The organism is Nostoc sp. CCY0012 (assembly GCF_963920855.1).
Classification (GTDB): domain Bacteria; phylum Cyanobacteriota; class Cyanobacteriia; order Cyanobacteriales; family Nostocaceae; genus Cyanocohniella.
In genome coordinates this window covers 1-51,659 of sequence record NZ_CAWUDM010000044.1, presented here as the reverse complement: position 1 = coordinate 51,659, position 51,659 = coordinate 1, and the positions used below count along the sequence as shown (strand labels likewise).

The window sequence follows — 51,659 nt, the reverse complement described above, 5'->3', positions numbered from 1 at the left end:
TTTTCTCAAATTGTTGCCACATCTCATCTTCAACTGCCTTGTCACCCGTTAAGGGAGCATCTAGACTCCATTGTCAACGAGCCAGCGATTACCCAGAAAAATTTAAGTTCAGAAGGGCGATCGCAACTCCAGACGAAAGTGGATGCAATCTACTCCAAGTTACTGGATGAGCAGCGAAATCTGCAAAAGCTGGCGAGTGGTGACGTTGGGTTAACTCAAGCCACTGTTAAGTCGTTCAAGTTCCGTTAGAAACGGTCAAGGGCGAAGGTGAACCGCCCTTGACTTAAATCACCAATACTCTGGTTAAAAGTGCGATATCCACATTAACACCTTGCAAAGAACATCGCACTACTAGCATTTCTCAAATTTTACAAATATGTCGCACTTTTCAAAAATCGCAGTCAAATTCAAAGACCAGTCGTGTTTGGTCGAAGCATTGCAGAGATTCGGCTTCTTTCCCATGCTTCACGACAAGCCAGTGAATCTGTACGGATGGCATGGAGATAAACGTCAAGAAGTAGCTCACATAGTTGTGCCAAGAAATCAAATCAGTCCCTCAAGTAATGACTTAGGTTTTTACAGGAACGGTACTGACTACGAATGTATCATTTCCGAATTTGACCAACGCCACGGGCAAGCGCAGAAAGGACTGGGGCTAGGGCCACAGTTTTTAACGAGATTGCAAGCACAATACATTAACTTGTACTTACCAAAACTTGCTACGCAAATCGGTGGTGAAGTAGTGGAAACCGTTACAAATGGTTCGGTCACTACTGTCCGTGTATCACTGCCAACTCAAGCATTAAGGAGATAATTTATGTCACATTTTACACAAGTTAGAACAAAGCTAACCAATCGTGATTGTTTAGTGCAAGCCTTAAAAGACTTAGAACTCCAGCCACAGTTCTACGAAACACCGCAGCCGTTAACGGGATTTTACGGGGATGTCGATGAGCAAAGTGCAGAAATCATTGTTAAGGGGAAAACAATTAAAGCCCGTGCAGACATTGGTTTTCGGTGGAATCAAAATAGCGGTGTGTATGATGTTATACACGATGAGTATGAAACAGAGCCTCGACTGGGTGAAAACTTCTTTAGCCACCAGCTAATGCAAACCTATGGCAAACGCATGGTATTAGCCAAAACTGAAGAATTACGCGAAAAGTTTGGCGAATGCACTATCAGCGAAGAAACCAAAGGATCAGTACAAACCCTACGGCTAACATTTGCCGGACACCAGGAAGTAAAACAGTACGCACGGAGATAAAAATGGAACGCTCAATACTGATACATTTCGATAGTCAAACTGGTCAAGTAAAGGTAGAAGCTGAGGGTTTTGAAGGGCTATCTTGCCTGGAAGCGACGCAGCCTTTTGAGGAGGCGTTGGGTGTTGTGGAGGGCAATCGCACTTTCAAAGACGAAGCCCAAACCCAACAATTAAGGGCTAATTCTAATCACCAAACACGATTACGCCAATAGGAAAGAGCAGGGGGAATCAAGAGTTCCCCCTACAGCAATGAATGAATTACCACAAGAATATCCGTTTATCCATATTTACGCACAGCAAAAATCACATCAACCCGTGATCATCAAGGGGAATGCTGAAGGGTTGTGTGTGCTGCTGAATACTATTGCCTCGGCGATCGCATATCCAGAGCAAGGCGGAGTAGCAGAGGTTTTTTGCGGCGATGCCGATTTTTATGAAGTGGTTGTTCAGATAGCAACTACCCACGAAGAACTATCTCCGTTACCGTATAAACAAAATGAACCTAAATAACATTTTCAGCACCCTGGATTCTCAAATCCCTATCGTTGCGTTAGAGGTGCTTGCCCCGGAAGAAGCCACCATCATCCAGTGGCTCACAACCCAGGCACAAGAGAAACTCGAAAGTCCGGTGTTCTTCTGGAATCTGGGAGTATCGAGTTTAGAGCAATGCCTGATTGCTGATGATGGTGGATTAGTATTTAAGCCAGTACCAGAGTACAAGCGTCCTGCCCACTCAGATCCGTTGTTGTACATCTTTGAGTACATCAACAATTTTGATGGTGTGGGTGTTTTCATCCTGGGTGATGTGCATCCCTTTGTGGGAAAGAACTCGCCGCAGTTATCCTGGGAAATCCTCACCAGAGTCAAAAACCTGTACCACCGGCTCAAACCCACAGAAAAACGTATTATCTTCCTGGGTCAAAACATTGAGTTGCATGAGTCTCTGGTGAGGCTAATTCCCTACGGTGAAGTACCACTGCCAACTGTAGAACAAGTCCAGGAGCATCTTGATTCCTATTTGCAGTATTTGAAGGAATCAGCCTCCGAACAGGAAGTTTCATTCCGAATCTTGCTGTCGGACGACAACAAAGAAACTCTTGCTAGGGCAGCTTTAGGGCTAACGCTGGAAGAAATCAGCGATTTTCTGAGGCTCACGGTCAAAGAGAGTTTGAGCAGCAATGGCATTACTATTGATGCCAGCGTTATTGCCAAGGTGGTCGAGTACAAAACCCGGCTGCTGTCTCAAATGGGCATCGAGTTGGGGAAACCTGCAACAATTCCCTTTGGGGGACTCGATAACTTGCGCGAGTGGTTGACTCGGCGGCGGCGACTGTTCACACAAGAAGCGCGATCGCTCTCGTTACCACGGCCTAAAGGTGTGCTACTAGCTGGCCCACCCGGAACGGGTAAGACCCATTGCGCTAAAAACATCGCTAATATTCTCAATTTACCACTACTCCAGCTTGATATTGCATCAATGTTGGGTTCACTGGTTGGGGAATCTGAAGGGAATGTCCGTAGGGCTTTGAAAACTGCCGAAGCGATCGCACCGTGTGTCCTATGGCTTGACGAAATCGAAAAAGCCTTATCAGGACAGGGTGATAGCTCTGGAGTTTCACAAAGAATCCTGGGCAATATCCTCACGTTTATGTCCGAATCACAATGTGGTGTATTCGTTGTGGCAACGTGCAACGACCCGTCAGCGTTACCAAGTGAACTCAAGAGGAAAGGCCGCTTTGACGAAAATTTTCTTGTCGATTTGCCGTCTGAACCTGAACGAGCGCAGATTCTGAGGATTCACCTGGAGCGATTCGGTATCAGCGTTGAGGATGAATATTTGGAGGCGATCGCAGCCAACACCGCAAAGTTTTCTGGGGCAGAATTAGAAACCCTTGCAGCCGAATCTGCACTACTGGCATTTGACGAAGGGCGACCGCAAAAAGTAACGCTTGGTGATTTAGAAGCGTGTCGGCAAACCATCACACCACTTGCTGTCCAAGATGCGGCGGCTGTCGAACGTATGCAGACGTGGGCGAAAACTGCCAGGGCTGCTTCTAGTGCTGTGTCGGTAAAGGCTGCTAAGTCGTTGAGAACTTCTCGTTTTAATTTGAATTGATTAAGGAATCGCCTTTGCAATTTAGCGGAGGCGATTGCTTGTTTTTTTTGGTTGCTGGAAACAACGCTACGCGAAAAACTAATGACAAATAATTAGAACAGTTTTATGCAACTCAGCCAAGACCGGATAGACAAAGATAACCCGCAATTCATTCCACAGATTGAGCATACACCTCAACAGATAGAAGCAGGAAATAAGCTGGTGGAAGTCCTGAAGAATCAAAATCTTACTGAATCTGATAAGAGAGATGCTTGTTGGGAATTATTAAATAGTAACACTTAACAAGGATGGTGAATAATGCAGGACAAACTACCTGCATTCACAAATGTTCAGTCGATTAGCACCAAAATAGCCACTTATAAGGTAGGTAACACAATTAAGTTTTGGAACGATAGCGAACGGTGCTGGACAAAAGGCGAAGTCATCCAAATAGTTGAATGCAGTGGCTTTTTTGTGAGTGTGTTGATAGCTTATCAAAGCCATAAAAAACAACGGCAAGTAAAAATTTTTCGGGAAGATTGGTTAGAAAAGTAGAGGCAAATCCTATGTCAGACTTAGTAACATATTACGGGCAAACCAACCGTATTGATAAATTGGTTGAAAAGTACGGAGCATATTTAGAAAAGTTAGATAGAGAAACGAAACTTTTACTTCGTATAACTTTGTCTACTTATGTTTTCATGCAGGAAGAACAAAACCCAACTGATTACTTAGTTACGACAGCATTGGAAAATGCGTTGTATGAGTTGGTGATTGCAGATTCTCTCCCACAAGATTTGTTTGATGTTTGTAATCAACTAGAAAGATTAACGATTAATGAAGCTGAAACTCTGCTAGAAGCATTGCAACATCAAATACGGTGGGGCAATGCCCAAGCTGTGGTGAATCATTAAGCAAGAAGGGTGTGGGGTGTGGGGTGTAGGGAAATAAGAAGATGTTGAACTCCAATAGCGCAACTAAAATTTTACTGTCTTCAGCACTACACCCTACACCCTAACCCCTACACCCTAGCTTTAGTGTTCACCTGTTAATTAAACTATCAAAATAATGGAAACATATCTCGTATTTGTAGATGCTGTTCGCAACAGTAACAAATTTTGGTCAGCGAAAGTCGAAGGTAATCAATTGACTGTCGAATGGGGCAGAGTTGGATATTCTTCTCAAACGAAAGTACATTCTTTAACAAGTAATCAACAGGCAATTTTCAAATATTATCAGTTGGTAGCTGAAAAGAAAGCTAAGGGCTATCAGGAAAGCCAATCTGAGATGGACGGTAGTCGCAATGTTTCTGAAATCAGACGTGCGATACGACTACTAGATATCATGCGCCCTTGCCTTGCAGTGAGAAATTTTCATGAGGGGTATATTGCTGCTCTCAATGAATATTTGCAAATCGTTCCGACACCCTTGGGAATGCAGATAGATCCTACCAGGGTTTACAGAACAGTTGAGGATATCGACCACCAGAAACAAATCCTTAACTCATTATTATCACCCATTTCTGCAACGGTTCCACAAACTACAGAAGTATCGAAACCTGAACCGCAAACCGTCAGTCTCAAGTCTCTGCCCAAGAGCTTCTGGCGGTATTCTTGAGGATTACTGCCAAGCTACTTAGTGGCTTGGTGGTAAGCTTCGTTTAAGATCACGGATAGCGGCACTGGTATTGCGCTCATAAGCAATTTCTACACAACGAGCAATCGCACTTAACAAATCAAAGTCAGGAAAATAGCGGCTGTGGGTTTGTAGTTTATAATCTTCACCTTGTAGTTGATGAATCAATAATTGCTGATTTCTAAATAACCAAACTTCAGGAATACGATATGGGAGATAATCTTTGACATCAGAATAACTGGTGACATCAATTTCGATCACTAAATCGGGAGGTGGGTCTTGTTGCCAATCGATACGCTTTTTCCCTGATACAGCTTGCCAGTTGTCGATATAAAAGCAATAATCTGGCTCAATACCGCTTTCTTGGGGTAAGCTCATGGTGACTGGTGTAAACGCATCATATTCTCGCTCATCGTGATCTAATAGCGCAGTCACAATGTTGGCCAGTAAATGGGCATCTCGACCGTGTACTGGTAATGGGGACATCAGCAATACTTCTCCACTACGGAATTTTATACGTGGAATTGACCCATCTCCCCGTTGTTCGCATAACTGCTGGTACTCTTGCCAAGTAGCAGGTAGGCGTACTACAGCACCAGGAGGTAATTGAGTCTTGTCTGGAGAAATAAGAGCAAACATGACTGACATCTCCTTTTTCGGCAGCATAGTGCAATGATAACGCTGTGAGGACTTAGCCGTGCTGAAAAACTTTATCCCTGGGATTGATATAACTACGCCATTTGCCGAGCCATTAACTGGGAAAACAGCCCCTCAACAGCAGCTAACTCCTGAAAAGTTCCTCGTTGTACAACCCGGCCTGCTTGAAGTACATAGATGCGATGAGCATTGCGGATTGTACTAAGTCGGTGAGCGATCGCTATTCTGGTAACTTGTAATTTATCTAAACTTTCACTAACAATTGCCTGGGTTCGGTTATCGAGCGCACTAGTAGCCTCATCGAATAACAAAATACGGGGTTTTAATGCCAAAGCACGAGCAATCAATAACCGCTGTCGTTGTCCTCCAGAAAGATTGCCACCCCCTTCATTAATCACTGTATGCATTTCCATTGGCATGGTTGCGATATCGTCAGCAAAGCCAGACATCCGTGCAGCTTCCCAGGCTTCATCTAGAGTAATTTGAGCGCCACCAGCAATATTATCGAAAATCGAAGCGGCTGTCAGTTGCCCACCTTGCAAAACCACACCCAACTGTCGGCGTACAGCGTCTACATCTAAACCAGATAAATCTTGACCATCGTAGTAAACAGTACCAGATTCAGGAGTTTCAAAGCCTAGTAGTAAGCGGAATATTGTCGATTTACCACTTCCAGATCCCCCAACAAAAGCAATAAATTCCCCAGGCTCCACAGAGATACTCACATCATCCAACGTCAGCGCTCCATCACTGCGGTAGCGAAATGTTACATGATCCACAACAATTCTGCCGACGAGCTTGCCTGGATCGGCTTTGCTGAGATCCACTTCCGGTATGGTTGCCAAAATTGGCTGGGTGCGTTGCCATTGAGGAACAACTTGTAAAACATCAGTAACTGTATTGCTTAGGTCTGTGGCTCCTCTAATAAAGTTGCCAAAGGCTGCGTTGAAAGCCAGGAAAGTACCAAGAGATAGTCCGATACCTCCTGAAGTCTGAGCTTCTTCAAACAAACTAATGGTAAACCAAAAAAGTATTCCAGAAGTCAGTGTGGGCATCAAGGTATTAAAAAGTGCCACAAAGTCTTCAACTTGCTGTGTACTGAGTTCAAGTTTGACTTGCCGAGAGTAGTTTTTACTCCAAGAAGCGAAGGCACGATCCTCAGCACCAGCAACATGCAGTTTAGAAATTCCGTTGATTAACTGTACAGTCTGTCCAAAAATATCTCCCTGCAATTCCAGCAGTGGACGCACCTTACGCAGGAGGAGTACACCAGAGAGGCTAGTAACAACGATCGCAACTACTGCAACAGCAACAGCAACTAAGGCTAATTTGAAGTTGTAGTAAAACAACTGTCCTAAGTAAAATAGTGCGAACAGACTGGTAATCAGATTTATTAGGGTTTTGCCGCTGAGTTGACGACGAATCGTAGTAATCGATGATACGCGAGATTGAAGGTCACCTGTTGTGTATTGACGAAAAAAGGATACAGGAAGATTAAGCAACCGATCCCACACACCTGCTTGAGTAGAAGCGTCAGAAGCCGTTTCCATTCGCAGAATAGCAAAACCTTGAGTTAGCTGAAATACAGCTGTCCCCAAAGCTGCAACTAGCAAGCCTAATCCAACTTGTAGCAATAGTCCCCTATCGCTATCTGGAATTGCGTTGTCCATGAGAATTGCAGTTGCTTGGGGTGTGAGCATACCTAGTAATGTTACGGTAATGCCAGTCAATAAAATAGCAAGCAGTTCTCTTCCTTGTCCTTTAAATGCGAACTGGAGTAAGTCTAAAGCTTTGAGTGCCTTATCGGGCAAAGACCGATAAAACATATAAGCAACAGGAGCCAGCGCTGCGGCTCTACTTTCATCTACTCTTAAGCGAGTCTGCTCAACTGGGTCAAATATTTCATAGCTAGTTGCAGATATCGGTAACAGTGCAACTGGTCGATTGTCCTGCTTGGTGTAGGCTACTAGAGGTCCAGAATCCTTTTCCCACCAATTATCCCGCAACAACACCCGCCGCATCCGAATGCGCGAAGCCCGGACAATTGCTTCCAAAGGTTCTTTAACCCGCTTCATATTCTCCGAGCGAGCAGGAGGGCAAATTTTCACCCCCGAAGCTTTTCCTACCGCACCAGCAGCAACTAACAAAGGTGTGCCTTCTAGGAAAAAGTCTCCGTCTTGATAATTTAGAGTCGATGCTAGCTCCCCTAAAGCCTCTGCTGTAACTTGGCGATTGAGACGTTGGCGATCGCGTAACCTTTGTAGTTCATCCTCCGTTTCTTGCTGATCTAAAAGGTCAATAGAGTATAAAAGTTGAGTATTAAACTGCGACAGCCCTAAAAGGAGAGTATCCGAATTACAGATTTCTGAAGTAGGTAGAGTGGTAAGTTGAACCCCATCCACAACTTCTAGCCAGATTTTATCGCTGAGGCAAAAAGTTCCTGCTGCGCTTGTCAAAGTCAAATCCTCAAACCCTAAAAAGCGGACAGTCCCTTCCTGAAGCTGTACCCAACAAACAACACCCGCTTCTGGCTGGAAAGTCTGACCAGCGTTCAAAGAAAATCTTGCCTGTTCAGAAGCCCTCACTTGAATTACTGGTGTGGCAAACTGGCATATACTACCAAGTTGCCCAAGCCAATTTTCTACCCAAGCGTTAGCAAAGCTCGCCGTAGGCATCGCTTTTGCATTTGCATTAGCTACTAATTCACTGAAACATTCCTGATGGAGTTGTAGTACTTCTGTTTCTCCAACTGGTACTGCTAAAATTTGGCGGTGCTGATTAGCCGTGCCAAAAAGAGCCTCCCCCACACTACAACTGCATAAATAACGGCGAGTACCTTCGAGAACACCATCTTTAACTGTGACAGCAAACAATGCGATCGCGCCAGACTGAATTACCCAAACTTTGTGAGGATCGTCCAGCAGTATCGGCTCATTGCCTGTAACTTGGTAAAGTTGCCCTTGTATCATCATAATTATTTTGTCAGTGGTTAGGAATTTTATCTCCCCTGCTCCCTTACCCTTCCTGCAAAGCTTCCCCTTCAGTGCAGATTAACCGCGAGTACACACCCTCAATTTCCCACAATTGTTTATGAGTACCTCTTTGCACTACCTTTCCGCGTTCCAGGACGATGATTTCATCACAGTCCCGAATCGTACTTAATCGGTGTGCGACAATAATGCAAGTACATCCCCGTCGCCGCAAATTCTCGTCAATGTTTTTTTCCGTCTCTACATCTAGGGCGCTGGTAGCTTCATCCATGACAAGTATTGAAGGGTTATTCACAAATGCACGGGCAATTTCTAATCTTTGTCGTTGACCTCCACTTAAATTAGCAGCCCCTTCTATCAGTTCTGCGTCGTATCCTCCAGACATTGAGAGAATCACATCATCAATAGCAGCATCTTTACAAGCACGGATCAAATTTTTATCTGCGATCGTGGCATCCCAGAGGGTCAAGTTTTCCCTAACAGTGCCACTAAATAGCAAGATATCTTGCTCCACCATTGCAACAGAATTAGTGAGTAATTCATGGGGAATTTGCTCTCTGGGTTTACCATCAAAGAGAATTTCTCCTGTGCAAGGTTCGTAAAGCCCACTAATAATTTTGGCAACGGTAGACTTACCAGAACCGCTTCCACCTACCAAGGCTACTCGCTGTCCAGGTTTTATTGACAGGTTAAAGTTTTCAATTAAGGGAGGTTCAAGGGGACTATAGCCAAATGAAATGTTCCGCAACTCAACATACCCCTGTAATCTGGGCAGAAGAGATGAGGAAGAATTTACTTCCCCTGCTCCCCTGCCCACGCCAGTTGCTACAACGGAGGGAACCTCCGCAACGCACTGGCTCCCATGCCCCTCTGCTCCCCGTCTTCTCTTTTCCAATTGCGGATCTGTCGGGTTGTCTAGGACATCATCCAGACGAATCAAGTTACCCTCAAGTTCTTGTAAGGAACTGCCGAAGTTGACGAGATTGTTCACAGGTTCCTCGAAACTCTGCATTAAACCTTGAAAAGCTATGAGCATTCCAATACTGAGGTGTCCATCCATTACTCGTAAACCACCTACAACTAACAGAAGCATCGAAGAAAGAGCAGATAAGAGGGTAGGCAATACTGAAAATGTTTGATTTGTTACGCCCAATTCTTGCTGAGAATTGAGAGCTTTAGTGTAGTAACCTGACCACCGAGAAAAAAAATCTGACTCTAATCCTGATGCTTTGAGGGTTTCTATACTTTGGAGAGCAGCGATCGCTGCGCCAGCAGCTTTACCATATTCTTGTATCAATCGCTGATTAGCATCTACGCGCTGTCGAGAAATCCACTGTAAAGTTAAGACGTTAATAGCAGCAAAACTAACTACCACCAAGGTCAGTACCCAATCATACTGAAACATGATCAGCGCGTAAAAAATCACCATCACCGCATCAATGACAGTAGTCGCCAAACTTCCTGAAAGGACATCAGCAACTTGGTCGTTGAGACTGGTACGGTTACTGATTTCTCCGGCAAAGCGTTGGGCGTAAAAGCTAACAGGTAAACGCAGAATATGCCAGAGAAAGCGGCTTGACATCCCGACAGCCAACTTAATCTTCAAGCGACGCAGATATCGTAACCGTAGTAGCGTTAGCCACCCCTGGAGTCCGGCTGTGATCGCCATTGCCAAAATCAGGGGACGCAACCAGTGTTGCCGTTGTTCAACCAAAATCTCGTCTACAAAAATCTGGCTAAATACAGGTATCGCCAGCCCAATGATAGTCAAGAAAAATCCCGCTATTAGGCAATAAACTAAAGCACCAGCAGAACCTTGCAATCGTTTCCACAACGATGAGATCATGCTGGGTTTACGGCCACCTTTCGTAAATTCTGCGCTTGGTTCCATCACCAGCACCACTCCAGTATACCCCTCGTCAAACTCTTGTAAAGACAGATGACGCGGGCCAGTAGCGGGGTCATTAAGATAAACACGAGACGAGCTAAATCCCTCCACTACTAGAAAATGATTGAAGTTCCAAAACACAATATGAGGAGGGCGCAGGTCTTGCAGTTGCTTTAGTTCCTTTTTGAAGCCTTTTGCTTGGAGTCCGTAGCTTTTGGCAGCCTTGAGCATGTTAGAGGCCTTACTACCATCACGAGAAACACCACACGCTCGACGCAGTTCTGGCAAGGGTACAATCCGACCATAGTAACCTAAAATAATTCCTAAAGCAGCAGCACCACATTCCACAGCCTCCATTTGCAGGAGCGTTGGAGTCTTGACGCGCCCCTTGCTTCTGCTTTGCAGCAGTTTTTGTAAGGGCTGCAAAGGATTAATCGGTTTTACTAAAGTTGGATTAGTTGATACCACTGAAAGACCTCAGAATAGGTAAAACATACGTGAGGGGAGCGCGTTCTTCTACCTTGACTCGAACCACAGTAGTAGTTCCAGAGGAAATTTTTAGTTGTGGTCCTATAGAAGAAGACCATTTGTAACCGCTAAAAGTAGAGGAATCTGGCTCTAAGTCAGCAAATACTTGCATTACTCCTTCTTGTTTTTGAGACATTAAACCTGCTACTACTTCTGGATTACCCACCAAATTAATAGCTCCTTCCTTGGTGATGGGAAATGGTGAAACACTGGTAATAGTTCCTACCATGCCACCAAAGCGCTCTCGTTTAACGATTTGAGGAGTAATTTGAACTGTCATCCCTGATTGAATTTTTTTCCCCTCTGCAATGGGGAAATACGTTATGCTCACCAGTTTGCTAGATGAATTCTCTTCATCTATACTTCCTAACCGGGTCCCTGCATTAACAACTTGTCCAGGCGTAACAGTAATTTCTAAAATGCGTCCATTATGTTGGCTAACAATCTGGCTGTTAGTCCCTAGTTGCAATTCGAGTTTAGCAATCTCCCGCTTGATTTCTTGAATCTCATTTTTTCGGATAGTTGTAGTTTGCAAGTCTTCTTGAGCTAGACTAGCTACCTTACTGTTCTGTTCTTGCAACTGAGCTTGGATATTTTTGATTTCATTCAGATTTGAGAGGTATTGTTGTTGTGCATCTGCTTCCTTAAGATCTAATTGCTTCAAGTGAGATTCAGCTTCATCAATACTGGCACGGGCATTGTCGTATTGCTGCTGTGCTTCTAACACCACATCATCAGGAATCGCTCCCGCTTGCAACAATCTCTGACGGTTTTCTAGCCTCTTTTGATAAGTAGGAAGCAGCTCTTGGAGTATCTGCAAGCGTCGCTCTAAATTGACGCGATCGCGTTCTATTGATACAAGTCCTTTTTCTTTTAGCACAGGTGTCAAATCCTGCATAATCTTGAGCCTTTGCTGAAGAGTGAGGCGTTGTTCTTCAATTGCTTTTGTGTCCAGCTGCTGACGCTGAATTTGGATCAAGCTAGAATTGTGGTCCTGTTCTTTTAGTTGGGCTAATTTGGCTTGCGCTAATTGTAATTGCTTACGCAGATCAACTTGGTCAATGGTTGCTAACACTTGCCCCTTTTTAACAACATCCCCAACTTTGATATTCAGAGCAAGCAACTGCCCTGAACTCATTGATTGCAGAGGTACAACTCTGCTTGGGTAAATCATTACCCCTCGACCTTCAACGGTGATGGGGATGCGTCCGTAGATACTCCAGACAAGGCCTACTCCCACTAGCGAACCCAAAGCAACTAAAGGTAGCCAACTTTTAGGACTGACCACCTGCATCAGCTGGTCTAGTCTTTCAGGAGAAGATAATCGTTCGAGTGATTCTTTGCGGAATAAGTTACTTTTTTGATCTAACATTTACCTTCACTTTAATAATTTATAAATATTATTTTTAACTTATTTGGTAAAAACCCTCTTTATTTTTATCTCTACTCTCTCTGCGTCTTGGCAATTTGTTTAAAAAAAATATTTTAGTGTTGCTGAATGATATTTAAAAATATCACGCAGAGTCGCAGAGGCAGAGAAGATTTATGGTTTGGTATTATTAGAGTAGATTAAGATATATTTGAATACAATACAAAAATTTTATGTGAAACTATTATTATTTTCTGTTTCTCGTTCTAAATTTGCAGCTTGAGCGAGACTGGCGGCAGAAATGATTGCTAAAATCGCTTCCAGCCGCCATTGATTTAAAACTAGGCAGTACAGAGAAATTTAACTTATTCTTAACCGTTCCTGCATCCATTCAAATCTTTTTCCAGCCAACGCCATACGATCCAAAGCACTGGAATCTAGTTCATCTTCATATTCAATATTTTCATCCAGTGGCTGACCTTGACTATAAATGCGTCTACTATAACCAAGGCGACTGAGCATTCCTTGAAATTTATTAGAAAGTAAAGTGGCAATCACTTGATAAAAACGAGATGCAAATCCGATATCTTGCTGCAACTTTGCCGCTACTTGCTGTCGTGAAATAGACAAAACTATTGATTCTTCAATAGCCTTAATAGTTGCAGCAGGTAAGCGACTATCAATAAAGGGTGTTTCTCCCATGATTTCACCTCTCGATAATTTTGCTATCTCTCGATTTTTCACTTCGCTGTCCTCTATAGCAGCAAAAGCACGAGCTAAAGGATTGCGCTCATCATCGGAAACAGAGAGTGACATGATTCCAGTTAGTAGGATATACAGTGCATCCACAGGCCCTTGTTGATGAATGAGTACGGTATTAGCAGCAATTCTGTGCTGAGTTCCACAAGCCATCATCCAATCGATGTCACTATCATGCAATTTTCCTAATACAAACAACACATCCTTTAGTGGTTGCCCTTGCGCTATATTACTACGACCAAGTTGATTGATGATGCTTTGTATTCTATCTGAGAGCATAATGGCGATCACTCGATAAAAGCGCGATGCAAAACCAACATCTTGCTGCAACTTTGCTGCTAATTCTTGTTGAGGAATTGACAAAACCAATGACTTTTCTACAGCCTTAACGGTTGTAGTTGTAAGGCGAGTACTAATAAAGGGGACATCTCCGACTACCTCGCCACTAGATAATCTTGCAATTTCTCGACTGGGATTTTCAATACCTTCTATGGCTGCAAACGCACGAGTTAGAGGATTGTTATCAGGTTCAGCAGCAGTAACTGTTAAAATCCCATCTAGTAGGATATGTAAGTAATTAACAGCCCCTTCTTGAATGAGTACAGTGCCGGGCGCTATTTTTCTTTGATGACCTATAGTAATTATCCAATCAATGTCACTGTTAGTTAATTCTTTAAGTAGGACTTCTGTCATAGCTTAATTACCCTACGTTTTGTGAATGGAAAGTTGAAGAAAAACGAACCGCCAAGGTGCAGAGATCGCAGAGGAATGAGATTTTATACAGTAAGTACTGTCTGCAATTTATCCAACGTTTGTTGGATACGAAATCTTGCTTCTTGAGAAGCTAATTCTTCTAATGTTAAATGAGTTAAGCTCATCAACATTAGTAGTTGGGTATTAGCGTCTGTTAAATTTTCTGGGTAGTCAGCGTGAAAGCGCTGCAAATTTTCCGCGGCTGCCTTCACCAATACCTGTAGAATCTTAAAAGCTCCATCAGAAAGTGGAGGTTGACCCCGGTAGTTTTGCAATCTACCTCCTTCTCGATAATTAGGAAATGATTCTAACCCTAGAAAACGTAAGCACCAATCGGCTCGATAAAAGCCTGTAGCAGCTAAAATGCCTATGTAGTCTGCAATTAGCTCGTCGAAGATATTGTTCCGCATGGAGTTAAATAAACGACGTGTGAAATAGTGCGTACATTCATGTTCCAGTCGAATTGCTAGGGATAGGCTCTGCCATTGGGATTCTTCAAGTTCCATGTCGCTGGCTGAAATGTTGCTATAAGAACCGCCACTCAAAATAATGAATTTATCCTGATAAAGCTCTTTTTTCGGGATTAATCGCTGAAATTCTTCTTGCCAACTACTTTGGCAGCGATTAGCAAAACTTTCAGCTTCCCATTTTTGACGGTACTGACGAATCCTTTCCCAGTTATTAAATCCGCTAACTATACAGGCTCCCATAGATGCAGGGACTGGGTGGGGTTCATTTCGCTTTGTTAGAGCTTGTACTAGAGAAACAAAGTCGTCTCGGTTCTCAGTTAATAATACTGGAATGGTTCCAGCCAGGCTTTGATGTAGTATTAATTGAAGTTTCTGAGGTTGCTGTAAGACTAAACCAGTCGCCTCTGTCATCCCATTCACTGCAACACCTCTGCGAGTAGCAGCTTGATAAGCCTCAGTTTGGCTGATACCCTCAACTACAGGAAATCTCAACTGAACCAGTACCCGCTTTAGTGCTTCAAATGTCCCTACAACTTTTGCAGCTACAGCGTATTCTTCCCAAGCAGCCACATGAGCTTCTGGGGGAAGAGGAAACTTGGTATCGGTTAATGTGTTGTGGTTAAAAACGTTTTGATTGTATACCAATAGTTCCTCCGCCTGTGCAGTAGTGGCTCCAAAGTCGGCGAGGACATGAGAACGGAATGATTGTTGTTCAATCATAAGCCTCTATAAATATAGATGGAAGGGGGAAAATAATAATTCCGGCATTGCTGATTAATGGGATGATTTTTATCTCACGCATTCAGCATTCGCCCCTGGCGTTGCCATTCTCGAAGAGTAAGCGCATTCGCCGTCAGGCGTTCCCGCAGGATATGCACAAAGGGTAAGAGTTGTCAAAGTTGAATTTTAACGATTTCATCCCGCACTTATGCAATGCCATAGTTTCTAACTCCTGACTCCTATCTCCTGTTTCTCGACGACATTAGCAATCTGCTCAGTCATCTGTTTGATTGTTTGAGTGATGGGATGCTGAGGATAATGCAGAGAGAAAACACCATTGCTTGCTAACTGCACCACCTCTTCTGAGAGGGGCAAAATTCCAGCCACTGAGACGTTGTAGATTTTCTCTACCTGTTGTTGCAAGTCCTGAAAATTCAAGCTTGGTAAAGCCTTATTAATTACCAACAACATTTTTGGCACTCTTAGTTTGCGAGCTACATCTACTGTTACCGCAGTACCTTGGAAGTCTTGATTATCTGGACGGAGGAGAATCACCAAAACATTAGAAATACCGATGGAAAGTAAGGTTTCTTCATTCAAGCCAGGGTGTGTGTCAATTAGTAGGTAATCCAGTTTCAGAGTGCGGATAAGTTCTTGAAAACCATCGTTAAGGCGGACTACATCGTACCCCTCACGTAGAATTCTGGCGATTTCAGCCGCTTTAATGCTAGAAGGAACTAAATAAAGACTACCTTTGACTGTACCTGTATTTCCCTGGTCTGCAATTAGAGCTTCAGTAACATCGTAAGCAGCATCTTGAATATTACAACGACCCCATAAGTAGTCATTAAGAGCGAGTTGCATTCTATTCTCGTTAAGCCCGAAAATAACGTGAATTCCAGGCGATTGAATGTCAGTATCGATAATACCTACACGTTGCCCCCCAAGCGCCATAGTAGATGCTATATTGGCAATCAAGTTTGATTTACCAGTGCCGCCACGAAATGAATGAACTGCAATAATTTGTGCCATAAAGTTACCTTGTTGTAATTGGTTATTAGTCAGTTGTCATTCCCTCATCTCACGGAAAATGACGGCTCTGGAAAGGTAAACTTCAACCAGCATCCATCACTAATGAGAGGAAGCAAAACTCGTCCGTTGGATAACTTCAAGTCAAACTGCATATTCTGATTTCCATTTTGGACTTCCACAAATGCAGGCAAACTTTTAGAGTTAATCTGGGAATTACTTCTGTGTGTCCACACTCTCAATTCCTGTTTTCGCTGGGTTGGTAAGCGGAAGGTGGCATACTTTAGGGATGACAGCGATAGAACTTCGACAGTGGCTGCTTGGTAATGTTGCTCACCCTCAGCATATCCCAATAGCACTTCTGCCGTTTTTGGTTGTCCACCAGCGGTAATTGTGAATACAGATCGCCCTCCTTGGTTTTGCTCTCGCAGTTCCACAACTACACGGGAAGTAAACGCACCATAGTACTTCATGACCAAAGTTGCTCCTAAAGATAGAACAGCAATAAACAATGCACTTATCCGCGCCAGAGGGTTTTCCCAGATGAACAAACCATGAACCAGGAGGATAGTTAAAAATAGGCTATAAACACCTACACTGAAGAACGGATGATTGAGAATCTTGAAGACTACTCCAGGTATAAGCTCCCCTTTGCAGCGACTAGAAACTAACAGTAAAACTGGGAAAATTCCACCAACAAGAGAGTTGCCAAGTACACCAGCGAAAGCGAGGATACTGGTAAAGGATTGGGTACCAGCAAGGAACAGCCACTCAGTTAGCAGGAAGACTAAGATTAATGGACTAATGGATAGGAAAAAGCGGCGTTGGTTGAGTAGGCTTTGCCAAAACTTTTGTGTCTGACTCTGATGTTTGGAAGTAGCGTTGTAATCAGCTTTCAACCCTCCTTCGTAAACCAAGAGCATGGGTGAGATGGCTTGTATACAAGCACTATCATCATTAGCCGAATGCACTTCTAAACTCAGGCGGGTATCCCATTTACGTAAGTCTGGAAATTGATGGAGTAGCTCTTTAATGTTCCAATGTTTAGCGAAAGCAATGTCTATGTGATGAACATTACCACTCAACTGAATATCTAGACGAAACTTGGACTGAGCCTCTTCTAATCCCAGGTAAGTTACACCAATATGAGGCACACAGCTAAGATCGCCATTGGGGTGTAATATTAACATTCCTTGCTGACGGGGAAGTCTTAAAATTCGTTGGGGACGTGCTGGCAACCACTCTCTAGCTAGGTTGACTAAAAGACTAGAGCTACGCAGCCAAGCCATTCCTAACAGCAAGGTAACTAACACTGCGCCTAAGATTGTAACGATCGCACCGACTTCCAATGCTAATGGCTCTAAAGCAGTGCCTGACTGTCCACTTAGCAACTCTGGCGATATGGCTCCGTTAACTGCTAGCACCCAAATGCAAAAGAGAACAGTCAAAAAAGCAGTTCCCGCTACGCTGCCCCAAATTAAGGATACAGCGCTAGGATCACGAGGAAGTATCAGTTTACCACATTCTCCTACATAAACATGACCAAAGTAAAGCATCAGGCTGACACCTAAAATTCGTTGTAGCATCCAAGGTTGAAAAGGTTTACCGTCGAGAAAGGGCAAGTTTACATATAAAAGGTTTTCTAGTTGGATGTGGCGAAATGATAACAGTGAAAGGATGAGAAGCAAACTCACGTTGATGCCTGCTAGTAATACCATCAAGGCAACGGTGAAGTTAAGCGATTTTCGAGATACCAAATACAATCCAGCACCGAATAGCAATACCGCCCACAATGCTGCTGGTATCTGGGTAAAATTTGCCATAGTCACCGACAAACCGATATAACAAGCCAATGCTATGAGGAAAACACGGATACCAACTGCTATAGAAAGTATAAATGAGCCTGTATTTCCTAAATAATTAGATACTAATTGTTTGATAAAAGAGTTGCCATAACGGAAGTCTCCACTGCGACCAACGGCTTCTGCCATACAAGCCATAGTTAGGGTGTTGACTATACCGATGATGACTATGAAAGCAATTGTAGCTAACGGCCCCACATCGGCTACGGCAATGGGCAAGGCTAAGAAAGCTTGGGGAAGACCTAATGCTACGGTAAGTATAGAGGCTAGCCAGAAGGGTGGAAGAGACTCTAAGCGCTGGGCGATCGCTGCTGTTATCCAGCGCCACTGTTCGATGAGCGATAACTTGGATGCAAAAATTCTCAACAGTTGTTTTCTATACAAACGCAAGTAAGCTATTTGCACCGCCTTTTCATCCAAACCCAACGTTGCTCTAATGTTGGGGACTGCTTGATACATGAAAGTATACTTCTGGCTGAGGGCATGGGCGATCGCAGCTTTCAGTCTGGGATTTTCCGGCACGAGGGTGGTCCACTGCTCGGCGTAGCGTTCCAAATGCTGGATAGTAGGGTGGAGTGGTGGCGCGTTTCCTAAAGCAAAGGCTTCTAAAAAAGCCAAATCACGCTCTGAAGCAGCTTGTTCTGTCAAGGAAAACTCCATCCGCGATCGCGCCACTATCTGGGCAGTGCGGCTCTCAAGTAAAAACAGTAATGTATTCGCTCGTTTAGCTGGTAAGCCCGCTAGTACTTCCTCTCTTGATATCAATTCGTCGTCATCCAATGACATATTTATGCCTCACAGTTTAGCGATCGCTGTTTGAGGGATTGCACCTTTGTCTGCAATCTCTGGTAGTAATCTGTCTCCGTTTCGCTAACAGTTACTTTGTGTTCTCTGAGCTTTTGAATCTTTTGTTGTAACTGCCGAAAATGTTCATTTTCCGTAATTTCCGCAACATTGCTGGCTCTTTTTGTTTCATCAATCTCAATGTGCAGTTCCTGGACTTGCATTTTGAGCTTTTGATCTCGTATCCTCACTTGTTCAGCCATTCCCAAGAAAACGCGCACTAATTGCCCCATATCATCTTGGCTACTGGCGAATTTCTCCAATTTTGGACGCAATTCTAATACCCGAGAATCAAAATCATCTTGTTCCAATGACTGCGCTGCGGCTGTGAGAGCGTAAATTGGTTGAGAAATTCTCCGCGCTAAAAATAACGCAATGATGGCTGTGATTCCGCCCACAATCAACATACTGCTACCGTGCAGCCAAATCAGTCGCTGCAATGGCTTAGTAAAATCTTCTCTCGGCTGGCTGACTCCTAACACCCAAGGTTGTTCTTGTAAAGGTGCAAAGCCAACACTCCGGGGCATTTGTTGAGGTGGAAAGCGATAGGTAGTATGACCTGTATGTTTAGCTCTTACCATCACCTGTAACTCAGAAATATCTAAGCTGGGAATTTGATTGAGAGCGTAACGTCTGTCCTTGATGACTAGTTGTAACGTCTCAGGTGGTAGAGGAACGAGGCTATGATAAAGTCGAGATTGATCAGAATGACTAATTATTACTCCTTGCTGGTCAATCAAAAAAGTGTAACTTTGGGAATCTACTTGTAAAGCATTGGCGATCGCCCAGATAGCTTCTCCTTTAATCTTCAATACTGTGACTCCGACAATTTCGCCACTAGGCGATCGCACCGGATGGGAGAAAAACATTCCTGGTCGTTTTGTCGTTTCGCCCACCAGAATACTAGATACATAAGATTTGCCTTGAATACTAGAACGAAAATATTCACGGAAAGCATAATTTTGACCAAGAAAATTAGGATCGGTGGAAGCAATAGCACGACCATGCCGATCCATCACAAAAACAGCATCAAAGTCTGGGTTAGAACGGAAGATGTTTTGTAGCGTTTGTTGCAAGTTAGGGCGGAGGGCTGATCGCTCAGAAGACGTGGAAGCTGCGAGGAAATTGACGACATTGCGATCGCTGCTAACTTGGACAACAACACGCTGAATATCAATCATTAACTGGTCAAGACGACTAGCAGTACTAGTAGCTAACAATTCCAGTTTGCGATATTCACCAGCCTCCACACTATCTAAGCTCTGGCGCAGGTTGTAGTAGGTGGTGAAGCTCATCGGTATGAGTGCAACTGACACTAACGCTACTGATATTTTGGCAGCTATAGACCAAGCAGCTGGGCAAAGTAACCGATGTAAACGCTTCATTTAATCCACTATGATAATTAGTTGTAAAAATCTCTAATACCAATTTTCCAAAATTTGGCAACAGATTCAACTCTGAAAAACCAGACTGAATCTGACTTTCTTAATTACGAATTCCGAATTGTATAAGTTCACTCCCACAGCAAGGCCGAAGGAAGTAATTCTGGATACGCTAACCTCAATAGTTCATAACCAATTCCAGCAGTGCCTTGAAAGAAACCAGGATTGTAAACATCTGAGGAAAGTTCGGGAAATAAATAAAAAGCACCGACTTGCTTTGCTCTTGCTAAAACTGTTGCTGCTTGTTTCTGGACAGTTTCTAGTAGTTCCGCACTCGACAGCTTAGTGGCTTCTACCAGTAGCACCTCCATCCTGCCAAAGTTACCGCAGCAGAGATGGTCGAGATTCTGTAAACCAAACTGTTGAGTTGTGTTCAATGCTACTGCAATTTCTTGCCGGATTTCTGGAGTATCGAGAATTTCCAAACTTCCCAAACGACCTAAACCAATACCAGGAGCGCCATGACACCAGCTGGTTACAAAAGAAGGGTTTTTCTGCCTCACGTCTTGCCAATTTCCAGCCTTGGGAGAAAATACACTGCGTTCGTAGGCGATCGCTTCTTCTGCCGCTTCCAGGAAATTTGGATCTTGCGTGATTTTATACAATCGTAGTAAGGCGTAGGCGATACCCGCCACACCGTGAGAAAATCCTGTGATTAGTTTGCCTTCTAAGGTTGCCCAAGCTCTAAATCCAGAATCGCTGTGAGTGCGGTTATTTAGTAAGTGATAACCCAAGGCTTCGGCTTGATTCAATACTGCTGAATCTGATGAAGCTTGGTATAAACTCAGTAATCCTAGTATGGCACCAGCAGAACCGGCGATGGTATCAAACTGGCGATCGCTTGCAATACTTTCTTGAGTGATTAATGAGGCTGCAAGGCTGGCAAAATCTAAAAACTCCGGTTCATCAATAAACTGGCTAACCCGAACTAAAGTATAAACAATAGACCCTAATCCAGTGGCTCCACCGATACCTAAGCGTTTGGTAATTCTAGACAGAGAGTTCGAGTCTGTAACCTGCAAAGATTTTTTCAGTTCTTGCAAAGCACTGAGTGTTAAATATCGAAATCCTGCGTCACCAGTCATTTTTGCCAATGCTGCTAAAAATAAAGCAACGCCGCAAACACCATCATATAAGCCATCGCCAAGTGGCTGAAGTTGCATCCGTCCTGAGTTAGGCAGATATCCCATACCAATCCAGGTAATACTGCAATCGGCAGCTTTAATTGCTCGTTGTTCCAGTTCTTTGGCAATTTCCACTGCCTCTTGTACCAGTTTTGCTTGTGTCAACGGAATAGTTGCATCCAAATCTAAAACGGTACTAGTAGATGCTGCACTGGTCATACCACTAGCAACCCGCGAGTAAAAAGAACCCCGAATAATTGCAATTTGTTGGGCTAAATTTGCATCATTAAGTTGCTTGAGACAAGAAATCATTCGGTCATAGCTAGGTTCTTTAAAATATCCCTCAATAATTAAGTCATTGACTCTCAGAGCATCACTGCTTGAGTCCGCAACAAAGTAAGGGATATCCATTTGCTCTAAAGCTTGTAATTCTGCTGCTAGCAGTGGCCAAATAGGAGGTTTTGTATCAGCTTTCAAAAATGCCCGGCTTAAAACATCTAGCTGAATGCTGCGGTCTACACCATGCCGCAAGAATTTTGGGTTTAAGGCTTTATTCAAAACATCAGCATAGACTTGGCTATTGCGAAACAAAAATCGTACTTTCTGATGAGCTAGGACTGCTATAGGACTATTGGTTGCCAACAGCACTTCTTGCCGCTCTGACAAAAACTGATACATCTGCCGGAAACCATCTACAATTTCATTAACGTAATCATTGGGTAATAGGGCAACCTCGTTAAGGAGAAGTGTATTAGCTTGGGCTGGCATGATGTCAAGTTCATACTTCAGCGCCATGCCGTCAGTATTAATGTTCTGCCACTTTTGCCTTTTAACAGAAATTTTCTCGCCAACTCCCCCCAAACCACTGATATCTTCAGCCTTCCCTCCTGGTGCAAAGTCCCATCTCGGTAGTAGTCCAGTCCGCAGCACCGAGTCGAAAAATTGTTGATTCGCCTGGTATTGCGCTCCGCCCAATTCTTCTATTTTGGGATCAATCACCTGAGCTACAGGTTGCAAGAGGGTTTCTAAGTCTACCAGCACCGGGTGTTCGCCACTAGCAATTAAATTTTCGTGATGGCAGTCATTCCCTTGCAGCACGTAGAGTAAGCACAAAAGCATTCCGGCACGCTGGTAGTATCGCTGCGCTGCTGCTTCATCTTCACAAGGTAAATGTTCAACATACTCCATCCAACCATGAGTCTTGCAGTCAATAACTTTGACTAACTTGAACGGGAGCAAAACAAACTGCTGATTACACCAAGCTAGTAACTGAAAATATGCAATTTCCAACCCTAAGCCTCTGGGTTTATATATCAGTTTCAATCCAGAAGCAAAAGTTAAAGATATCACCGATTGCCCTCTATTATGAAGATCGGAGAGATTCAATTGGATCGCAACAATTTGGCTTGTATCTTCTTGGAAAGTTTGCTGGATGGTTGTCAAGTCTAATGCTAATCGTTGGATAAATTTTGTTTTTTCCTCCACCCATATATCCATTGCTGTCGCCACCAGGCGAGCTAAAACATTGTATTTTTGGAAAAATGAGAGTAGTTTGCCTATTTTAAAGTCTTTGATAAAAGTTTGGTATTGCTCTTTAGAACTTATGTCTAATCCTTGTCCCCATAAAAGGGTGAAAGCGGATTGCTTGAGTGCTTTGAATAGCGAAAATTCAAGCTCTAGAGACTGGGTGCAAAGAGACACTAACTGCAATAAAAGTTGACGTTCCACACGTATGTGAACTGCTTGGGACAGAAGTTGCCAACTAGCACCAACGTGTGCAATGAGTTTTTGCTGTGCTACGTAAACAAAGGGTAGATAAACTTCTTCAAAGGGAATGGGTTTTTCAGCATCCAGACAGCGAGAAGCACTTGTATAAGCTGTTTCCCAATCGGTTCGCAACGCTTGCTGTAAAGTTTCTGCCCAAAGAGGAAGTTTTTGTGCTTCGCTGATGTACACAGAGCCGAGAACGGTACCAACAGCTTTAGAATTCTGATCGTCCCAGGCGAGGCGTTTAGCAAATTTTTCTGGGTTTTCTTGTGCTACAACCTGACACCACATTTCCCAGCGTGAACTAATCAATTTTTCATCGGCTGATGTCTCATTAGGAATGAAGCGTGTCTCCAGTCTTTCGGTTAGAGTACTAGCTTCCTCAACTATTTTGATTAAATCTTCTTGTGAAACTTCCATCTATGTGTGCCCTTTTTTAGTTAAACCCATAATGGTTGTTTTATTCATAGTTAGATTTGTAGCTTAGAGGATACCAAGCCAAAATTACAATTCAAATTCTTTCGGTAAGACTAACAATTTTTTATATTCTGTTTTTTATCGAATGCGCTCAACTTCCATTGTCGGCAAGTTACTGATTTTTGATGGCTTGATTTTTCATTATTAACTACTGGGAATTTAATCTTTATGGTTTTTCTAAAATATTTACATTATTATTTGGATTTTTTAGTCAAGTATTCTATTTTTCTGGATTTAATGCCTAAAGAATTCAAATTGACGGTTTAGTTTCCGAATCGATATTCTAGTTAGTGTCAATCACAAAGATTGATGCAAGCAAATAAGGAGAAACCAAAATGCACGAAGAACTGAAAAAAGTCATTTCTCAGGCAATAAACACCCGGTTTGAAGTTGAACAGAAGCTCATTCAACAGGCTTGGGAAGATGATAAATTTAAGCAAGAATTGCTCAGCAATCCCAAAGCAGTTTTTGCTAGAGAGTTAGGAGAGGAATTGCCAAATAATCTAGAAATCGAAGTTGCCCAAGAAACAGAGAACAAGGTTTATTTAGTGATTCCAAATAATCCTGAATCAGCTGTTATAGCTGAGGGAGAATTATCTGAGGAAGCTTTAGAAGCTGTCGCTGGTGGCATCTGTATTTTCTTTAGTAAACGTTTTAACTTGAAATTCGATTATGAAGATGACAAAAGAAAGGCTAAGTTAAGAAACGCCAACGACTTAGTGTAGCGTCCGCTTAGCAGACCAGTAACTACTTGGAACTCAAAAATATTCTAAGCCAGTGAGTTTTGACAGATAAATCTGCTGGACTCACTGGATTTACGAGGACAATTAACATTTAAGACTCTCAGTTGATTACTCCTAATTTTTCTGAATTTATTCCTAAAGAATTCAAATTGACATTTAGTTCCATCCATATTTTGGTTATGACAGGCAGTATTACAATAAATTTGATCTGCTCTAACAAGAGTGAATCTTGAGAAGGTCTTTAAACGCTATGAGAAATTTGAGACTTGTTCAAAGAATAGTTACCTCAGGAATAATAGCTACCACTGCTGCATTTGGGAGCTTTGTTGTCGAAGTTCGGGCGGCTACTTTCACTCTACCGATTGAAGCAGCAGCCAAAGCTACAGGAGTTGATGTTTTGCGCGATCGCTATGGTTTAGATGGTACGGGAATTACAATTGGTTTTATATCCGATAGCTTTGACACAGCCCAAACATTTGATGTTTCTGGTAATCTGGATACTTATGCAACTAATATAGCTGATGGCTACTTATCGGCTGGCATTAATGTACTACAAGACTTCTTTAATCCTGAATCTACAAATGAGGGTCGTGCAATAGCGCAGATTCTTCATGCCGTGGCTCCCCAGGCTAATCTACTATTTCACACAGGCGTAGGTGGTGTAGATATATTAAGTCAAGGTATTGAAGCTTTAGCATCTGCGGGGGCTAATATTATAATAGATGATGTTGGCTATGTTCCTCAAGATATCCCTGATGTACCTTTAGACTTTGTGGATCTGGAACCTCCTAATGGGCCTATTAATCAAGCAATTGACGCAGTGTTCAATCAAGGAATTTCTTACTTTACGGAAGCCGGTAATGATTTCCCTGATTTTCCCATATACGGTCACGCAAATAACCCCAATGCGCTGACTGTGGGTGCGGTGTACTACGGTAATTCAGAATCATACTTTAACCGACGGGAGAATGTAGAGATAGAACAAGGACAACTGCAACCTTTTTCATCAGCAGGTAACCCAGACTTATTAAAACCGGATGTTGTCGCTCCCGATGGTCTACCCATTTCCTTTAACTTGGGTGGAGGTTCTCGCACAGATATTAACCCTGGCTTTTTTAGTTTCTTCGGTACATCTGTTTCAGCACCGTATACAGCAGCAGTAGCAGCCCTATTACTGCAAGCAGACCCCAGCGCTACACCTACTCAAATTTATAATGCACTCAGAGATACGGCTGATAGTTCTGTATCTGGTTTCGATTCTAGACTAGGCTTTGGTTTAATCAAAGGAGATAGGGCGATCGCCGCACTTGGTGTACTACAACCTCAACCAGTACAAGAACCGGGAGTAACCCTAGCCTTGCTGTATGTTGGTGTAATAATTGCAGGTTTATCTTTGAAACGTACTCCACATAGATCTAAAGCCATAGCTAACCCTAGCTTAAAACTTACCTTAGTTCATTTCAGTTTGAGATATTTGCCCAAAGTCTAAAATCTACCTTAGCCTCCAGTACACAGATATTTACACAACTTTAAAGCCCACACAAATGGGCTTTTTTTTCTCTACTCCCTATCAATTGTCTTTAGCTCTTGATTGAATACGTTGCGCTTTTCGCCAGACTTGAGGAGTCATGCCAAAGCTGATACGAAACTGGCGGAAGAAACATCCTGCATAACGATAGCCTACTGCTTCAGCAATTTGCTCAATTGACTGATTAGTTTCTAATAGTAAAGAACACGCTGCGGCCATGCGGCGTTTAGCAATCCATTGATGTACAGTTTCTCCTGTTTGCCTTTTTATTAAGTCTGTTAAGTAAGCTGGCGAGTAACCTACTGCTTGAGCTACATCAGTTAGACCCACTGGTTTATAATAATTTGCTTCAATAAACTCAAAGACTTCACGAAAATCAGGGTCAGCAGGTAAAAGCGTTTCCGAATTTACCGATTTGGTTTTTTCAGTACTCTCTGGCTGGAAATTTTGCTGAAACTCAGTAGCATACAACTGTTTTTGAGTTGCTTGTCTTTCTAGTCGAGCTGCGATCGCTCCCAATAGTTCCTCTACTGTAGAAGGCTTGGTAAGATAATCATCTGCTCCTAAATCCATGCCTAGACGAACCTCAGCCTTATGAATCTTGGCTGTCAAGAAAATGAAAGGAATCATTGCCATGTTACGATTCTGACGTAGCTTGCTAAAAACACCGTAACCATCAAGTTCTGGCATGAGAATGTCGCAAATCACCAAATCTGGTAAGTGTTCTTGTGCTTGCTGAACGCCTACAAGACCGTTTTCTGCACCAATAACATCAAACCCTTCTGCTTCTAGACTGTCTAGCAACATTTCTAGACTTACTGCTTCATCTTCGATGACTAAAATTTTTGTCATTGTTTTTTCAATTATTGAATTGCAGGATCAAAATTTCTATTGCAGAGATTGTTATAGAACCTGAAGTTTCACACAACATGCAAATTCTATGACAATCACTGTTTCAGTTGTTTCTGAGTGCTGGTATAACGTAATCATTAACTCTGCTTTACTAGTTAGCATGGCAAAGTGATTGTAAAAGTTGTACCTACACCAACTTCACTCGTTACGGTAATTTGACCATGATGCAGGTCTACAAGCTTTTGAACCAGTGCTAATCCCAATCCATTACCTGGTATATTGCCAGTATTTCCACCTCGATAAAATGGTTCAAACAGTCGTGGTTGATCTGCGGCTGGAATGCCAATTCCACTATCCTTAATTTGGAAAATCATTTTTTGATCTTCACAAGAAAGCATGAGATCAACTGTTGAACCAACTGGAGAATACTTGATTGCATTTGACAGTAAATTCATTAAAATAGGCTGAAGCAATTTTTTATCCACACAAACTTGTTCACAATCACCTTGACAAACAAAGGTAAATGAGTGATGGTTTTGACACAAATCTAATTCTGCTAATATATCTTCACAGAATTGAATTAGATTAAGAGTTTCTGGTTCAAAGTTTAGCTTACCTACTTCTGCTTGATCCAGTGTGAGAAATTTATCCATTAAATATCTCATTTGTTCCATCGCTGTTTCTAGGCGCTGCAAATACTGTAATTTTTTTTCTTCAGTCCAGTGATGACGATGGCGTTTCAGTAAACTAGTAGACAACGAAATGATGTTTAGAGGAATGCGGAATTCATGAGAAGCCATAGAGATAAAGTACTCTCTATGTTCCGCAAGTTGTTTTTCTTGTTTTAGAGCCATTTCTGCCTGTTGGCGTAAAACTTTTTCATGGCACAATTGCTGATTAGTTTCCTGTAATTCAGCCATAAGCTGTTGTACTTTGCACTCTAATCTTTCCACAAGAGGCAGAGAAGCCGGGGGAAATATTGCATCTGCTATGTCATCCATCTGCAATTTAGATAGACACGATTCCTCTTTTAACGGCAATATGACTTGAAAGTTGCGTTGCTGTAAAGTGCAGTTGCTTGAAAACATACTCAAAACCTTCCAAGTGTTAATCTAACTTTTACAGGAACTGATACGTTGCTTTATATGTTTCTCTTGTTCAAGCGGCTTTTTTTACGCAATATCACTGATATCTTTACATAAGTTTATATTTTAAAATTAATTTAAATTTTTATTACAACCAATTGCCGAGAAGAACATAAGGCGCCCAAAAATAAGGACTATGTTTTTGCGCTAAAATAGCGAGTTGAGCACGTTGCAAAGCTTCGGCTTTACTTACCCCAGTATTCAACTGTCGGTATAATTCACCCATAAAGTTTCTAGTAGCTTCATCATCGACTATCCACAACGTTGCAATTGTACTGCGTGCGCCTGCTTGTACAGCGACTCCAGCTAATCCTAACGCTGCACGTTTGTCTCCTGATGCGGTTTTACAAGCACTGAGGACAAGTAATTCTATAGATTCTGGTCTAGTTTCACCTCTAGCTCGGAGTAAAGTATCTAACTCTCTAATCCTCAGTAGTTGATCCCAGGTCATTATATAAGTTTGTTCAAAATCCGAACTAAATTGTCCATGAGTTGCCAGATGCACTACTGAAAAAGGATGAGATTGAATTTGTTTTTGGAGATTAGTTTTGGTGAAGTCTTGATTTAAAAGTTCTTGACTTGTTTTAACTTCAGACTGAATTTGTTTTAATTCCTGCTTCACATTTGCCAGTTCAGAAAAGGATATACCCTCAATTAAACGTTCTTGCTCAACTCCAGCAACTAAAGCGTTTAGCTGCACATTTTGTAAAGGTTGAGGATCAACAAGTTGCAAACCAGGAGTCAAAGAAATAGCATATTTTTCAATTAAATATTGCTGCTGTTGTTTGTCGTAGAGAATTGCCATTGGAAGATTCCGCAAATCCCCATCTAAAACAAATACTAAAGACTTGATATTTTTGCTACTTAAATCTGATTCTATAGGTCTAATTAACCAATCATATATTTGTTGTGCATATTGCCTAATATCTGGTTCTCGGCTGGCAATTGGTAAATCTTTCTGTAGTTGTTTTACAGTAGCTTCTAAAACTTCTTGAGATATTTTGGTAGTATGACGAGAAATTATATCTTGCCCTGGCAATCTAGTAATAATTTCCAATCGGTTATCTAAAATAATTGGATAGATAACAGCTGTAGTTTTTTCCTTTTCTACTAGTTTGTCAACTCCTACTCTTGGTAGCAAACAAGGCGAACGAAAAAAGTTATCTAATTCAGCTAACTGGAGAGATTCCATTACCTGACGGGCTTGAACAAGATTATCTGATTTATTCTCTGAATTTTTCTCATATTGCAACAGTAAATCCACATACTGACGATAAACAGGTTCAATACTTTCGCGAAAAGAAAATTGTACATCAGGATTAATGGCAACTAAATCATTGCGGAGAGACTTGAGGGCGTTGTATGCTCGATTGTAAGCTATTGTTGCTGCTGGGATATTAGATTGTTTTTGAAGTATTCGTCCTATCTGCCAATGCCATTGATAAGCAATATCTTGAGCATCAATAGATTCGGCTTTTACCAACGCTTGTTGTGTAAGATTTTTGGCATCAGCTAACTGTCCGGTTTGTTCGTACAGTTCCCCAAGTGTCCCAAGGGCATAAGATTCAGTTCGCTGGTCTTTTAAACTCTGAGCCATTTGTACAGCTTGGGCTAACATTTTAGCAACATCTTTTGGCTGCAAATCGTTCTGTATCATTTTGCTCAGACTTTGGGCAAAGTTAATTCGGTAGTTAACAGTAGTACGACTTGGAGGTAAATTGTCTATCTGCGATTGAATTTGCGGTAATAAAGGTTTGGCTGTACTAAATTCCTTTTTTTCTACCAATAGCCTCAATAAATTTAGTTGAGATTGGAGCCGTACAGTAGATGTTGCAGGTGCAATTTGCGCTGCTTTTTGGTAGTATTGGATTGCTTTTTTAGTCTTATCATCAGCACTATTTAAATTACCCAAACTAACTTCAGCGTAAGATTGAGCGCGGGCTGTGTTACCTAAATTTAGTAAAGCATTACTTTGAGCGATCGCGTCTCCTACTTTCGTAGCAACAGAAAAGCTTTCTTTGAGAATTTCCTCTGAACAGCTTGCTTCTGGAATTTTATCTGGACAGCTTAAATTACCCAAACTTCGTAGTACATTCCCTAAGCTATTTAATCCTGTAGCTTTAAGAGCAGAATTCGGTTGCTCTTGCAGAATTTCTTGTACCAAAATTAAGGTTTTATGTGCTTGCAGATAATTACCCAAAGCTTGCATTGCTTGGGCTTGATTAATCCGGTTGCGAATCAGCGCGGATGTATCATTTAATTGTTGATACATTTTAGCTGCTTCTTGCCAACTACTCAAAGCTGCTTCAGTTTGCCCTCGTGCTAATTCCAATCCTCCTTGGACATCTAAAGCTTGGGCAAAAATTTGCCATTGCTCTTGGGAAGAACTTGGATTGTTCTCTGTTTTTAAGAGATTAATACTTTCTGTAATAGCTTGAGTTGCTTCTTGCCATTGCCCTAGTTGCTGATAGGCTAAAGCAAGATTGCTCAAAGCCATAGCTTCATGTAATTCATCATTAGCATCTCTAAATTCACCTACTGCTTTTTTTAACAGTTCTACTGCTTCTACAAACTGTCCGGATTCATAAAGTAATTGACTTTGCTGAATTAAATTATCAGTCTGAGTTGAGTTAACAGCAGATAATGAGATTTTTGATTTGGGATTTTGAACTTTAGATTGAATAATTGTTGCTGTTACATAATTAGATGAATTAATGAATTCAGAAAAAAATATGCACAATAACGTAGTTAATAAGGCGATCAATAAATGCTTGATAAATTTCATATAAATTCCCACATTTTGATGTCAAAAATTAAAACAAGTTATATCATGTTCGCATAATTAGTTATGATAAAAGTGGGGAATGCAACTATGAAATATGCCGAAACGAATCAGTATAACCACACATTTAAATATTTCTGAGTTAGAACAACTTTACCGTCAGGCGAAAAACGCGGTAGAAAGCCGTCAATATCAAGTTATATGGTTATTAGCACAAGGAAAAAAAACCGAAGAAGTTGAGGAAGTTACAGGCTATAGCAGAACATGGATATACGCACTGGTAAGAAGGTATAACGAATTTGGTGTTGAAGGATTAGGCGATCGCCGAAATGAAAATCAAGGAGCAACTCCTTTAATAGATGACATCCAGCAAGCACAGCTATGGCAAGCTTTGCAGTCAAACGCCCCAGATGGGGGATTCTGGAATGGGCGAAAAGTTGCGGATTGGTTGAGTGAAGTCATTGGGAAAAAGATCAGTAGATACAGGGGATGGGAGATATTACGGCAGATGACTTTTAGGCTACGAGTACCTCGCCCATCTCATACAGAAAGCGACTATTTTGAGCAAGAAGCTTGGAAAAAAAACTAGTTGAAGAAGTGGAACAACTCAAAACGTCTTACCCAGACGCGGAAGTTGAACTCTGGTGCGAGGATGAACATCGTTTAGGACTCAAGCCAATAATTCGACGAGTTTATGTTCCTGAAGGCGAAACACCAATCGCCAATGTTAACTGGAGATATAAGTGGTTATGGTTGTATGCATTCGTACATCCCAAAACTGGAGAAACTTATTGGTGGATTCTTCCTTATGTAAATACAGAAATTTTTAATCAGGTTTTAGCAGATTTTGCTCGTGAATTCAGTTTAGGTGCGAATAAACACATTCTTTTAGCTGTTGACCAAGCTGGGTGGCATACCAGTAAAGGCCTAAAGCTTCCATCTGGGCTGCACTTGACATTTTTGCCCTCCCACTCACCTGAATTACAACCTGCGGAAAGATTGTGGACTTTGGTTGACGAACCAATCGCCAATCGAACATTTGAGACACTTGATAATTTGGAGGAAATTTTATTTCATCGGTGTCAATCTTTACTTCAACAGCAAGATTTGATTCAAGGTTTAACCGGTTTTCATTGGTGGATTAAAATCGGGGCTTAATAGTAAGTGATTTACCGAACATGATATTATATTGCACAAAAAAATACAAACCATTTTCTTGCCAGGTATTGCCCGGAGTATCAACAGAAACTAAAGGAATACCCCACTCAATCGCAGCAGTAAAGTTATTACCTTGTAACCAACGCAAACCTAAACCACTAGAAACTAGGGTGTTAGTATTATTGTCATTTCCATTCGCTGAATTACTCCAAGCAGTACCAAAATCAAAAAAAGGAGTAACTTGTAGAACTCCGTTCCACTGAGGTACACGCAGAATCGGTAATCGCAATTCAGCAGAAGCGAGAGCGCCATTATCTCTCAAGAGAAAATCTTGACGGTATCCCCGGACACTATTTATCCCACCCAAACCGAATTGTTCTGAAGCTAAAAGCCTTGTGGAAGTTAGTTGTACATCACCACGGAGTAGTAATAAAGTATCAGGAGCTAACAAGCGTACCCATTGCGCTTGTCCTCGCCAAGCAAAAAAGCGGCTATCAGGCTCAGTATCATTAACTGTGGCATTGAAAGCACCAATTCCCAAGTTAAATTGAGAACGAGCCGCAATTACTTCTTGGCTGTTGCGAGAAATCCATTCTTGAAAGAATCGCAACGCAGATACTCTGGTGCGTCCTTGCTCATCAGCTCCTGGTGAAAGTAAATTAAGGGGAGCCTCGTTTTGCTCAAACAAAGCAGAAGAAATATTACTTTCTCTGCGAGAAGCAGTAATTCCTAGAATAAATTCATGACTGGGAGTTTGGACTAGGGGTTGGCGGAATGTGAGTTCGTAATATTGGGAAGCTGATTCAATATCTAGATCATTGAAGGGACGTTCAATAATATTAGCTGATGTAGTTCCATAGTTCAGGGTAAGAGTGCCATTGCGAGGATTGAGGGGTAAGCTGTAGCTGGCATCTATAGTGTTACTGCCGTCAGTATCGTTGTATGTTAACGATATACTATCTCCAATTCCTAACAAGTTGGCTTCGTTAACTTGCAGTTGGCGGCGGAAACTACCAACGCTAGGGGAGCGACCGTTATCAAGTATTATTTGTGTATTGAATGTATCTGCTTCCGTTACTTGGATAGCCAGCAAGTTAGAGCCGATACGTGAGCCAGCAGATAGTTCAGCAGACAAGTTTTCAATTAACGGATTAATTTGTAATAGTTGCAATGACTCTAATAGGCGGTTTTGATTTAAAGGGGTAGATGCACCATTAACTATACGACTGCGAATATAATTTGGGTTGAGTCGTCTAGTACCAGTAATTTGAATTTCCTCTAATTCACCTTCGATTACCTGAATTTGGACAACACCATCTGTAAAAGTTTGTTCAGGAATATAAGCTCCAGAAGTGATGTATCCTTCTTGAATATACAGTTCGGTAATTTTAGAACGAGCTTCTAATAATTGTGTAAAGGTGATTGGTTTGTTAGTGAATTCTGCAAGTACCTCAGTCAACTTTTCTGGGCTGAATACTGTACTGCCAATCACTTCAAACTGATTAACAGTAAAGGTTTGTGATATTTCAGAAGATGGTTCCTCCGGTGCAGTTAGCGGTTGAGAAGGTTGGAGTAGTTCAGATGGCGGGGGTAGTTGTGGTGGAGGAGAAGGTGGTGGTGGCTGTGGGGATGAAGGTGGTTGGACATCCTGCGGTGGTGGAAGTGGCGGGAGTGAGGGAGAATCCTGAACGGGTATCTGCGCCTTGCTGGGTAGAATTATGATACTGTTGAATAACATCAGCAAGCAAGACGCGACAAAAATATGATTAACTTTAGCTACCATGACATTGAATAGGGTTTTGTCTGGAAGTATAAGAAGTAACGTTAGATGAATTAGCACTAAGGACTATTTGTCCTTTAGCGTTTAGTGTTGCACCTGTGGCTTCAACAATGCGTTTGGGAGTGGAGGTAGTTGGTTTAACGGTGACAGCTGGTAAAGGACGCTTATTGTTACTGGGTTGAAGAGAGACCCAATCTATTTGGGTTGTATCAGTAGTCAGAATGTCTTTGGGGTTGGGTGGTAGACCACCACGTCCGACGTTCACAAAACGGCTTTGGGCGTAACCTGGAGTGTAACAACCTTGGGCTACTTCAGTGTCAACTGGTATTGTTGGCAATTCAACTAAGCCACTGTTGGGATCAACTTCAGGTGTATTTAATTGTACAGTACCACTGAGTTCGGGACTTGCGCCAGTGGCTGTAATATCACTTGTGCGATCAGATGCCACATCTCGGAACTGCATACCAAAGATACCTTGGGCATTAATTAATACGTTGCCGCCACGGAAGTCTTGAGAATCGGCGCGGATGTCGCTATTTTCAAAACCAATCAGAAAATCAGCATTGATATTGATGTTGCCGCCGATGACGTTTTTTCCAGTAGCGCTAGTTGTAATGTTACTATTGCGACCCAATATTAATGTCTGGGAGTCTAGAAAAATGTTGCCCTCTCCTCCTTGAGTCTCAGAACTTAGGACTGCTTGATGATCCAGACGGATAGAGTCTACTTTAACTACTATGTTGCCTGCCACATTCTTACTTCCTTGACTTCTGGCAAGCAGTCCAGCGCCATTTGTTACTAATAGTGACTCTGCTTGGATATCGATACTACCACCGTTACCCATTGCTTGAGAACCCACAGAGCTTCTTGCGCTACTGGGGAATTCATCACTACCTACCCCATCAAAGGAGACAGTTTCGCGAGCCTTGATATTTATATTGCCTGCATTCCCTTTCCCTAAAGTGATAGTAGATAGAAAAGCGCCATTTGTTACCAAGAGTGAATCCGCCTGGATATCAATGCTACCACCGTTACCCATCGCTTGAGAACCCACAGAGCTTCTTGCACTACTGGAAAACCCATTGCGACCTACCCCATCAAAAGAGACGAGATCGCGAGCCTTGATATTTATACTGCCTGCATTTCCCTTACCTTGGGTGCCGGCAAACAATATAGCGCCATCTGTGACTAAGAGTGACCCTGTATGGATGTCGATACTGCCACCATTACCTATTGCTCGAGAACTCACAGAACTACTCGCCCCGCTAGAAGCTCGATTGCGACCTACTCCATCAAAAGAAACGAGATCGCGAGCATTAATATTTATACTACCAGCATCTCCTTGTCCATAAGTGGTGGTAAACAGTGTAGCGCCATCTGTGACTAAGAGTGACCCTGTATGGATATCGATACTGCCACCATTACCTATTGTTCTACTAGAACCTACAGAACTGCTGGCACCAGTAGAGAATCCATTCTTACCTACTCCATCAAAAGAGACGAGATCGCGAGCATTAATATTTATACTACCAGCATTTCCTTGCCCATAAGTGCTAGTAGATAGTGCAGCGCCACTTTTTACAAAGAGCGACCCTGTATGGATGTCGATACTGCCACCATTACCTATTGCTTCCCTTCGCACAAAGCTATGTGCTGCACCCTCTCCATCAAAGGAGACAAGATCGTGGGCATTGATATTTATATTACCTGCATCTCCTTGCCCATAGGTGCTGGCATTTAGTAAACCGGCATTTGTTAAAAAGAGCGATCCTGTGTGGATGTTGATGTTGCCACCGTTGCCCTCTGCTCCCTTTTCCACCGTACTAGATGCCACACTTAAAAATCCATTGCTACGTTTTCCATTAAAGGAGACAGTATCACGGGCATTAATATTGATATTGCCTGCGTTCCCCTGCACTCTAGTCAAAACAACTAGTTCAGCTCCTTTTGTTACAGACAACGATCCAGCTGAGATTTCAATGTTACCCCCATTGCCCACTGCTCCCAATTCCGCAGCACTTCTTGCCCCACTGGAATTTCCATCGCTACCTTCCCCATTAAATGAGACGTTATCGCGGACATTGATATTTATATTGCCTGCATTCCCCTGCCCATAGGTGTTGGCATTTAGTAACCCGCCATCTGTTACCAAGAGTGACCCAGATGTAATGTTAATGTTTCCACCTTTACCTGTTGCTTCAGATAGTACTGAATTAATAACAGTGCTAGCTTCATTTACAACCATTTCCTCGGTTACATTAAGCGTAATGTCTCCTGCAACAGTTTCAGATGTCCCCAAATTTTGCCCAATACCACTGCTTAAAATACTTCCTCCCAAAATATTTAAGTTATGGGCGTTGACTATAATATCACCTCCACCTCCTGCGGCTACATCTATTTCAGTTTTATTATTAAGGGATACATTTGCTCGCGCTATTTCATCAGGAAAACTTAAACTCAGATTATTACCATCCCCATTTAAATCAACGGTTCCTGCACTTGCTAACCCACCTAACTCAACTCGTCCACCAAAAGCAAACAATTTTCCACCATCCATATTGATATCACCGCCTACTAGCAGCAAACTCTTGCCATCTGGCACACGTAAATCAACTGAATTATTTTGGATAATAGATTCAGTTTTAATTTGGTTAAATAGCAAAGCGGAAGGATTGACACTTAGTAGCGATGAAGAACTTTCTGGAGTTGAAGCACTAAAAAAACCTTGATTACCAAATCCAATTGCATCAGATGTGGTTCCTACAAACGAACCACCAATATCTAGCCTTGCACCCTTGCCAAAAATAATCCCATTTGGATTAATCAAAAATAAGTCAGCTGTACCGTTAGCCTTAATTAATCCATCAATATTAGAAACTGACCCACCCGTTACTCGACTGATGATATTCTGAATATCCACAGCATTGTTAAAAGAAGCAGTACCACCAGTAGGGACAGAAAACTCACTAAAGCTATGGAATAAATTACCTCCTGCTTGGGTTCCTCCATTGATATTGAAAATGTTCTCATCTCTGATGATGGTGGAATTATCAGGCAAGGTGTTATCTGGGGTAATTTGGGCAACAGTATGCTCTTGCAAGGATGCAATTAGGATACTTCCCATCAATAAACTAGTACACCAACATCGCCAATCTTGAGTTAAATCTGACATAACACCTCTCAATCAATAACTCCACTGTCTGATTAATCTTATTTATCCAGGTTGTAATGCTCTACAATCGGCTCTTGAGCCAGGTCTTGCAAACCAACTGCATTTAATAAGTCAACCCAATCTTGATTAATAGTTGCATCCTGCGGATTGGCACGGCGCAATTGACCTAAATGAGTAAGCCCATCGTGCCAAATATTATTAGTACTGTAAGTAAGATACTCTCTAGATTCTGCTGTCTGTGATTCACTGTCAAGTATGCCAGGTAACATTTGTTTTTGTACAAATCCATCTACAAAAACATGGTCGGATGTTGTTTGGCGATCGCCACAATAAATTTCAAAGTACCAGTGATATTCTTGATTTGTTTTTAAGGCATATTGCGGTTGTGATGGTGTAGTTATACTGATGATCCCCGGTTTTCCAGACAGGGTAAGAGAACTTCGATAGACATTATCCACATATCTACCATTCTCTGATAAATGTAATACGAAGTCTGCGGAACGTGCGGTTTCAGGCAATTCAGGAACATAAAACCAAAAAGTAGGATGTTCTGCAACTGTTGTTGCTAAGTACGATTTTCCTTGTTCACCTGGTACTAAAGCAGTCAGACCTGTGAGGGAGCTAGGACAATCAGGATTACGTCCTGCACCTCCTCTGCGGCGACCTGTAGGTGCGCCATTTGGTGGGAATTTTAGTTTGGCAAAAAATTGAGATTTGGGTTTACTAACAATGTTTTGGTCAGAATGAGAAAGTTGTGCAAGCACTGATTGAGAGTAATTTGTCATACTCACAAGTAATAGAGATACAATGCCAGCATATTGAATGAGTTGGATAAACAGTTTTTGTCTATTCATAGTTAAACATTTAATTACTTGTTGTTGTCATACAAGAACGTTTCAACCAAAAGATTACTGCTACTTGAGCAAGTAATAATGCCAATGCTGAGGGGATGAATGGTACCCATCCAGCGAGGAGAAAAATACCAAAACATATTCCAAATAATGTTAAAAGTGTGACTGCAACTATGAATCCCAGGTGTAAGGGGTTTGAAAAGTACCAAGCAGTAATTCCTCCGAGCAATGACCATCCCCAGATCCAAAGTGCTTCTACCCATCCAGACCACCACCAAAATAAAGGTCTTTGATCTAAAACTGCGCTGAGGATTTGACTTAACATATGTGCTTGTACAAAGACTCCTGGTATTGTTCTTTGTTTAGGTTTTGCAGTGGTACTAAATGGTGTTTTCCAAAAATCATTGGTAGAAAGTCCAATAATTACAATCCGGTCTTGGAGTCGTTGAATTGATTCAAATGAGATTTTTTCATCTAATACATCTCTCAAATTAATTTGCTCGGCAATTTTATCAGCAGCAGTTAAAGAACGATAATTTAATAAGACTTGATAACCATCTGCATCCAATTGTTGATAACCACTTGTGTGTGGGTTTAATTTTTTAAATACAACATCACCAATTTGTAAATCATCCTCTGTTGTAAAATGTGGTATTATGTTTTCTTGCTCTAAATAATGTCGTGCTAGTTGTAGACTAAATGCGAGTTCAGCGTTACATAAAGATTTTGCAGGAGGAGTTAAATTTAAAATTTGGCGACGAGCAATATCTTCATCATCTGCAACAAAATCACTAAAACTCAAGCGTTGTTCGGTAACTCCAGGCGGTGGGGGAATGCCAACACTATCGTCATCTTCATCTGTAGTAGCTACTTTGCAGACAAAAAATAGATTTTCATCTGTTTGAAACCGAGTAGCCAAATCGGGATAATTAGGATCAAAACTACCATCGCGGTATATGTCTAAACCGATAGTCCGGGGTTGAAATTTGTTTAATTTTTCTAATAGTTGCAAGAGTGCTTGATCTGATAATGATCCTCGCATTTGCATTCCTTGATTGATTTGATATTGAATATCTGCTTCATCAATGGTGACAATCAAAATCCGGTCATCTGGTCTTTCGGTGATAATTTGCGATCGCATTTGCATAAAGCGGTCGAAAGCGTGTAATTCTGAACTTTGAAAATAACCCCCATATCTGACTCCCATAATTAAACTTGTGACCAATAAGCTGCTCAACAATATTGCTAAAAAACTCTGATGAAGGGGCTTATTTCGCTGCACCTGCCAAGTCATTGGCACTACCGCAGGATGTTCGATAATTACTGGCAACCACGTTGCACTAGGATATTCTTTTTCTATTCCTTTGAGTCTTTGTCTCGCAATGCGAACCGCAGTATATATAGATTGTCCTGATGAAAAAACTTCTAGAAAATGCTTTAAAAATTTTTGCGCTACCAAGTCCGGGACTGGCTCTCGCATGACAATAATTTGCGGAATCTGTAAGTCTTGTAGATCTCGCGCTAATCCTAAGCCATCACAGGAATTGAAAATTGCTAATTGTAATCCCTTGGCAACAGCATTTATCAGAGCATATTTGAGTTCATTAATTGTTAATTTATCTGTTTTATTAATATAAATACAACTAGTCTCATCCTCACTTTTGCTATGACCTGCAAAAAATAAAATATGCCAAGGTTGTTTCCACAATTTGTCGTTGATTTCTGAATATTGAGGTTCTACTAAAAAAGTTGTAGCAGTACCGGGTATTTTTTCTAGTATCTGACGATCTTGCTCTACATCAATACCTTCACTATCGCCTAAAATTGCTAATATTCTAATTTTATTTTTAGAGGTAGATATTTGTGGTGTAGCTATAACTGGTTCTGAATCTGGAATGCTGAGAGTAACTTCAGCTTTGAGATAATCTTGATCTATTAAATCCCACAAATGCCAAGGAAGTTTTTTAAGTTGTAAACAATGAGTGCGAATCAAAACTCGAACTTCATCATCAGGCATGAGGTATTTCAACCACTTTTCTCTTACGGGACGAAAAGACTCTGAAAGTAACCAATTATTTAAAAGCGATCGCACTTCACGAGCTTTTTTGTCACACTCCTGACTGCGTTGGGAAATAGAACCATCGTAAATAATTTTTTTGGCTTTGATGCGGGTAAATTTCCACAAACTACGATATTTTAGCTGCCATTGGTCAATTGCTGCTGCCATATCGAGATTTGAGGGCAGTTTGCCAGTAATTTCTGTGAGCGGACGTTTGCCTTCTTCTCCAATTTCTAGCGTCACCTGCACCCCTAAGTGCAAATCACCATCTAGCTTTAGCACAACTAATTTTCTCATTAGCAGCAGCCCTGGCTATTATTAATAAATGACAAAATTTTCTATAATACTCATATCTCCCAAAGCAAGTTTAACACTAAAACGTTCTCCGACATCACAACTAAACTCTAATTGAATATTTTTATTATTGCTTCTAGTTTGGGCTTCCATTACAGATAATCCCTCAGAATCCAACACTATTAAATGAAGATTCGGTGGCAGATAATCTTCTCCAATTGTTGGGTGTACTTCGACGATAATATCCATTTCTTGCTCGTTGTCTGGAGGCAGGGTAACGACTAAAACCACTGTTCTGTCTTGCAAAATTTTTCCGAAATCAATCAGTTTACCCCTACTAATAAAAGCGCTATTAGCACTTCTTAGACTCCAAGCTGGTTGAAAATTTTGAGTGCCTAAAAGAGTTTCAACTTCTTGCCAACCATTTTCATAAATTTCCTCTAGCCAGTGCTTTAAGTTGACTAAATTATCATGGAAATTCCCAGATTTTTCAGATGCTTCATGAATCTTAGACTGAGAAAGTTCTGCTAAGTATTCTAATAAGTTATCTAAAGGTTGCAATTGGTTAAGTGGTAATAAGTCTGTTTGTACTTGCTTGACAAATCCTAGTAACTTTGCTTTTCTATAGGATTTGTGAATCTGGACAACTACATAACCAATGCGGTTTGATTGTACTTCAGGTGGCACATAAACAAATTGTGCATCTTCCAATACTGGGCGACATTCTAACAAGCCTAAGTTTTTGAGCGACAAATCAGCAACATCCATTAATGCTTGTTGTATCACATGATGACTGTCGCTTTTAGGCCAGTCTGTTTCAAATCCCATACAACGTAAATAATAATTTACGAAAGCTATAGACAAAGTATTCAGGTAAATTTGTTCACCTTTTTGTTGTGTAGCTTGTTGTCTTCTTAATTCTTCTGCCCGATGTCGTCCATCTACAGGTATGGTAGAAGAAAATGTCAAAACTTCTATATTTTTGTTCATGTTATTTTTCTAGCCGATTAAATAATTTTTAACATTAATTATCTAAATATTCTTGAAATTTATCAGCGAATTTTTTCAAACTACGTTGGTAAAAAACATGGAGAGATGTAAGACCAATCCCCCATTCTGCTGAAATATCCTTCCAAGCAATTCCTGAACATCTTCTTTGAGCGATAGCTTGAAAATTAGCTTCCGGATGACCTCTAATATGTTCCTTACGAAAAATTATTTCTGGATCAGATTCTATATATTCTCTGATTTGTTCAAATAAAGAAATAGGTTCAGATGATGGGATATTTTCCCATTGAGAATTATCAAGATTTATTTCATTCTCTTTGCCGATAATTTTGGGTATAGCTTCCGGGAAAAACCGTTTAGTTAATAACATATTTACCCAAGCAATTACTTCACCGCGTTCTGGGTCATATTTATGAATATTCTTATCTTGACAAAGGTAAAAAAACAAATTCTGTACTGCTTCGTCATAGATATCTTCATAAATTAGATGAAACTGACCTTTATAAGGACGAGCAAGCTTTCCTGACTGCCAAATGGCATTTATCAGACGTGTTAATTCTATTTGCTTTTCTTTACTGAAGTATGTGTATTGCTGGGCTGCGATCGCTAATTCTTTAAGTTTTGCATCTAATTGTTTCCTCCCGTCATTAGTCATACAAGACCTCTAATCAGAACCCACCAAGTTGCGAATATATATATATCTCATGTGTTGCTCGCAACTTTTACACAAACCAGCTTCAATTGTTACAAAACTTTTTATTTCTTGAACTGCATTAGGTCAATGTGAAGTTCTTTCCCGTTAACCTTCAGTATGATGGGCAGATATTTGAGGCATTTAGTTGAGTCAGATTATAAATTGACAGCAACTAACAGTGGTGCTTCAGCCATCGCTACTTATCCAACACCCCATCCACACAAGCAACCCCCCACTGCGGAAACTTCGCTCTTCTGCTTCCTGATGACAATTTGTAAAGCAGGGTCATTATTCCAGCATTCGGTCAGAAATTGAACCTTGGATTTTCCTTCAATACCTCCGTCGGCTTAAGTTTCTGCATCCGTCCTTCCTGGTCGAGCCTTCGACCGTGTGTGCAGCGATCGCACTTTGCTGACCAAACCCCGCACTTGCTAAAATCTAATCAATTAAACAATACCTTTGCCAATTTACGAGGGTGAGATAATGATACTTTAACCATTAACTCCCATTTCTTTGAGGGTTGGCAAAAACAATCAGTCCTAAAAATTACTTTAAGGTTTCCCACAATTGTTTTTTAACGTATTGACGGCAGGATAAGGGTTTGGGATGATAAACTACCTTTTCATCAAAACGCTTATGTATGCTTAATTTTGCCACTTTTGCCAAAATTCATCTAGGCTCTTATTTTGGCAAAGGTATTAATTAAAACTGCCAACTTTTTAGCAGGTATGTCAAGTTTTTGGTTCTGGGAAAAAGACTCAGTTGAATACGAGATATTCAAAAAATACGAACGAGCGTTAGTGACCATTGGAGTGAACTTTTCACTTGAAGAAGTTAAAAACACTTTAAAAGGCTGCACCTACGGTTTAGAGGATGCCTTCAGAAGCACAATTGATTACGTGCTGTGGTTGCAAAAGAACGAAAAGCAATATTTCCCGAACGCAATTTTGGTCAGTGCATTACGAGAGCAATGGAAACCAAAAGCATGGAAAGATGAGTACCTAGAACTGCCCATGTTGGAGTCACCGGGACAAAAGTGGTGGAATGCGGCAGCTAAAATGTGGGGTTACGATGTCCGTAACCAAACTGTTGCTGATTTTTTTTATGATGAAGGCACAGAATTTATCCAATTCACCAACGGCAAAGAAATCACGGTAGAGATAGCATGGCGATGAGGATAGGAACGAGTGCTGGAATATATCAGTAGGTAAGCTGAAATAGATAAAATTACTCGTTTTTTGGATATTTCTTCATCATTTCCTGCAACGCCACCGCCTCACCATCCGGCGTGTACACAACCTCACCTGACATAGCAATCACAATTCGCTTCTGCCTTGCCCACTCGAACCAATCTTTCATAGCAGATTTGACCTGTGCTGACTCCGGTTTCCTGCCCTCTTTACAAGCAGCCACAAACACAGCCTCTGGTGATTTGATCCCTTTCCAAGTTCGTAAAGCCTCCTTGAGATAGGCAATAGCACCCGGCACATTTTCCCAGCATCGTTTAATTGTGCGTTGAATTTCTGAGTTAAGCCGAAACTGCGGGGTACAGGGAATTTCTCTCAGTTGCTGTAATACCAACTGTACTTCTTGTTGGCTGGGCTGAACTGATTTTTCTTGTGGCTCAACGTAATCATCATCACCAGAGTCTTCATCCTGAAAATTTGACGCCACCTCGGCGGCGGAAGAATGGCCCTCACGAATATCTGTCTTACTAGTTGAGTTAACCCGTTCTGGTTCATCAACGTAGTGAGTAGTCTGGGGTAACTCTGATTCTGCGGTTTGACAAATCACTTCCTGGTCACATTCCAAAATTTTGGCTTCCAGTTTCCCACTTTTAGAAGGCTCAACAGCAGAGTGTTGTTGTGAAGCGAACTCTTGAGAAGGGAACTCTTTGATATGATCTGTCGCCTGTGAGCAGATCGACGTGTCCGAAATGCTCACATCGATTTGCTGATTTTGACAAATGCGATTCCATAGGGCTTCTACATTCTCAACGTTAATGGTGAACCAGTTAGCCTGATACCATGTTTTTTGACTGTGACGACACACATCAATCAATTTGAAATTATCCCTCAAATTGGCGATCGCTCGTCTAATTGTAGAGGGCTTGAGAAATGGTAGAGTTTCACCCCAATCCTTGAGTGTTTTCCAAAACCAACGTCTACCATCACGCTTGATGTGCTTGGAAATTTGGCAAAAATAGTGAATCTGTTGGAGTATTACCGCTTCTTCTAAACCAATCTCTGCGGCCAACAGGGGAGGAACTAATAGAGGGGATTCAGGGGTAATTAATTTACTAGTCATATTTTTTACTCAATGTCTAAAACGGCATATTTTCTTGGTCTTTTTGAGGCGCTTGTGACCAAAATTTTCTGAGAACTTGGAGTTTTGTTGCTTGAAGTTGTTGTTTCTCCTGGGGCGATACTTCACCGACCAATTGCTTTACTTCATCGAGGTGCTTTTGCGTTATTTGTTCGGTGGTGGCAGCAGGTAAAGCCAAGGGTTCATTTTTTGTAGATGGTCGGAAGTTGCGGCGACGGAACAAAAACCGGAAATGGCGTTTGTCTTGCGGAGGAAGCGATCGCCAAACTTCGATATCCCAGCCAGGGGGTATAAAGTCAGATGATGGGGGCAGCAGGGTTTGGACTTGGGCTTGTAATTCAGCGATAGTTGCCTGCATGGCAGGGATAGCCTCAAGTGAGGCTATCTGTTCTGGACTCAGAGTTTGCGGTGAGTAACCAGTCTGCGACCAGATGAAAACCCTCAGCCCTGCCCTGGCAACCATGCGGTAATTCTCAACAGCTATCGCTTTACCTTTATACTTACGGGCATCAACAGCGTAATATTCCAGCACTGCATGGCAAAGTTCGTCAATTACGTACAAGCTTCCGTGAGCGTCATTCGTTATGAGTCTCCAGTCTTTGCCAGCATTAGATTTCAGCGATTCTGGTAAGTCGTTCGTTATGGGGTCACAATCACGAATCTTGTTTAGCAATTGGGTGATTGCGGGTTGGTCTACACCGCAGAAATTAGCTAAAGCTGTGACGGTCATCCCGCTTACGCCATCGTTGCTGCGGGTACAAAATCCTAACTCGTCCTGAATTTGAAAGGTTATCGCATCCATAAAGATTTCTCCAATTTTTGACGCATGAAAATTTCTCCCAGCAATCGCGCTAGGTTTGTTATGTGTAAATTTCTCCTGGTTAGGTCTAAAAAATCACAAGACGATTACAGCAATCGCAACTCATCTTTGAAGTAACGGTCAGTCTTTTTGGGTTTTTCTTTCCAATGATCCCAAGCCACCCAGACAGCATCTCCCAAATCTTCAATGACTTCGCCTTTGGCTTTATATAACGCACAGTAGACATCAGCATGGGCAATAATACAACCCAGCCTAATCAATTCGCAATTAGAAGAACCGGACTCGGCAGGGGTTTCTTGAAGAACCGATGGTTCCGTAATTTGGGAGGATTCAGCTTTCTCCAAAGCAATGATTAAATCCGCTTCTTGTGGGGTTAACTCAGCCAGATAATCTTGCTTGATAACCTCATATTCCTGGGCCACACTCAAATAATCCCACCAGCTACACCCAGGCTTAGACAACACAGCCCGAATATCGCTAACCGCTTGGGGTAGTAGTTGCAATTGTTCAGCACGAAATGCAATCGCCTGGGGTGTCGGTTCACTTCCCAGAATTATTGCCGCAGCTTCCAGTGCTTGGGTATTATTCATGGCACTGGCAAGATTCCTCAAAGCCATGCCCATCAGCCTGAGACATTCTTGGGGGTTCTCTTTGGGTGGTTCCTGTGCCAGAGATCGCAAATCAATGGTTTTCTCTAACGAGCGCTTGACTTCCTTGTTTAATGCCTTGGTGGCCTGTTTGTTAAAGGTATTGCCCCACTGTTGGCTAGGATGTTCCTGTACAGCGTGTTCTAATTCTTGGATACGCTGCTTGAGTTGTTGGTTCTCAAACTCCAACTGTCTGAGGGCTTCCATTACATCGTCTTCAGGGTTACGAGGGTTTGAGGGATCACGCCAGTCATAGTTAATAGTTTCACCAGACGGTTTTGGCTCTATTGGAGGTATTTTGTCCTGATTGGACTCGTTTGTTTCACTCATGCAACCCGTATTATCTAGAACTAGCAGAAGGTAGAAAAATTTATTTGTTTATCCGCCTTCTGCTTTTTGTTGTAGAATCTAGTGTAATGCATAAGCGACGCATTGCGTTACTAGCAGGCAATAAAATTTAACCCGCCTCGTCGTTTGACGGAGGCGGGCTTTCTTTCATAATTTGAAGGATGCGATTGCGTTGCAGCCTGAGAGATTTGTTCTCCTCTCTCAGGCTGCTGATTTTTTTGCCATTTCTTGCTGCTGCTTTTCTAGTAGCTCCAATCGCTGTCCTTGTACTGAAAGCATTTCATAGAGCTTCTCCAAATTTATTTTTTCCGTCACTTGATTTTCATAGTGCTTAACAAAATTTTCAACTAGTTCGTTGAGCAATTGTGACGGTCTAAGCCCTCTGCTTTTAGCTATCTTTTCTAACTCTTCTTTTATTTCGCTGCTAGTGCGAAAGTTGATCTGTGTGTCTAGCTTCATCGTTCTCCAGTACTTTGCGTTGCAATCCTTTTTCTGAATTATATTCTTCTCTTTATTAAAAAGGAAATTTCGCGTTGCAACTATTGACTATGCGACGCAAATGCATTACATTATATGCATGATTTGAAAAAAGCTTATCGCCTTTTAACCACGGGGTAATCCTAAACCCCACAGAACCTTGACAGCATAATCCAGAGTGACCGCTTGATGAGTAACCGAGGCACTGGCGCAACCAGAGAAGGCGATGGGTACACAGCCGGGAAATGGATTAGCACTGAATCAGAATTACCAACAAGACAACAAGACGACTGGCATCTGAAGCTGTGTCTGTCGCCTGGCTATTGTGCCTCTTGTTTGGTAATGCTCAAATGCCACTGGCTTGAGCAATAAATACGGCTACGCCAAATTAGAGTGAGATGCGTTGTGGCATACCACAACGTTATTTGCACCAAAAACAAAGGCGATCGCCTGACCTGAGAAATCTGCGATCGCCTTTTAACCTTTATTCAAGGAACATTCATTATGACTTATGTAACCGATACACAGCAAGCACTTTTCGGTTCTTTCGTTGACGAACAGACTGTAGCGCAAGCCGAACTGGATACTCACATTGAAGCCCAGGCGCAAACTATAGCACCGATTGCCCCAGTCAAAGACCCGTTGACCGACCGAGATCGCACCATCATTGCAACCATAGTCAACCAGTCCGATTATCCCCACGATTGCCAGCCGCAGGATGTAGTCACCATCTGGATTAACCCTGACAATATCGTGTGGGTGAAGATGACCCACGGTTTTGCTCGTTTCAACAAAGAACCGTTTAAAGCAGCAGTAGCGGAAATCAAAGCAACCTTACCGGAAACGCCACGAGAACGTAATGAACGATTAAGCGCAGAACTTGAAGAAGCTTGCACCAAGTTTGGTCTATGGCACGGGCAGGTTGATTGGTTGTCATTCAGCACGAAAGTCTTTCGAGGCAATCATTTGGTTGGCTTCGTTGGATGCAATGACGAAGGCTGGTACGGCAGGCGTTATCAATACAGCCCGAATCAGAAAGCTGACAGTGCGGAAACTGCGATAACTTCGTTGGGAGTGAGGGTGGCAGTAGCGGCGTAGTTTTATACAGAAAAAGGCGAGTGGATAGCTGTAAGTGCGCTCGCCATCCAATTGGTAGTAGAGCTTTAATCGTGTCACAAGTAATAATGTCTACCCTCTCCCTTTCAGTAGAACAGTCTGAAGAATCCCAGCCACCAGAAACACTCACAGTTTAAAATTTTAATAGTGGGTAAATCAAAATCACCAAGGAAAAAATGACAGACGATTCTAGATTCGATGACGTTTATCTACGCCTAAACGAACTAACACAGGACGTAGCCACCCTTAAAATACAGGCAGGAACGATTGGAACGTCACAAACCGCTATTGCTAGGACAATGACCCTTGCTACCGGTTTAGCTTCGGATATGCGAGAAGTCAAAGCAGATATTAGAGAAATGAAAGCTGACATTCGGAATTTAAATGCAGGAATGGAAGAATTATTGAGGTTATTGCGTCATGTTAATAGTTCTGAAACATAGTTTAAAGGTTCAGCAAATTGTTTTCAATGGTGTCAATTAGATTGGCCGCAAGGGATGACTCAAAAATTTTATAGTCAGTTTGTTGAACATTATCTCGAAAGCTTGCTTTCACTATTAGGGCGTGTAGAAGTTAGTGGTTTAGTAACCGATGAGGAACGGCGAGGAACTGTTCTGTTATTGCCAAAGGAAATAACTCAAACTGAAAAACAGGAACTTGGATTACTGGCGAAGGTTGCTCAAAGTGATTGTTCAATAGAAGTTTATTGTGAGCAAATTAGTGAAACAGAAGTCCGGAATTGCCTTCGTAAACTTTTAAGTGTCTTTTCAACTTTGAATTGTCGGACAGAAGCAGAAGGTAAAATATTAGATGATAACGATTTACCTTATTTGTGGATTGTAGTACCATTAGCTTCACAAGACTTACTCAACAGTTTTGGCGCACAATTAGAGCTAGAAAAATGGACTGTTGGAGTATACTTTCTGCCCAATGTTTTTAGGCTTGCCATAGTAGTAGTTAATGAGCTACCAGTTACAACAGAGACATTATGGCTAAGAATTTTGGGTAGAGGAGAAACGCAACGCCAAGCTGTTTCTGAATTGCTGGCACTCTCACTAAGCAATCAACTAAGGCAAAACACTCTCAGACTGATTACCAGTTGGTGTGTTGTCTTAATTCAACAGGAAGACAATTTAACAGAGGATGAGCGGGAGTTAATCATGAATTTGTCGCAAGCCTATCAGCAATGGGAAGATACCACTAAGCAACAGGCAAGATTAGAAGGACAACGCCAAGTTGTAGAAAATTTGCTCAGATTCAGATTTGGAGAAGTAGACGACGAACTATCAACAACTTTCGATAGTTTACTACAGTTATCACCGGAAGAATTTACGCCTTTGTGTTTGCAGTTATCACGCGAAGAACTACTGGCGAGATTTGTGACCGAATAGAAATATTCCTCAACCACACCACATCATAATTACAAGCGGTTTGTTAATAGCAGACCGCTTATTTTTGTTTTCTGAATAAATAATGCTACGCAAAGTTCTGGTGAGTAATAGAGAATCAAACCATGCTAACTGGAAACGAAAAAGCCAATTTGATTTGGCGGGAAGGCAATGGCATTTGTTGGGAGACAGTTTCTTTGCAAGAGATTGAGTTCAATCAATTAGAAGCAATAGCTCAATACAAACAAGTTTCATTTGATTCAGATGAAGTTTGGTTCGACCGAAACTTAAACTTGTGCATTGGCGAACCAGATACTGACTACTACGCTAATTATGCGGATGAATTGCTGATGCTAATTAGAATGGGTTTTGTTGCCGATGTTCTGTTTAAGCAGGGGAAACCTCGGCAAGAAGTAGTTACTTATTTAACCCAGATTCAAGGTCAATTAAAATGCAAGCCATTCAGCTTAGTTTAGACATTGAAATTGAATAAAAAAGTTGTCAGTATGACTTTGACTGGAATTGAAAATATTTAGGAGTGAATGATGGAACTAAAAGATGATGTTTACTACAGTGATAATTTGCAAGAATGTATAGACAAATATATTTGGCTAGACCAAAACGGGATAAACGATAATTGTTGTTATACTGGCGATCGCACTAGTTTGAAAGCGGATTTAGAAGTGCTGGGGTATTACATTGAAGATATCATCGGCATATATGAAGATGTCGGTCGAGTGTATCATATTTACAACGAGGATGGTTGCGTTGACTTGATAATACCTTTTGAATAAACCAGCTAACTCCCCAACTACATCACATCATAATCACAAGCGGTTTGTTAACAGCAGACCGCTTATTTTTGTTACAAATTAGGTGAACCTAATGGCTAGAAAACAAAAGAATTGCTCTGAATTAACAGCAGATAGTCTACTGCATTCGCTTCGGGTAAGCGGTGGTTCTGCTCCTTTGCACAGCCTCAAATTCTCTAGAACAGTTATTCAATCTTTGGTAGACCGTGGACTGGTAAAAGTTCAGAATACAGGATGCGGATTTTTACTAGAAATTATTGAAATTAATTGAATAAATCAAGCTACGCTAAACCTTTGTAAAAATTTAGAAATTGCTAAAATGGAAATCAAAACCATCTCTGTAACGTATCACAGGAAATTCAACTTGGGTGATTACGAATCATTGGAATTAGGTTGTTCATTGTGGGCGCAAATAGATCCAGAAGAAGATGCAGAAGGGGCGACTCAATTCTTATATATGCAGGCTAAAGCTTCAGTTAAAGAAGCCGCAATGCCTTTAATTAAAACATCTGCATATCAGATGAATAAATACAAGCAAACTGCAAAGCAGAATACTAAAGATGATTTGGAGAATTTCTAATGCCAACATCAGCATAAGAACTCAGCACCCAGGAGTCAGGAGCCAGAAATATCAGGATTGAGGAATATTCTGATTCCTGGATTCTGACTCCTGAATCCTTACTAAAAAGCTACGCTAAATTATCAGGAAATTAAACTTAATTGATGAGGCAGCTACTATGACAGCTTTAACATTTGATTTTGATTCTACGGAACACAAAGCCTACGATAAAACTCCGGCAGCCAAAAGTATTTCTTCACCTGCTGGCATCTGGATTGCTTCTGAGAATCAACAATTAGCCGGATGGTATGAAGGCAAAGAATTAGAAGGTGGGAAAGAGTACAAAGTCCTAACCAACAAGTTAGATGAGAACGATGAGAAAATAGGTATTCCTGGGGTAATTTATCGCCAACCGAGAATGCTTGTTATTGGCAGATCCCCTCTGATGTATGGCATCGACAGAAAGGTGATTGGTGTTTGGCGAAAAGATGAGGGTTTAGACAAAAACTCTTACAAATTCGCAAGACGCTACATGGTAATTTTTGTTGATGCCCAAAATCAACCGCTTCATATTGCTCCTGTACAAATAACAGCTTGGGGAATATTCCAAGTCTCGTTTGACCAGCAGCTAATGGCATTCCGCGAGACTTGCGAACAAGTTTATGCCGATTTCCAACGCAAACCCTACGAAGCTAAAACATTGCTTTGGCATTCTATGTGGGTCTTTTGCCCAGAACTTAAAACAGAAAAGCGTAAAAGCAAGGACGGGCAAGAATCAAATACTTGTGTTTGCGTAGGATTTGAAAAGCCAACAGTTCCAAATTGGGAAGATTATTGCATCGGCAAACAAGCTCATGCTCAAGATATCGCCGTTTTACATGATTCCATTACTGAATGGTGGAGAAAAGGACTCAAAACCAGCAGTTCAATGAAAAATGTTGAAACTTGCAATCGTGATAGCCTCATGATGCAATCGCAGAAATTGATTGAAGCTTTGGGATGGAATCAGGAAAAGGGCAAGCAATACCTGATGGAAAATTACGGTAAAAGGGGAAGGCAACAGTTGACTGATGCAGAGTTTGTAGACTTTGTTAGAAAGCTAAAGCTACAGGGTATGCAATCAAACCTTGATGATGAAGTTGATGAATGGGAGGATATACCGTATTAAGCTAATTAACTGAATTTATCAACTCATTTTAGAAAGGCAGTTCATGTTGTCTTTCTTTTTTCAATTGCCCAATACTTACAAGTGAGAAAAAATTTCTGATGAAACTACTAATACTCGACACCGAAACCGCAGACAACGAAAATACGCCCTGTGAAATCTCCGCCACGCTCTACCAAGTTGGATATTATTCGGGAGCGATGGCCACCCTAACTATCTAATTGGTATTGAAGAGGTTAAGAATCAAGCACAGAGAGAAGT

Annotated in this window: 44 protein-coding genes and 2 pseudogenes; 23 read left to right on the top strand and 23 right to left on the bottom strand. The window is 41.7% G+C overall.

Going from position 1 to position 51,659, the window contains the following annotated elements; all coding sequences use genetic code 11:
* The 10 genes and pseudogenes from ACM0OS_RS14695 to ACM0OS_RS14650 all read left to right on the top strand — a co-directional run.
* A pseudogene (locus ACM0OS_RS14695) lies at positions 1 to 249 on the top strand (hypothetical protein); the annotation flags it as partial.
* Positions 250 to 376: 127 nt separating this feature from the next.
* Positions 377 to 814: a DUF1257 domain-containing protein gene (locus tag ACM0OS_RS14690; protein ID WP_414543928.1), complete on the top strand. Its 438-nt coding sequence runs from the start codon at positions 377 to 379 to the stop codon at positions 812 to 814.
* A gap of 3 nt (positions 815 to 817) precedes the next feature.
* Complete coding sequence (locus tag ACM0OS_RS14685) at positions 818 to 1,267, top strand: DUF1257 domain-containing protein (protein WP_414543927.1); 450 nt, start codon at positions 818 to 820, stop codon at positions 1,265 to 1,267.
* A gap of 2 nt (positions 1,268 to 1,269) precedes the next feature.
* Positions 1,270 to 1,479 (top strand): DUF2997 domain-containing protein, encoded by a 210-nt coding sequence (locus tag ACM0OS_RS14680; protein ID WP_414543926.1) that lies wholly within the window; start codon positions 1,270 to 1,272, stop codon positions 1,477 to 1,479.
* A gap of 37 nt (positions 1,480 to 1,516) precedes the next feature.
* Entirely contained in the window at positions 1,517 to 1,777 is a 261-nt protein-coding gene (locus ACM0OS_RS14675; RefSeq protein WP_414543925.1) for a hypothetical protein, read from the top strand.
* Positions 1,764 to 3,383, top strand: a complete 1,620-nt coding sequence (locus ACM0OS_RS14670) for an AAA family ATPase (RefSeq protein ID WP_414543924.1) — start codon at positions 1,764 to 1,766, stop codon at positions 3,381 to 3,383. The genes ACM0OS_RS14675 and ACM0OS_RS14670 overlap by 14 nt, the downstream gene beginning before the upstream one ends.
* Positions 3,384 to 3,488: 105 nt before the next feature.
* Positions 3,489 to 3,665, top strand: a complete 177-nt coding sequence (locus ACM0OS_RS14665) for a hypothetical protein (RefSeq protein ID WP_414543923.1) — start codon at positions 3,489 to 3,491, stop codon at positions 3,663 to 3,665.
* A 15-nt stretch (positions 3,666 to 3,680) separates the two neighbouring features.
* The gene (locus tag ACM0OS_RS14660; RefSeq protein WP_414543922.1) at positions 3,681 to 3,917 is read left to right on the top strand and encodes a hypothetical protein; all 237 of its coding nucleotides are present in this window, start codon (positions 3,681 to 3,683) and stop codon (positions 3,915 to 3,917) included.
* Between the two features lie 11 nt (positions 3,918 to 3,928).
* Positions 3,929 to 4,276: a hypothetical protein gene (locus ACM0OS_RS14655; protein WP_414543921.1), complete on the top strand. Its 348-nt coding sequence runs from the start codon at positions 3,929 to 3,931 to the stop codon at positions 4,274 to 4,276.
* 154 nt (positions 4,277 to 4,430) lie between these two features.
* Complete coding sequence (locus ACM0OS_RS14650) at positions 4,431 to 4,979, top strand: WGR domain-containing protein (RefSeq protein ID WP_414543920.1); 549 nt, start codon at positions 4,431 to 4,433, stop codon at positions 4,977 to 4,979.
* An 18-nt stretch (positions 4,980 to 4,997) separates the two neighbouring features.
* On the opposite strand, the gene ACM0OS_RS14645 is transcribed toward ACM0OS_RS14650, so the two are convergent.
* The 10 genes from ACM0OS_RS14645 to ACM0OS_RS14600 form a co-directional block, all read right to left on the bottom strand.
* On the bottom strand, positions 4,998 to 5,636 hold the full coding sequence (locus tag ACM0OS_RS14645; protein ID WP_414543919.1) for a Uma2 family endonuclease: 639 nt from the start codon (positions 5,634 to 5,636) through the stop codon (positions 4,998 to 5,000).
* A gap of 92 nt (positions 5,637 to 5,728) precedes the next feature.
* Positions 5,729 to 8,626, bottom strand: coding sequence for an NHLP bacteriocin export ABC transporter permease/ATPase subunit (locus ACM0OS_RS14640; RefSeq protein WP_414543918.1), 2,898 nt, complete (start codon positions 8,624 to 8,626; stop codon positions 5,729 to 5,731).
* Between the two features lie 43 nt (positions 8,627 to 8,669).
* Positions 8,670 to 11,000, bottom strand: coding sequence for an NHLP family bacteriocin export ABC transporter peptidase/permease/ATPase subunit (locus tag ACM0OS_RS14635; RefSeq protein WP_414543917.1), 2,331 nt, complete (start codon positions 10,998 to 11,000; stop codon positions 8,670 to 8,672).
* The gene (locus tag ACM0OS_RS14630; RefSeq protein ID WP_414543916.1) at positions 10,987 to 12,432 is read right to left on the bottom strand and encodes an NHLP bacteriocin system secretion protein; all 1,446 of its coding nucleotides are present in this window, start codon (positions 12,430 to 12,432) and stop codon (positions 10,987 to 10,989) included. Before ACM0OS_RS14630 ends, ACM0OS_RS14635 begins: the two co-directional genes overlap by 14 nt.
* Before the next feature lie 357 nt (positions 12,433 to 12,789).
* Complete coding sequence (locus tag ACM0OS_RS14625) at positions 12,790 to 13,881, bottom strand: cyclic nucleotide-binding domain-containing protein (RefSeq protein ID WP_414543915.1); 1,092 nt, start codon at positions 13,879 to 13,881, stop codon at positions 12,790 to 12,792.
* An 83-nt stretch (positions 13,882 to 13,964) separates the two neighbouring features.
* Positions 13,965 to 15,131, bottom strand: a complete 1,167-nt coding sequence (locus ACM0OS_RS14620; protein ID WP_414543914.1) for a DUF7005 family protein — start codon at positions 15,129 to 15,131, stop codon at positions 13,965 to 13,967.
* A 225-nt stretch (positions 15,132 to 15,356) separates the two neighbouring features.
* The gene (locus ACM0OS_RS14615; RefSeq protein WP_414543913.1) at positions 15,357 to 16,163 is read right to left on the bottom strand and encodes a MinD/ParA family ATP-binding protein; all 807 of its coding nucleotides are present in this window, start codon (positions 16,161 to 16,163) and stop codon (positions 15,357 to 15,359) included.
* A gap of 44 nt (positions 16,164 to 16,207) precedes the next feature.
* Entirely contained in the window at positions 16,208 to 18,808 is a 2,601-nt protein-coding gene (locus tag ACM0OS_RS14610; RefSeq protein WP_414543912.1) for a hypothetical protein, read from the bottom strand.
* A 2-nt stretch (positions 18,809 to 18,810) separates the two neighbouring features.
* Positions 18,811 to 20,250, bottom strand: coding sequence for a cache domain-containing protein (locus ACM0OS_RS14605; protein ID WP_414543911.1), 1,440 nt, complete (start codon positions 20,248 to 20,250; stop codon positions 18,811 to 18,813).
* Between the two features lie 128 nt (positions 20,251 to 20,378).
* A complete protein-coding gene (locus ACM0OS_RS14600) occupies positions 20,379 to 23,618 on the bottom strand; it encodes a type 2 lanthipeptide synthetase LanM family protein (protein ID WP_414543910.1) in 3,240 nt (1,079 codons plus the stop codon).
* 392 nt (positions 23,619 to 24,010) lie between these two features.
* Between ACM0OS_RS14600 and ACM0OS_RS14595 the strand changes: the two genes are divergently transcribed.
* Together ACM0OS_RS14595 and ACM0OS_RS14590 are read left to right on the top strand one after the other, a co-directional pair.
* The gene (locus ACM0OS_RS14595; protein WP_414543909.1) at positions 24,011 to 24,400 is read left to right on the top strand and encodes an NHLP leader peptide family RiPP precursor; all 390 of its coding nucleotides are present in this window, start codon (positions 24,011 to 24,013) and stop codon (positions 24,398 to 24,400) included.
* 268 nt (positions 24,401 to 24,668) lie between these two features.
* Positions 24,669 to 25,907, top strand: a complete 1,239-nt coding sequence (locus ACM0OS_RS14590) for a S8 family peptidase (RefSeq protein ID WP_414543908.1) — start codon at positions 24,669 to 24,671, stop codon at positions 25,905 to 25,907.
* An 81-nt stretch (positions 25,908 to 25,988) separates the two neighbouring features.
* Here ACM0OS_RS14590 and ACM0OS_RS14585 read toward each other — a convergent pair whose 3' ends face one another.
* The 3 genes from ACM0OS_RS14585 to ACM0OS_RS14575 all read right to left on the bottom strand — a co-directional run bounded on the left by ACM0OS_RS14585 (position 25,989) and on the right by ACM0OS_RS14575 (position 30,728).
* Positions 25,989 to 26,798, bottom strand: a complete 810-nt coding sequence (locus ACM0OS_RS14585; RefSeq protein ID WP_414543907.1) for a response regulator — start codon at positions 26,796 to 26,798, stop codon at positions 25,989 to 25,991.
* Between the two features lie 155 nt (positions 26,799 to 26,953).
* Entirely contained in the window at positions 26,954 to 27,886 is a 933-nt protein-coding gene (locus ACM0OS_RS14580) for a sensor histidine kinase (protein WP_414543906.1), read from the bottom strand.
* Between the two features lie 145 nt (positions 27,887 to 28,031).
* The gene (locus ACM0OS_RS14575; RefSeq protein ID WP_414543905.1) at positions 28,032 to 30,728 is read right to left on the bottom strand and encodes a CHAT domain-containing protein; all 2,697 of its coding nucleotides are present in this window, start codon (positions 30,726 to 30,728) and stop codon (positions 28,032 to 28,034) included.
* 94 nt (positions 30,729 to 30,822) lie between these two features.
* On the opposite strand from ACM0OS_RS14575, the pseudogene ACM0OS_RS14570 reads away from it, so the two are divergent.
* Positions 30,823 to 31,883, top strand: a pseudogene (locus ACM0OS_RS14570) (IS630 family transposase).
* Here the strand turns inward: ACM0OS_RS14570 and ACM0OS_RS14565 are convergent.
* Genes ACM0OS_RS14565 through ACM0OS_RS14540 form a run of 6 tightly spaced genes read right to left on the bottom strand, consistent with a single transcriptional unit; the run spans position 31,867 to position 41,702 of the window.
* A complete protein-coding gene (locus ACM0OS_RS14565) occupies positions 31,867 to 33,666 on the bottom strand; it encodes a ShlB/FhaC/HecB family hemolysin secretion/activation protein (protein WP_414543904.1) in 1,800 nt (599 codons plus the stop codon). The pseudogene ACM0OS_RS14570 and the gene ACM0OS_RS14565 sit on opposite strands and share 17 nt — an antisense overlap.
* The gene (locus ACM0OS_RS14560; RefSeq protein WP_414543903.1) at positions 33,656 to 36,835 is read right to left on the bottom strand and encodes a filamentous hemagglutinin N-terminal domain-containing protein; all 3,180 of its coding nucleotides are present in this window, start codon (positions 36,833 to 36,835) and stop codon (positions 33,656 to 33,658) included. The genes ACM0OS_RS14565 and ACM0OS_RS14560 overlap by 11 nt, the downstream gene beginning before the upstream one ends.
* 38 nt (positions 36,836 to 36,873) lie before the next feature.
* Entirely contained in the window at positions 36,874 to 37,689 is an 816-nt protein-coding gene (locus ACM0OS_RS14555) for a DUF928 domain-containing protein (protein ID WP_414543902.1), read from the bottom strand.
* Between the two features lie 10 nt (positions 37,690 to 37,699).
* Entirely contained in the window at positions 37,700 to 40,042 is a 2,343-nt protein-coding gene (locus ACM0OS_RS14550) for a CHASE2 domain-containing protein (RefSeq protein WP_414543901.1), read from the bottom strand.
* A 21-nt stretch (positions 40,043 to 40,063) separates the two neighbouring features.
* Positions 40,064 to 41,029 (bottom strand): DUF1822 family protein, encoded by a 966-nt coding sequence (locus ACM0OS_RS14545; RefSeq protein ID WP_414543900.1) that lies wholly within the window; start codon positions 41,027 to 41,029, stop codon positions 40,064 to 40,066.
* Positions 41,030 to 41,063: 34 nt separating this feature from the next.
* Positions 41,064 to 41,702, bottom strand: coding sequence for a sigma-70 family RNA polymerase sigma factor (locus ACM0OS_RS14540; protein WP_414543899.1), 639 nt, complete (start codon positions 41,700 to 41,702; stop codon positions 41,064 to 41,066).
* A gap of 767 nt (positions 41,703 to 42,469) precedes the next feature.
* On the opposite strand from ACM0OS_RS14540, the gene ACM0OS_RS14535 reads away from it, so the two are divergent.
* Entirely contained in the window at positions 42,470 to 42,916 is a 447-nt protein-coding gene (locus ACM0OS_RS14535) for a hypothetical protein (RefSeq protein WP_414543929.1), read from the top strand.
* A 52-nt stretch (positions 42,917 to 42,968) separates the two neighbouring features.
* Here ACM0OS_RS14535 and ACM0OS_RS14530 read toward each other — a convergent pair whose 3' ends face one another.
* From ACM0OS_RS14530 to ACM0OS_RS14515, 4 genes are all read right to left on the bottom strand, one after another.
* Positions 42,969 to 44,048, bottom strand: coding sequence for a hypothetical protein (locus tag ACM0OS_RS14530; RefSeq protein WP_414543898.1), 1,080 nt, complete (start codon positions 44,046 to 44,048; stop codon positions 42,969 to 42,971).
* Between the two features lie 16 nt (positions 44,049 to 44,064).
* Complete coding sequence (locus tag ACM0OS_RS14525; RefSeq protein ID WP_414543897.1) at positions 44,065 to 44,868, bottom strand: hypothetical protein; 804 nt, start codon at positions 44,866 to 44,868, stop codon at positions 44,065 to 44,067.
* Positions 44,869 to 44,972: 104 nt separating this feature from the next.
* Positions 44,973 to 45,863: a hypothetical protein gene (locus tag ACM0OS_RS14520; RefSeq protein WP_414543896.1), complete on the bottom strand. Its 891-nt coding sequence runs from the start codon at positions 45,861 to 45,863 to the stop codon at positions 44,973 to 44,975.
* Between the two features lie 219 nt (positions 45,864 to 46,082).
* A complete protein-coding gene (locus ACM0OS_RS14515) occupies positions 46,083 to 46,340 on the bottom strand; it encodes a hypothetical protein (RefSeq protein WP_414543895.1) in 258 nt (85 codons plus the stop codon).
* Between the two features lie 207 nt (positions 46,341 to 46,547).
* Here ACM0OS_RS14515 and ACM0OS_RS14510 point away from each other — a divergent pair, with 207 nt between their 5' ends.
* From ACM0OS_RS14510 to ACM0OS_RS14470, 9 genes are all read left to right on the top strand, one after another.
* Complete coding sequence (locus ACM0OS_RS14510; protein WP_414543894.1) at positions 46,548 to 46,730, top strand: hypothetical protein; 183 nt, start codon at positions 46,548 to 46,550, stop codon at positions 46,728 to 46,730.
* A 132-nt stretch (positions 46,731 to 46,862) separates the two neighbouring features.
* Positions 46,863 to 47,456: a hypothetical protein gene (locus tag ACM0OS_RS14505; protein WP_414543893.1), complete on the top strand. Its 594-nt coding sequence runs from the start codon at positions 46,863 to 46,865 to the stop codon at positions 47,454 to 47,456.
* Positions 47,457 to 47,773: 317 nt separating this feature from the next.
* Entirely contained in the window at positions 47,774 to 47,917 is a 144-nt protein-coding gene (locus ACM0OS_RS14500) for a hypothetical protein (protein WP_414543892.1), read from the top strand.
* Positions 47,918 to 47,971: 54 nt separating this feature from the next.
* Positions 47,972 to 48,865, top strand: a complete 894-nt coding sequence (locus ACM0OS_RS14495) for a hypothetical protein (protein ID WP_414543891.1) — start codon at positions 47,972 to 47,974, stop codon at positions 48,863 to 48,865.
* A gap of 122 nt (positions 48,866 to 48,987) precedes the next feature.
* Positions 48,988 to 49,338 carry a hypothetical protein gene (locus ACM0OS_RS14490; protein ID WP_414543890.1) on the top strand — a complete coding sequence of 117 codons (351 nt, stop codon included), beginning with the start codon at positions 48,988 to 48,990 and terminating at the stop codon, positions 49,336 to 49,338.
* Positions 49,339 to 49,404: 66 nt separating this feature from the next.
* On the top strand, positions 49,405 to 49,656 hold the full coding sequence (locus tag ACM0OS_RS14485; RefSeq protein ID WP_414543889.1) for a hypothetical protein: 252 nt from the start codon (positions 49,405 to 49,407) through the stop codon (positions 49,654 to 49,656).
* Positions 49,657 to 49,747: 91 nt separating this feature from the next.
* Positions 49,748 to 49,945, top strand: coding sequence for a hypothetical protein (locus ACM0OS_RS14480; protein WP_414543888.1), 198 nt, complete (start codon positions 49,748 to 49,750; stop codon positions 49,943 to 49,945).
* Positions 49,946 to 49,993: 48 nt separating this feature from the next.
* Positions 49,994 to 50,254 carry a hypothetical protein gene (locus ACM0OS_RS14475; RefSeq protein WP_414543887.1) on the top strand — a complete coding sequence of 87 codons (261 nt, stop codon included), beginning with the start codon at positions 49,994 to 49,996 and terminating at the stop codon, positions 50,252 to 50,254.
* A gap of 157 nt (positions 50,255 to 50,411) precedes the next feature.
* Entirely contained in the window at positions 50,412 to 51,401 is a 990-nt protein-coding gene (locus ACM0OS_RS14470; RefSeq protein WP_414543886.1) for a DUF5895 domain-containing protein, read from the top strand.
* Positions 51,402 to 51,659 lie beyond the last annotated feature (258 nt).

Excerpts from the sequence above, each read along its gene's own strand:
- ACM0OS_RS14690 (WP_414543928.1), top strand. The coding sequence starts at position 377 with ATGTCGCACTTTTCAAAAATCGCAGTCAAATTCAAAGACCAGTCGTGT.
- ACM0OS_RS14685 (WP_414543927.1), top strand. The coding sequence starts at position 818 with ATGTCACATTTTACACAAGTTAGAACAAAGCTAACCAATCGTGATTGT.
- ACM0OS_RS14680 (WP_414543926.1), top strand. The coding sequence starts at position 1,270 with ATGGAACGCTCAATACTGATACATTTCGATAGTCAAACTGGTCAAGTA.
- ACM0OS_RS14675 (WP_414543925.1), top strand. The coding sequence starts at position 1,517 with ATGAATGAATTACCACAAGAATATCCGTTTATCCATATTTACGCACAG.
- ACM0OS_RS14670 (WP_414543924.1), top strand. The coding sequence starts at position 1,764 with ATGAACCTAAATAACATTTTCAGCACCCTGGATTCTCAAATCCCTATC.
- ACM0OS_RS14665 (WP_414543923.1), top strand. The coding sequence starts at position 3,489 with ATGCAACTCAGCCAAGACCGGATAGACAAAGATAACCCGCAATTCATT.
- ACM0OS_RS14660 (WP_414543922.1), top strand. The coding sequence starts at position 3,681 with ATGCAGGACAAACTACCTGCATTCACAAATGTTCAGTCGATTAGCACC.
- ACM0OS_RS14655 (WP_414543921.1), top strand. The coding sequence starts at position 3,929 with ATGTCAGACTTAGTAACATATTACGGGCAAACCAACCGTATTGATAAA.
- ACM0OS_RS14650 (WP_414543920.1), top strand. The coding sequence starts at position 4,431 with ATGGAAACATATCTCGTATTTGTAGATGCTGTTCGCAACAGTAACAAA.
- ACM0OS_RS14645 (WP_414543919.1), bottom strand. The coding sequence starts at position 5,636 with ATGTTTGCTCTTATTTCTCCAGACAAGACTCAATTACCTCCTGGTGCT.
- ACM0OS_RS14640 (WP_414543918.1), bottom strand. The coding sequence starts at position 8,626 with ATGATGATACAAGGGCAACTTTACCAAGTTACAGGCAATGAGCCGATA.
- ACM0OS_RS14630 (WP_414543916.1), bottom strand. The coding sequence starts at position 12,432 with ATGTTAGATCAAAAAAGTAACTTATTCCGCAAAGAATCACTCGAACGA.
- ACM0OS_RS14625 (WP_414543915.1), bottom strand. The coding sequence starts at position 13,881 with ATGACAGAAGTCCTACTTAAAGAATTAACTAACAGTGACATTGATTGG.
- ACM0OS_RS14620 (WP_414543914.1), bottom strand. The coding sequence starts at position 15,131 with ATGATTGAACAACAATCATTCCGTTCTCATGTCCTCGCCGACTTTGGA.
- ACM0OS_RS14615 (WP_414543913.1), bottom strand. The coding sequence starts at position 16,163 with ATGGCACAAATTATTGCAGTTCATTCATTTCGTGGCGGCACTGGTAAA.
- ACM0OS_RS14610 (WP_414543912.1), bottom strand. The coding sequence starts at position 18,808 with ATGTCATTGGATGACGACGAATTGATATCAAGAGAGGAAGTACTAGCG.
- ACM0OS_RS14605 (WP_414543911.1), bottom strand. The coding sequence starts at position 20,250 with ATGAAGCGTTTACATCGGTTACTTTGCCCAGCTGCTTGGTCTATAGCT.
- ACM0OS_RS14600 (WP_414543910.1), bottom strand. The coding sequence starts at position 23,618 with ATGGAAGTTTCACAAGAAGATTTAATCAAAATAGTTGAGGAAGCTAGT.
- ACM0OS_RS14595 (WP_414543909.1), top strand. The coding sequence starts at position 24,011 with ATGCACGAAGAACTGAAAAAAGTCATTTCTCAGGCAATAAACACCCGG.
- ACM0OS_RS14590 (WP_414543908.1), top strand. The coding sequence starts at position 24,669 with ATGAGAAATTTGAGACTTGTTCAAAGAATAGTTACCTCAGGAATAATA.
- ACM0OS_RS14585 (WP_414543907.1), bottom strand. The coding sequence starts at position 26,798 with ATGACAAAAATTTTAGTCATCGAAGATGAAGCAGTAAGTCTAGAAATG.
- ACM0OS_RS14580 (WP_414543906.1), bottom strand. The coding sequence starts at position 27,886 with ATGTTTTCAAGCAACTGCACTTTACAGCAACGCAACTTTCAAGTCATA.
- ACM0OS_RS14575 (WP_414543905.1), bottom strand. The coding sequence starts at position 30,728 with ATGAAATTTATCAAGCATTTATTGATCGCCTTATTAACTACGTTATTG.
- ACM0OS_RS14565 (WP_414543904.1), bottom strand. The coding sequence starts at position 33,666 with ATGGTAGCTAAAGTTAATCATATTTTTGTCGCGTCTTGCTTGCTGATG.
- ACM0OS_RS14560 (WP_414543903.1), bottom strand. The coding sequence starts at position 36,835 with ATGTCAGATTTAACTCAAGATTGGCGATGTTGGTGTACTAGTTTATTG.
- ACM0OS_RS14555 (WP_414543902.1), bottom strand. The coding sequence starts at position 37,689 with ATGAATAGACAAAAACTGTTTATCCAACTCATTCAATATGCTGGCATT.
- ACM0OS_RS14550 (WP_414543901.1), bottom strand. The coding sequence starts at position 40,042 with ATGAGAAAATTAGTTGTGCTAAAGCTAGATGGTGATTTGCACTTAGGG.
- ACM0OS_RS14545 (WP_414543900.1), bottom strand. The coding sequence starts at position 41,029 with ATGAACAAAAATATAGAAGTTTTGACATTTTCTTCTACCATACCTGTA.
- ACM0OS_RS14540 (WP_414543899.1), bottom strand. The coding sequence starts at position 41,702 with ATGACTAATGACGGGAGGAAACAATTAGATGCAAAACTTAAAGAATTA.
- ACM0OS_RS14535 (WP_414543929.1), top strand. The coding sequence starts at position 42,470 with ATGTCAAGTTTTTGGTTCTGGGAAAAAGACTCAGTTGAATACGAGATA.
- ACM0OS_RS14530 (WP_414543898.1), bottom strand. The coding sequence starts at position 44,048 with ATGACTAGTAAATTAATTACCCCTGAATCCCCTCTATTAGTTCCTCCC.
- ACM0OS_RS14525 (WP_414543897.1), bottom strand. The coding sequence starts at position 44,868 with ATGGATGCGATAACCTTTCAAATTCAGGACGAGTTAGGATTTTGTACC.
- ACM0OS_RS14520 (WP_414543896.1), bottom strand. The coding sequence starts at position 45,863 with ATGAGTGAAACAAACGAGTCCAATCAGGACAAAATACCTCCAATAGAG.
- ACM0OS_RS14515 (WP_414543895.1), bottom strand. The coding sequence starts at position 46,340 with ATGAAGCTAGACACACAGATCAACTTTCGCACTAGCAGCGAAATAAAA.
- ACM0OS_RS14510 (WP_414543894.1), top strand. The coding sequence starts at position 46,548 with ATGAGTAACCGAGGCACTGGCGCAACCAGAGAAGGCGATGGGTACACA.
- ACM0OS_RS14505 (WP_414543893.1), top strand. The coding sequence starts at position 46,863 with ATGACTTATGTAACCGATACACAGCAAGCACTTTTCGGTTCTTTCGTT.
- ACM0OS_RS14500 (WP_414543892.1), top strand. The coding sequence starts at position 47,774 with ATGACCCTTGCTACCGGTTTAGCTTCGGATATGCGAGAAGTCAAAGCA.
- ACM0OS_RS14495 (WP_414543891.1), top strand. The coding sequence starts at position 47,972 with ATGACTCAAAAATTTTATAGTCAGTTTGTTGAACATTATCTCGAAAGC.
- ACM0OS_RS14490 (WP_414543890.1), top strand. The coding sequence starts at position 48,988 with ATGCTAACTGGAAACGAAAAAGCCAATTTGATTTGGCGGGAAGGCAAT.
- ACM0OS_RS14485 (WP_414543889.1), top strand. The coding sequence starts at position 49,405 with ATGATGGAACTAAAAGATGATGTTTACTACAGTGATAATTTGCAAGAA.
- ACM0OS_RS14480 (WP_414543888.1), top strand. The coding sequence starts at position 49,748 with ATGGCTAGAAAACAAAAGAATTGCTCTGAATTAACAGCAGATAGTCTA.
- ACM0OS_RS14475 (WP_414543887.1), top strand. The coding sequence starts at position 49,994 with ATGGAAATCAAAACCATCTCTGTAACGTATCACAGGAAATTCAACTTG.
- ACM0OS_RS14470 (WP_414543886.1), top strand. The coding sequence starts at position 50,412 with ATGACAGCTTTAACATTTGATTTTGATTCTACGGAACACAAAGCCTAC.